49 protein-coding genes and 1 pseudogene (1 of these 50 running past the window's edge) are annotated in these 57,671 nt (G+C 64.7%); 24 read left to right on the top strand and 26 right to left on the bottom strand.

Annotated features, from left to right (window positions below):
* Positions 1-211, top strand: a pseudogene (locus tag E0504_RS05930) (UTP--glucose-1-phosphate uridylyltransferase); the annotation flags it as partial.
* A 75-nt stretch (positions 212-286) separates the two neighbouring features.
* Here the strand turns inward: E0504_RS05930 and E0504_RS05935 are convergent.
* From E0504_RS05935 to E0504_RS05960, 6 genes are all read right to left on the bottom strand, one after another.
* Positions 287-1,594 (bottom strand): cytochrome P450, encoded by a 1,308-nt coding sequence (locus E0504_RS05935; RefSeq protein WP_131622376.1) that lies wholly within the window; start codon positions 1,592-1,594, stop codon positions 287-289.
* An 11-nt stretch (positions 1,595-1,605) separates the two neighbouring features.
* Positions 1,606-3,138 carry an acyl-CoA synthetase gene (locus E0504_RS05940; RefSeq protein ID WP_131622295.1) on the bottom strand — a complete coding sequence of 511 codons (1,533 nt, stop codon included), beginning with the start codon at positions 3,136-3,138 and terminating at the stop codon, positions 1,606-1,608.
* A gap of 144 nt (positions 3,139-3,282) precedes the next feature.
* Positions 3,283-3,909, bottom strand: a complete 627-nt coding sequence (locus E0504_RS05945; RefSeq protein ID WP_373693874.1) for a M23 family metallopeptidase — start codon at positions 3,907-3,909, stop codon at positions 3,283-3,285.
* 212 nt (positions 3,910-4,121) lie between these two features.
* Positions 4,122-4,913, bottom strand: coding sequence for a ferritin-like domain-containing protein (locus E0504_RS05950; RefSeq protein WP_373693875.1), 792 nt, complete (start codon positions 4,911-4,913; stop codon positions 4,122-4,124).
* A gap of 5 nt (positions 4,914-4,918) precedes the next feature.
* Complete coding sequence (locus E0504_RS05955) at positions 4,919-5,389, bottom strand: peroxiredoxin (protein WP_207912193.1); 471 nt, start codon at positions 5,387-5,389, stop codon at positions 4,919-4,921.
* A complete protein-coding gene (locus tag E0504_RS05960; protein WP_131622299.1) occupies positions 5,389-8,082 on the bottom strand; it encodes a bifunctional [glutamine synthetase] adenylyltransferase/[glutamine synthetase]-adenylyl-L-tyrosine phosphorylase in 2,694 nt (897 codons plus the stop codon). Before E0504_RS05960 ends, E0504_RS05955 begins: the two co-directional genes overlap by 1 nt.
* A 177-nt stretch (positions 8,083-8,259) precedes the next feature.
* Between E0504_RS05960 and E0504_RS05965 the strand changes: the two genes are divergently transcribed.
* From E0504_RS05965 to E0504_RS53395, 3 genes are read left to right on the top strand one after another with little or no spacing between them, the layout of a single operon-like run.
* Complete coding sequence (locus tag E0504_RS05965) at positions 8,260-9,888, top strand: M28 family peptidase (protein WP_131622381.1); 1,629 nt, start codon at positions 8,260-8,262, stop codon at positions 9,886-9,888.
* Positions 9,889-9,898: 10 nt separating this feature from the next.
* On the top strand, positions 9,899-10,876 hold the full coding sequence (locus tag E0504_RS05970; protein WP_131622301.1) for an agmatine deiminase family protein: 978 nt from the start codon (positions 9,899-9,901) through the stop codon (positions 10,874-10,876).
* Positions 10,877-10,900: 24 nt separating this feature from the next.
* Positions 10,901-11,023, top strand: a complete 123-nt coding sequence (locus E0504_RS53395) for a hypothetical protein (RefSeq protein WP_282595916.1) — start codon at positions 10,901-10,903, stop codon at positions 11,021-11,023.
* 94 nt (positions 11,024-11,117) lie between these two features.
* Here E0504_RS53395 and thrS read toward each other — a convergent pair whose 3' ends face one another.
* On the bottom strand, positions 11,118-13,145 hold the full coding sequence (thrS, locus tag E0504_RS05975) for a threonine--tRNA ligase (RefSeq protein WP_131622303.1): 2,028 nt from the start codon (positions 13,143-13,145) through the stop codon (positions 11,118-11,120).
* 220 nt (positions 13,146-13,365) lie between these two features.
* The gene (locus E0504_RS05980) at positions 13,366-15,003 is read right to left on the bottom strand and encodes an alkaline phosphatase (protein ID WP_131622305.1); all 1,638 of its coding nucleotides are present in this window, start codon (positions 15,001-15,003) and stop codon (positions 13,366-13,368) included.
* Positions 15,004-15,120: 117 nt separating this feature from the next.
* On the opposite strand from E0504_RS05980, the gene E0504_RS05985 reads away from it, so the two are divergent.
* The 5 genes from E0504_RS05985 (at position 15,121) to E0504_RS06005 (ending at position 23,807) form a co-directional block, all read left to right on the top strand.
* Entirely contained in the window at positions 15,121-15,840 is a 720-nt protein-coding gene (locus E0504_RS05985) for an alpha/beta fold hydrolase (protein WP_131622306.1), read from the top strand.
* Between the two features lie 9 nt (positions 15,841-15,849).
* A complete protein-coding gene (locus tag E0504_RS05990) occupies positions 15,850-16,668 on the top strand; it encodes a tetratricopeptide repeat protein (protein ID WP_131622308.1) in 819 nt (272 codons plus the stop codon).
* Positions 16,665-17,648: an LLM class flavin-dependent oxidoreductase gene (locus tag E0504_RS05995; RefSeq protein WP_131622310.1), complete on the top strand. Its 984-nt coding sequence runs from the start codon at positions 16,665-16,667 to the stop codon at positions 17,646-17,648. Before E0504_RS05990 ends, E0504_RS05995 begins: the two co-directional genes overlap by 4 nt.
* Before the next feature lie 143 nt (positions 17,649-17,791).
* On the top strand, positions 17,792-22,537 hold the full coding sequence (locus E0504_RS06000) for an NAD-glutamate dehydrogenase domain-containing protein (RefSeq protein WP_131622312.1): 4,746 nt from the start codon (positions 17,792-17,794) through the stop codon (positions 22,535-22,537).
* Positions 22,538-22,580: 43 nt separating this feature from the next.
* Positions 22,581-23,807, top strand: a complete 1,227-nt coding sequence (locus E0504_RS06005) for an NAD(P)/FAD-dependent oxidoreductase (RefSeq protein ID WP_131622383.1) — start codon at positions 22,581-22,583, stop codon at positions 23,805-23,807.
* Here E0504_RS06005 and queG read toward each other — a convergent pair.
* On the bottom strand, positions 23,791-24,852 hold the full coding sequence (gene queG / locus E0504_RS06010) for a tRNA epoxyqueuosine(34) reductase QueG (RefSeq protein ID WP_131622313.1): 1,062 nt from the start codon (positions 24,850-24,852) through the stop codon (positions 23,791-23,793). The two genes, E0504_RS06005 and queG, sit on opposite strands and share 17 nt — an antisense overlap.
* A 45-nt stretch (positions 24,853-24,897) precedes the next feature.
* Here queG and E0504_RS06015 point away from each other — a divergent pair, with 45 nt between their 5' ends.
* The 4 genes from E0504_RS06015 to msrB all read left to right on the top strand — a co-directional run bounded on the left by E0504_RS06015 (position 24,898) and on the right by msrB (position 29,060).
* Entirely contained in the window at positions 24,898-25,881 is a 984-nt protein-coding gene (locus E0504_RS06015; protein WP_131622385.1) for an ABC transporter ATP-binding protein, read from the top strand.
* Between the two features lie 2 nt (positions 25,882-25,883).
* Positions 25,884-27,089: an ABC transporter permease gene (locus E0504_RS06020; RefSeq protein ID WP_131622387.1), complete on the top strand. Its 1,206-nt coding sequence runs from the start codon at positions 25,884-25,886 to the stop codon at positions 27,087-27,089.
* Between the two features lie 115 nt (positions 27,090-27,204).
* Positions 27,205-28,533 carry a cytochrome P450 gene (locus E0504_RS06025; protein ID WP_131622315.1) on the top strand — a complete coding sequence of 443 codons (1,329 nt, stop codon included), beginning with the start codon at positions 27,205-27,207 and terminating at the stop codon, positions 28,531-28,533.
* 41 nt (positions 28,534-28,574) lie between these two features.
* On the top strand, positions 28,575-29,060 hold the full coding sequence (msrB, locus tag E0504_RS06030) for a peptide-methionine (R)-S-oxide reductase MsrB (RefSeq protein ID WP_131622317.1): 486 nt from the start codon (positions 28,575-28,577) through the stop codon (positions 29,058-29,060).
* A gap of 60 nt (positions 29,061-29,120) precedes the next feature.
* Here the strand turns inward: msrB and E0504_RS06035 are convergent, their stop codons facing one another.
* From E0504_RS06035 to E0504_RS06045, 3 genes are all read right to left on the bottom strand, one after another.
* Positions 29,121-29,387 (bottom strand): GlsB/YeaQ/YmgE family stress response membrane protein, encoded by a 267-nt coding sequence (locus E0504_RS06035; protein WP_131622319.1) that lies wholly within the window; start codon positions 29,385-29,387, stop codon positions 29,121-29,123.
* A 137-nt stretch (positions 29,388-29,524) separates the two neighbouring features.
* Positions 29,525-29,824, bottom strand: coding sequence for a DUF1153 domain-containing protein (locus tag E0504_RS06040; protein WP_131622320.1), 300 nt, complete (start codon positions 29,822-29,824; stop codon positions 29,525-29,527).
* Positions 29,824-30,120: a hypothetical protein gene (locus E0504_RS06045; protein ID WP_131622322.1), complete on the bottom strand. Its 297-nt coding sequence runs from the start codon at positions 30,118-30,120 to the stop codon at positions 29,824-29,826. Before E0504_RS06045 ends, E0504_RS06040 begins: the two co-directional genes overlap by 1 nt.
* 122 nt (positions 30,121-30,242) lie before the next feature.
* On the opposite strand from E0504_RS06045, the gene mnmA reads away from it, so the two are divergent.
* A complete protein-coding gene (mnmA, locus tag E0504_RS06050; protein ID WP_131622324.1) occupies positions 30,243-31,394 on the top strand; it encodes a tRNA 2-thiouridine(34) synthase MnmA in 1,152 nt (383 codons plus the stop codon).
* Here mnmA and E0504_RS06055 read toward each other — a convergent pair whose 3' ends face one another.
* On the bottom strand, positions 31,395-31,763 hold the full coding sequence (locus tag E0504_RS06055) for a hypothetical protein (protein ID WP_207912207.1): 369 nt from the start codon (positions 31,761-31,763) through the stop codon (positions 31,395-31,397).
* 13 nt (positions 31,764-31,776) lie between these two features.
* Here E0504_RS06055 and E0504_RS06060 point away from each other — a divergent pair, with 13 nt between their 5' ends.
* The gene (locus E0504_RS06060) at positions 31,777-32,922 is read left to right on the top strand and encodes a serine hydrolase (RefSeq protein ID WP_131622326.1); all 1,146 of its coding nucleotides are present in this window, start codon (positions 31,777-31,779) and stop codon (positions 32,920-32,922) included.
* On the opposite strand, the gene E0504_RS06065 is transcribed toward E0504_RS06060, so the two are convergent.
* Genes E0504_RS06065 through pdxH form a run of 3 tightly spaced genes read right to left on the bottom strand, consistent with a single transcriptional unit; the run spans position 32,907 to position 35,253 of the window.
* Positions 32,907-33,701 carry a PhzF family phenazine biosynthesis protein gene (locus tag E0504_RS06065; RefSeq protein ID WP_131622328.1) on the bottom strand — a complete coding sequence of 265 codons (795 nt, stop codon included), beginning with the start codon at positions 33,699-33,701 and terminating at the stop codon, positions 32,907-32,909. The two genes, E0504_RS06060 and E0504_RS06065, sit on opposite strands and share 16 nt — an antisense overlap.
* A complete protein-coding gene (locus tag E0504_RS06070) occupies positions 33,698-34,648 on the bottom strand; it encodes a cation diffusion facilitator family transporter (RefSeq protein WP_131622330.1) in 951 nt (316 codons plus the stop codon). The genes E0504_RS06065 and E0504_RS06070 overlap by 4 nt, the downstream gene beginning before the upstream one ends.
* Positions 34,645-35,253 carry a pyridoxamine 5'-phosphate oxidase gene (pdxH, locus tag E0504_RS06075; RefSeq protein ID WP_131622332.1) on the bottom strand — a complete coding sequence of 203 codons (609 nt, stop codon included), beginning with the start codon at positions 35,251-35,253 and terminating at the stop codon, positions 34,645-34,647. The genes E0504_RS06070 and pdxH overlap by 4 nt, the downstream gene beginning before the upstream one ends.
* 205 nt (positions 35,254-35,458) lie before the next feature.
* Between pdxH and E0504_RS53400 the strand changes: the two genes are divergently transcribed.
* From E0504_RS53400 to fabI, 3 genes are read left to right on the top strand one after another with little or no spacing between them, the layout of a single operon-like run.
* A complete protein-coding gene (locus E0504_RS53400; RefSeq protein WP_131622334.1) occupies positions 35,459-36,472 on the top strand; it encodes a DnaJ C-terminal domain-containing protein in 1,014 nt (337 codons plus the stop codon).
* A gap of 42 nt (positions 36,473-36,514) precedes the next feature.
* The gene (locus E0504_RS06085) at positions 36,515-37,561 is read left to right on the top strand and encodes a YihY/virulence factor BrkB family protein (RefSeq protein WP_131622336.1); all 1,047 of its coding nucleotides are present in this window, start codon (positions 36,515-36,517) and stop codon (positions 37,559-37,561) included.
* A complete protein-coding gene (fabI, locus tag E0504_RS06090) occupies positions 37,558-38,361 on the top strand; it encodes an enoyl-ACP reductase FabI (RefSeq protein WP_131622338.1) in 804 nt (267 codons plus the stop codon). The genes E0504_RS06085 and fabI overlap by 4 nt, the downstream gene beginning before the upstream one ends.
* 25 nt (positions 38,362-38,386) lie before the next feature.
* On the opposite strand, the gene E0504_RS06095 is transcribed toward fabI, so the two are convergent.
* Positions 38,387-39,229, bottom strand: a complete 843-nt coding sequence (locus E0504_RS06095) for a methyltransferase domain-containing protein (RefSeq protein WP_243657434.1) — start codon at positions 39,227-39,229, stop codon at positions 38,387-38,389.
* On the bottom strand, positions 39,222-40,193 hold the full coding sequence (locus E0504_RS06100; RefSeq protein ID WP_131622341.1) for a UDP-glucuronic acid decarboxylase family protein: 972 nt from the start codon (positions 40,191-40,193) through the stop codon (positions 39,222-39,224). The genes E0504_RS06095 and E0504_RS06100 overlap by 8 nt, the downstream gene beginning before the upstream one ends.
* Before the next feature lie 138 nt (positions 40,194-40,331).
* Between E0504_RS06100 and E0504_RS06105 the strand changes: the two genes are divergently transcribed.
* The 6 genes from E0504_RS06105 to E0504_RS06130 are packed head-to-tail and all read left to right on the top strand — an operon-like array spanning position 40,332 to position 46,902.
* Complete coding sequence (locus tag E0504_RS06105; protein WP_131622343.1) at positions 40,332-41,015, top strand: bifunctional 2-polyprenyl-6-hydroxyphenol methylase/3-demethylubiquinol 3-O-methyltransferase UbiG; 684 nt, start codon at positions 40,332-40,334, stop codon at positions 41,013-41,015.
* The gene (locus E0504_RS06110; protein WP_131622345.1) at positions 41,008-42,540 is read left to right on the top strand and encodes an O-antigen polymerase; all 1,533 of its coding nucleotides are present in this window, start codon (positions 41,008-41,010) and stop codon (positions 42,538-42,540) included. The genes E0504_RS06105 and E0504_RS06110 overlap by 8 nt, the downstream gene beginning before the upstream one ends.
* Before the next feature lie 9 nt (positions 42,541-42,549).
* Positions 42,550-43,722 carry a glycosyltransferase gene (locus E0504_RS06115; protein ID WP_131622347.1) on the top strand — a complete coding sequence of 391 codons (1,173 nt, stop codon included), beginning with the start codon at positions 42,550-42,552 and terminating at the stop codon, positions 43,720-43,722.
* A 29-nt stretch (positions 43,723-43,751) separates the two neighbouring features.
* A complete protein-coding gene (locus E0504_RS06120) occupies positions 43,752-44,903 on the top strand; it encodes a glycosyltransferase family 4 protein (protein ID WP_207912210.1) in 1,152 nt (383 codons plus the stop codon).
* On the top strand, positions 44,900-46,225 hold the full coding sequence (locus E0504_RS06125) for a lipopolysaccharide biosynthesis protein (RefSeq protein ID WP_131622351.1): 1,326 nt from the start codon (positions 44,900-44,902) through the stop codon (positions 46,223-46,225). The genes E0504_RS06120 and E0504_RS06125 overlap by 4 nt, the downstream gene beginning before the upstream one ends.
* A complete protein-coding gene (locus tag E0504_RS06130; protein ID WP_131622353.1) occupies positions 46,222-46,902 on the top strand; it encodes a bifunctional 2-polyprenyl-6-hydroxyphenol methylase/3-demethylubiquinol 3-O-methyltransferase UbiG in 681 nt (226 codons plus the stop codon). Before E0504_RS06125 ends, E0504_RS06130 begins: the two co-directional genes overlap by 4 nt.
* 34 nt (positions 46,903-46,936) lie before the next feature.
* Here the strand turns inward: E0504_RS06130 and E0504_RS06135 are convergent, their stop codons facing one another.
* The 8 genes from E0504_RS06135 to E0504_RS06170 form a co-directional block, all read right to left on the bottom strand.
* Complete coding sequence (locus E0504_RS06135; RefSeq protein WP_131622355.1) at positions 46,937-48,133, bottom strand: glycosyltransferase family 4 protein; 1,197 nt, start codon at positions 48,131-48,133, stop codon at positions 46,937-46,939.
* A 70-nt stretch (positions 48,134-48,203) separates the two neighbouring features.
* Positions 48,204-49,526 carry a hypothetical protein gene (locus E0504_RS06140; RefSeq protein WP_131622357.1) on the bottom strand — a complete coding sequence of 441 codons (1,323 nt, stop codon included), beginning with the start codon at positions 49,524-49,526 and terminating at the stop codon, positions 48,204-48,206.
* A gap of 100 nt (positions 49,527-49,626) precedes the next feature.
* Complete coding sequence (locus E0504_RS06145; protein WP_131622359.1) at positions 49,627-50,814, bottom strand: hypothetical protein; 1,188 nt, start codon at positions 50,812-50,814, stop codon at positions 49,627-49,629.
* A 1-nt stretch (position 50,815) separates the two neighbouring features.
* Positions 50,816-52,966: a polysaccharide biosynthesis tyrosine autokinase gene (locus E0504_RS06150; protein ID WP_165938413.1), complete on the bottom strand. Its 2,151-nt coding sequence runs from the start codon at positions 52,964-52,966 to the stop codon at positions 50,816-50,818.
* Between the two features lie 29 nt (positions 52,967-52,995).
* A complete protein-coding gene (locus E0504_RS06155; RefSeq protein WP_131622363.1) occupies positions 52,996-53,688 on the bottom strand; it encodes a polysaccharide biosynthesis/export family protein in 693 nt (230 codons plus the stop codon).
* Positions 53,689-53,787: 99 nt separating this feature from the next.
* Complete coding sequence (locus tag E0504_RS06160; RefSeq protein WP_165938414.1) at positions 53,788-55,152, bottom strand: O-antigen ligase; 1,365 nt, start codon at positions 55,150-55,152, stop codon at positions 53,788-53,790.
* 65 nt (positions 55,153-55,217) lie between these two features.
* Positions 55,218-57,188, bottom strand: coding sequence for a nucleoside-diphosphate sugar epimerase/dehydratase (locus tag E0504_RS06165; protein ID WP_131622367.1), 1,971 nt, complete (start codon positions 57,186-57,188; stop codon positions 55,218-55,220).
* A 97-nt stretch (positions 57,189-57,285) separates the two neighbouring features.
* Positions 57,286-57,671, bottom strand: the final stretch of a protein-coding gene (locus E0504_RS06170; RefSeq protein WP_131622369.1) for a glycosyltransferase family 4 protein. It continues 742 nt past the right edge of the window; 386 of the gene's 1,128 nt are visible here — the last part of the coding sequence; the start codon falls outside the window, past its right edge — the gene reads right to left on this strand; its stop codon occupies positions 57,286-57,288.

The raw sequence follows: 57,671 nt of genomic DNA on the forward strand, positions 1-57,671 counted from the left end.
AAGGCGCAGGAGGCGAGATCCACTCACCGACGCGATGGCCCGGATGATCGGCACGCAACCCTTCCACGCCGTCACCTTCGCCGGCCGCCGGTTCGACTGCGGCAGCAAGGCGGGCTTCGTGGAAGCGACGCTCGCCCTGGCGCTGGAACGCGAGGACCTGGGCGCCGAAGTGCGCGCGATGGCGGAGCGGGAGTTGAGGCGCTCGACCTGACCTGTTGAGGAGCGCAGCCGCACGCCCCCGCCGATCAGGCAGGTTGAACCACTTGTGCGCGAAGCTGCGCGCGGCTTACGCCGGCGTCACCCGCAGCGGCAGGGTCTTCAGCCCGCCCACGAAGGTGGAGCTCGACCGCCGGGCCTCGCCCGCCAGCTCTACCGCGTCCACCCGGTCGAGCAGTTCCTCGAACAGGATGCGCATCTCCAGCCGGGCGAGATGCAGGCCCAGGCACTGGTGCGCGCCCGCGCCGAACGCGAGGTGGCGATTGGGGCTGCGGGCGGCGTCGAACTTGCGCGGGTCGGAGAACTGGGCGGGGTCGTGGTTGGCCGCAACGTAGTTGATCATCAGCCAGTCACCCTTGGCGATGCGTTGCCCACCCACCTCGGTATCCTCCGCCGCGGTGCGCATGAAGTGTTGCACCGGGCTGGTCCAGCGAATCGCCTCCTCGACGATCCCGCTCAGCAGCGAGCGGTCGGCCTTCACCCGCGCCCACTGCTCCGGGTCCTGTGCCAGTGCCAGCATCGCCCCGGCGGTGGAGGCGCTGGTGGTGTCGTGCCCCGCCGCCGCGACGATGATGTAATAGCCCATCATGTCGCGATCGTTCAGCGGTTCGCCATCGACCTCGGCGTTGGCGATGGTGCTGGCGACATCGCCCGTCGGATGAGCGCGCTTCTCCGCCGTCAGCTTGGCGAAGTAGGCCTCGAAGTCCTTGACCGCGCCGGCGATGATCTGGGTGATTACCTCGGGCGGCAGGTCCTTCATGCCCGACTGGTTGAGGTCCTCGTCCTGACCGCCGAACATCTGCTGGGTCAGCATCAGCATCCGCTGCTCGTCTTCCTCGGGCACGCCGAGGATCTGCATAACGACGTGCAGCGGATAGGGCGCGGCGACCTCCTTGCAGAAATCGACCTGCGGACCTGCGGCAAGCAAGCGATCGACCGCGGCGCGGGCGATGCTGCGCACCTCATCTTCGATCCCGCGGAGGTTCTTGGGCATGAACCATTCCTGGGTGAGTTTCCTGTACTTCATGTGGATGGGCGCATCGAACGTGACGAGGCTCGCCACCATGTGCTCGCTACCGCCGGAGAACGCCTTGGCGAACTCGATCCCGTCGGTGGTGCTGAACACCACCGTGCGCGGGTTGTTGAGGAAGGTCGCGTTGTCCTTCGAGATGCGCATCACGTCATCGTACCGAGTGACGAGCCAGAAGGGCGGGTGCAGTTCGGCAGGTTCGGGCACGATCCGCGCAACCGGCATCTGTTCGCGCAGCCAGTCGAAGGTGTCGAGCAGGTGGTCCCAGCCGGCGTACGCCTTGGGATCGATCACCTCGCGCGCGATCTCTGGCGGAGCGATCGGGGTTGCGGCGGCGGGATCAGCCATGGTGGCCATCGTCAGACTCCCTCGCTCGCGCGCTCTCGGTACTCGTCCTTGAGCTTGCGCTTGTAGAGCTTGCCGTTCGCCTCCCGCGGCAATTCGGCGCGGAAGTCGATCTCCCGCGGTAGCTTGAGCCGCGCAAGCTTGGTGCCGAGGTAGTCGAGCAACTCGGCGCGCAGACCCTCCCCCGCCGCGTCCGGGTCCGCCGGCTGGACAACGGCCACCACCCGCTCGCCCATGTCCGGGCACGGCGCGCCGATCACCGCCGCATCGGTCACCTTGGGATGCGTTATCAGGAGGTTCTCGATCTCCTGCGGATAGATGTTGACCCCGCCCGAGATGATCATGTTGGACCGCCGGTCGGTCAGGTAGAGGAAGCCATCCTCGTCCAGCTTGCCGATGTCGCCCAGCGTGGTCCAGCCGTTCGCGTGCGTGGCTTCGGCGGTCTTGTCGGGATCGTTGTGGTAGACGAACTGATCCTCGTTCTCGAAGAACACGACGCCCTCCTCACCCACCGGCAGTTCATTGCCGTCGACATCGCAGATGTGCGGGATGCCCCTGATCGGCTTGCCAACCGAGCCGGGGTGTTCGAGCCACTGCTGCGATGTCGCGAAGGTCATCCCGTTGCCTTCCGATCCGGCGTAGTATTCGAGCAGGATCGGACCCCACCAGTCGATCATCTTGGTCTTGACGTCGACCGGACACGGCGCCGCCGCGTGGATTGCCCGCTTGTGCGTCGACAAGTCGTAACGGGTGCGAATTTCCTCGGGCAGCTTGAGCATGCGCACGAAGTGGGTCGGCACCCATTGGCTGTCGGTCACTTTGTACGCTTCGATCGCGGCTAGCGCCGCTTCGGCATCGAATTTCTCCATCACCACGACCGTGCCGCCTAGGCTGTGCGCGGTCATCGTCCAGCGGAACGGCGCCGCATGATAGAGTGGCCCTGGGCTGAGGTACACGACGCTCCCGTCAGTCGGCCACCCGAACGCATGCGCGGCGAGCATCAGCAACGGGGAAACGGCGAGGTGGTCGGGATCGGGCGGGCTGACCGGCTTAATCCCCTTTGGCCGGCCCGTAGTGCCAGAGCTGTAAAGCATCGCCAGGCCAAGCTGCTGATCTGCGATCGGCTCTGCCGGCATTGCCGCGAGCAGCGCCGCGGCATCGGCGTCGGTATCGAACACCAGTTGCTCGACCTGCGGCGCGAGGTCGCCCAACTCGGCAAGCCTGGGCGAGAAATAGGCTGAACTGATCAGCATCTTGGCGCCGCTGTCCTGCAGGATGTAGGCAACCTCGTCCGCCGTCAGGTGCGTCGAGATCGGTACCAGAACCGTGCCCGCGCGCTGGTTGCCCCAGGCGATCTCCAGGTATTCCGGCCGGTTCTCCAGCCACAGTCCCACCGTGTCGCCGGGCCCCACTCCCCGGCTGCGAAACAACTGCGCCACGCGATTGGCGGCGTCTTCCATTTCACGGTAGGTGATCGTCCTGCCGCTGCCTGCCATGATGATCGCGGGGTGGTCAGGGCGGTTGGCGGCATGAGTTGTCGGATGCATCGTGTTCTCCCACCCGGGAGATTAGTTTCATAGCGCAACCGGGCAAGCGAAAAGGGCGACCGGCTCGTGCCGATCGCCCTTATCCGAGCACTCCTCTCCCGAGTGTCTCTTGGCCTGTCGAGGCAGTCCGCGAACCTTCCAGAATTACTTGGCGGCGAGGACCGCGGCGCCGCTGGGGCGGGTCTCTGCCATGTAGGGGATCGGATTGACCGCCTGGCCAGCTACCCGGACTTCATAGTGCAGGTGCGGCCCGGTCGAGCGGCCAGTGCTGCCGACGTAGCCGATGATGTCGCCCTTGCGGACATGCTGGCCGGCGGCGACCGCCAGGCGGCTCATGTGCGCATAGCGGGTCTGAAGATTGCTGCCGTGGTCGATCGCGACGTACAGGCCGTAGCTGGAGAACCAGTCGGCGCGCCCGATCTTCCCGTCGGCGGTCGCATAGACCGGGGTGCCGGTCGGGGCGGCAAGGTCGATGCCCTTGTGAGCGTGCATTCCGCCCAGCACCGGATGCGTGCGCATGCCATAGCTGCTGGTGGTCGCCGCGGCAGCAAGAGGAGCGCGCGACGGGATCGACACGCCCATGGTCGGGGCGATCGGGGTCGATACGGTGCTGGTGGTGGGACCGCCGTTATCGAGTGCCTGCCAGCTGGAGAACAGCTGCTTGAACTGCTCGTCGGAACCCGACACGCCCGAAGCACGGGCATCGCGCACCGAAGCGGCGATATCCGCCGAGGCGGCACTGGAATTTGCGAAAGCAGGCGTCGCGCCCATCGAGAACAGTGCGCCGAATGCGGCAAGTGCGGCAACGACACGGCGCTGGAGAAGGCTTGCGACCAAAATACCCGTCCTTTTGCTTCGCGACACCCCCCGGCGCCGCTGCGAACCCATCTGCGAACCGGAAAAAATCGGCTCGCGGGCAATTTTTCTGAGACTGATCGGAACCCCCCGCCGTCTCGATGATTGTGGGTTAACCGGGCAATTGTTTAACAAGCAAGCACGGCACAGGCACTGAGCGATAAACCGGCTGCAAGACGCGCCGAGTCGTTGAACGGAGGCTTCAGTCCTCCGCGAAAGTGCCTGCGAACCAGCAAAATCCAGTAGTTTTCAGGCGTCATGTCCTGGATTCGGGCACATTCGTCAAAGTGCTTGGAGCCGATGGCCACATGACGGATTTCGTCGTCAAGGATGCGCGTGAGGATTCGAGCACCCGCCATATCGCCGTGGTTTGTCACCCGTTCGATCGTGGACGGGGTCACGTCGAGGCCTCGCGCTTCCAGCACCATCGGTACCACCGCCAGCCGCGCCGCCACACTGTGCGCGGTCTGCTCGGCGGCCTGCCACAGGCCATCATGCGCCGGCATGGCGCCGTACGAGCTGTTCATCGTGGCAAGATGCCGCTCGAGCAGCGCGAAGTGCATCGCCTCGTCGGCCGCAACGCCGAGGAAATCGGACACGAAATCTTCGCCCATCTCCGCCCCGAACCGCCCCGCCATGTCGAGCGCGAGGTCGATGGCTACGAATTCGATGTGCGCGAGCGCATGCCACAAGGCTAGGCGCCCCCGCTCGGATCCGGCTTTGCCGCGTTTCGGCATCCGGTTCGGCGGCAGCAGTTCCGGGGCGACAGGCCGCGCGGGCCGATTGGGCATCGGCTGATCGAAGGTCAGGCCAAGTCGGCCGAGGCGCCAGTCCCGGGCCACTTTCCGCGCGGCCATCACCTTGGCTGCAGGAGCAGGAGTGAGCAGAGCGGCGCGGATGGCGTCACCGACGGGAGGCAAGCGGGTCACAGAGCCTTGGCCGCTTCCAGCACTTCGGCCGCGTGTCCCTTCACCTTCACCTTGTCCCACACCCGGGCGATTCGTCCTTGCGCATCCAGCAGGTATGTCGTGCGCACCATGCCGATGAACTTCTTCCCGTAGAGCTGCTTCTCGGTCCAGATGCCCAGCGCATCGGACAGGCCGCCATCCTGCGCATCGGTCGCCAGCGGCACTGCGAGCTCCTGTTTGGCCATGAACGCCCGGTGCTTTGCGGGCGGGTCCTTGGACACCCCGAGCAGTGCCACCCCGGCTTCGGCAAAGTCGCGCGCCAGCGCGGTGAAATCCTTCGCCTCGGTCGTGCAGCCAGGGGTGTTGTCCTTGGGATAGAACCAGACCACCGCCGGCTTGCCCGCGAAATCCGATGGGCGGACGATGCCCCCGTCGGGGGTTTCCATGGCGATGTCAGGCATCAGATCGCCCACGGCAGGCTTGGTCATCAGGCAGTCTCCAGCGGTTGTCCGAACGAATCGGCCCAGGCGCCCGCAACTTCTTGCCGCGCGTCGGCGAACGCCAGCAGAAGCGACGGCAGATCGGGATGGCCGCATGCCTCGGCCAGCGCGGCAGCTGCGGCGGGGGGCGGCTCGTCGACATCGGGCGCGAGCAGGCGGGCCGCGACCAGCATCCGGGTCATCAGCGCGAGCGCCTCGCGCACGGCGGGCCGGAGCAGATCGGCCGCCACCAGCGCATCGACCGCCTGCCCCAGGTCCGGATCGAACCCGATCCGCTCGCGCAGCTGCAGGTAGTGGACAAGGAATTCCAGGTCGACCAGTCCGCCGCGCAGCAGCTTGGCGTCGAGCACTCCGCGCGCCGGTTTGTGTACCGCCATTTCGCTGCGCATCTTCAACACGTCGAATTTCAGGACGTCAGGGTCGCGATGGCGGACGAGCACCTGGTCGATGATCGACTGCAATTGCGCCCGCGCTTCCGCCGATCCTGTCAGCGGTCGCGCGCGCGCCAGGGCCATGTGCTCCCAGGTCCACGCCTCCTCAGCCTGGTAGCGCGCGAAGCTGTCGAAGCTGACCGCCAGCGGCCCCTGGGCGCCCTGCGGACGCAGGCGGGTGTCGACCTCGTAAAGCGCACCTTCGGCGGTCGGAACGCTGAGCGCGGCGGTGACGCGCTGGGCCAGGCGGTTGAAGTAATGCGTCGCGCCGAGGGGGCGTGGTCCGTCAGACTCCCCGCCGAAGTCGCCGCTGAACAGATAGATGACATCGAGATCGGATGCGTGAGTCAGCGTCCCTCCCCCCAGTCGTCCGAGCCCGAGCACGACCAGTTCGCCCCCCGGCACCCGCCCGTGCGCCCGTTCGAACTCCGCGACCGCCGCTGACTGCGCCGTTGCCAGCGCGGCTTCGGCGGTGCGGGACAGGGCGGCGCCGATCTGAAGGGGATCGTGCACCGCGGCGATCGTCTGCAGGCCGAGAGCGAACCGCAATTCCCCCGTCACGCGGCGGATGCGATCGAGCCGGTATTCGTAATCCTCGCGATCGGCCGCATCCATCTGCGCGGCGATTTCCGCCACGCTACCCGGCAGATCGAGCGCTCGGCGGTCGATCAGCGAATCGAGCAGTTCGGGCCGGCGCCCGAGCCGGTCGGCCAGCGTCGGCGCGAGCACCAGGATGCGCACCAGCTGGTCGAGCAACGCGGGACGCTGGATCAACAGGTTGAACAGGTTGATGGCACTGGGTGCCGCGCTCAGCACCCGCTCCCACCGGTTGAGCGCCTGGTCCGGCTCGGGCGCCGCCGCGAGCCGTTCCAGCAACGCGGGCAACAGGGTGTCGAACGCTTCCCGGGCGGCCTGCGAACGCAGCGCGCGGATATGGCCGTCGCTCCATGCGGCGATGCGCTCGGCCACCTGTTCCGGCTCACCAAAGCCCAGCTCGGCCAACTTGCGCGCGAAGCTATCCCCGCTGACCGGCACCGACGCGGCGGTCTGCTCATCATCCGCGATCAGGGCGTCATAGCGCCGCCCGACGATTTCGGTGATTTCCCGCAGTTCCGCCACCAGCGCCGCGCCGTCGGCCAGGCCGTCGAGCTGCGCCACGTTGTCGAGCGCGGCTCCACTGGGCAGGACGTGCGTCTGCTGGTCGGTAACCATCTGCAGCCGGTGCTCGAGCATTCGCAGCCGATCATAGGCCTCGCCCAGCGCGTGGGCATCCGCGTCCGCGACGATGCCCGCCGCCGCCAGCGCATCCAGAGCGGCGCGGGTGCCCCTCACCCGCAACGATGGATCGCGGCCCCCGTGGATCAGCTGATGAGTCTGGGCAAAGAACTCGACCTCGCGGATCCCGCCGCGCCCCAGCTTCAGGTTGAAGCCCGGCCCCGGCTCTTGCGGTCCGGAATAGCTGGCGCGGATGCGCGCCGTCAGCCGGCGGATTTCCCCGATCGCACCGAAGTCGAGACTTCGCCGCCAGACAAACGGGCGAATGGCCCCCAGGAAGTCTTCGCCGGCCCCCAGGTCGCCAGCGGCGGCACGCGCACGTATGAATGCCGCTCGCTCCCAGGTCAGCGCCGAGCTTTCATAATGAGTGAGCGCACCGGCCACCGGAATTGCCAGCGGGCTGACTTCCGACGCCGGCCGCAGGCGTAGGTCGACCCGGAACACGAAGCCGTCGGCGGTGACTTCGCTCAACAGGCGGACGATCTCGCGCGCATAGCGCTGGGCAGCCTCGGCCGGTTCGTCGCGCTCCCGCCGCGGCAGCGTGGCCGGATCGTACAGCAGGATCGGGTCGATATCGGAGCTGTAGTTCAGCTCTCGCGCGCCATGCTTGCCAAGGGCGAGCGCAATCATGCCGTCGGGATTCGCGTCGGGCACACGCTTGCGGATCGCCGCGGCGATGGCCCGGTCCAGCGACCGGTCGGCCAGCGCCGACAGCTCCCCCATGACGCGCGCCAGCGGGAACGCGCCCGCCAGATCGCCGATGGCCAGCGCCAAGGCATACGCCAAGCGCTCCCGGCGCAGCGCGCGTCCAGGGTCGGCGATCCCATCCCCGGCGGCCGCCGCCCAGGCGAGCGCGTCCTCCCCCGCTCCCTCAGCCAGCAGTTCGGTGAGCGCGGGTAGCCGCGCCGCCGCCTGGGCAAGGAAGGGCGAGTGAGACCGGGCGCGGCCGAGCGCATGGTGCCAGTTTCCCGTCATGACGCCGTTCCAAGCCGAACCCGGCGCCCGGTGCAAGCGCCAGTCGGGTTGTGCCGCCTGCCGCTGCATGGCAGGACCTGCCCGACAAACGTCACATCGGGAGGCTGCCTTTTGCCCTATCGTTCCCTAGCCGCGGTCGCCGCAGCCTCGCTTGCGCTGTCCGGCTGCGCCGCCACCATGGAACCGGTTGCCGGGGCCGCTCCCGCCGGCAGCGCGCAACTCGCGGTCGCACCTTCGATCCCGCTGATGCAGCAGGTGACGAAGCGGCTGTCGCAGGACGACCTTGAGGGCAGAGCGCCAAGCACGGCGACCGAACCCAGAGTGCTCGACTACATCGTCGCGCAGTTCGAGCGCGCCGGGCTCAAGCCGGGCAACCAGGGCAAGTGGCTACAGGAAGTGCCGACGGTGGAAATCACCGGCAGCAACCACAGTCCGATGACGGTCAGCGGCGGCGCCACGCCGTTGCGCTTCTCGTTCGGCGACCAGTACGTCGCGACCAGTTACCGGGTGACGCCGCAGACCAGGGTCGAGAACAGCCCGCTGGTCTTCGTCGGCTATGGCATCAACGCGCCGGAACTCGGCTGGAACGACTATGCCGGCGTGGACATGAAGGGGAAGACCGCGGTCATCCTGGTCAACGATCCCGACTATGCGATGGACGGTCAGGATGGCCTCTTCAAGGGTCGGCGGATGACCTACTACGGCCGCTGGACCTACAAGTTCGAGGAAGCTGCCCGCCAGGGCGCCGCCGCGGCGATCATAGTCCACGACACGTTCCCAGCCGCGTATGGCTGGAACGTCGTCAACTCCAGCTGGACCGGCGCGCAATACTACGTCCAGACCGCCAACGACGGGATGGACCAGACGATGGCCAATGGCTGGGTGCAGAAAGCCGCCGCCGAAGCCACCGTCGGTGCGGCGGGCAAGGACCTTGGCGCCCTGACCGCCGCCGCCCAAATCAAGGGATTCAAGGCCGTCCCGCTTGGCCTGACCGCCAGCTTCGGGTTCGACAACGCGGTGCGAAAATCGACCTCGCACAATGTGGTTGGCATTCTGCCCGGCACGACCCGCGCGGACGAATACGTGCTCTATTCCGGACACTGGGATCACCTGGGCCGCTGCACTCCCGACGCAACCGGCGACGACATCTGCAACGGCGCGGTCGACAACGCGACCGGCATCGGCGCGATCACGGCGCTGGCGGACGCCAACCACCGCGCCGGACCGACCGCGCGGAGCCAGGTGTTCATCGCGCTGACGCTTGAGGAATCCGGGCTGCTCGGATCCGAATACTATGCCCAAAACCCGATCTACCCGTTGGCGCAGACCGTCGGCGGAGTGAACATCGATGCGCTCGCCCCGGGCGGGAGCGCGCGCGATTACATGATGACCGGAGGCGACAAGTCCGACCTGACCACGTTGTTCAACCAGACGCTGGCTCAGCAAGGTCTGCGCGGTTCGCCCGAGGCGGAGCCTGAGAAAGGCTACTATTACCGCTCCGACCACTTCAGCCTCGCCAAGCGCGGCGTGCCGATGTTCTACGTCGATCGGGGGCTCGATCTGATCGCCGGCGGTACCGCAGCCGGGCAAGCGGCGGCGGACGATTATGTCCAGAACCGGTATCACGCGCCGAGCGACGAGTGGTCGGATACGTGGGACTGGTCCGGCATGACCACCGACCTCGCGCTGTTCTACCAGCTTGGCCGTTCGCTCGCCGAGAGCAGTACGTGGCCGAACTGGCACAACACGGACGAGTTCCGCGCCATCCGCGACAAGAGCTGCGCCAGCAGCACTGCCGGCTGCTGATATGCCCTCGATGTCCGCGTTGATGCCGCCGGAGTGGGCGCCGCAGGCCTGGCTGTGGATCGGCTTCCCGCACGATTCAGAGGAATGGCCAGGCTACCTGTCGCGCGCGCAGGAGCAGATGGCGGCGTTCGCGAACGCGGTTGCCGAAAGCGGGCAGGAGGTTCGCCTGCTGGTGCGGGACGCGGCGAACGAAGCGCGTGCGGCAGGCCTGGTTTCGGGGGCGGTGAAGCTTGAGCGGCGCGCCTACGGCGACGTATGGGTGCGCGACACCGGACCGCTCGTGCGCCGCGACGAAACCGCGCTGCGCTGCCGCTTCAACGGCTGGGGCGGCAAGTACCTGATGGAAGGCGACCAGACGATCGGCGCCGAACTCGCCCGCGATGCCGGCCTGCCGGTCGTAGAGACCGACTGGATCCTTGAAGGCGGTGCAATCGACGGCGACGGCACCGGCCTCGTCGCGACCACCGAACAATGTCTGCTCAACCCAAACCGCAATCCGCAGCTGTCGCGCGGCAACATCGAACAGCGATTGGCGGCCGATCTTGGCCTGGACAGGGTCCTGTGGCTTGGCGACGGACTGTTGAACGATCACACCGATGGCCATGTCGACAACCTTGCCCGGTTCGTGGCGCCGAACCGGCTGGCGCTCCCGCGGGGGACGGGGGCGGACGATCCGAACGCGGCGGTCTATGCCGACGCGAGGAACCGCGCCGAGGCATTCGGCGTCCAGGTGGCCGACATCCCGTCGCCCGGCCTGATCACGCGCGGCGATTTCATCGAGCCGGCAAGCTACGCCAACTTCGCGATCACGACCAATCTGGTCGTCGTCCCCACGTTCGGCTCGGTGCACGATGACGAGGGGGTCGCTGCGATCGCGGACCTCTTTCCCGATCGCGCCACCATCGGCCTGCCCGCCGATGCGGTACTCGCGGGTGGCGGCGGCTTTCACTGCGCCAGTCAGCAGATGCCGGCTTTAACTCCGCCTTAGCTTCTTGGCGCGCATGACGCGCACATGGCCAAGGCTGTCGCCCGTATCCTGACCACCGAATCGCCACTGAGCGAAATCGCCCGGTTCGCGCTGGTGACCAGCTGTCCGCTCGCGATGATCCTCGCCGGACGCGCGCTGCCCTTCTAGGTCGGACGCGCCCGTCTGGCGCATCCGCATCAGTCTCAATCAATCGCCGGATTTCATAAGCGCGCGATCAAATCGCTGCCGCCGAGCCGCAACGTCACCGCAAGTCGGGCGGAGTAGCCTCCGCTTTCAGCTGTGCGATGGCGTCGTCGAGCGGCATGACCTTCTGGTGTTCGGCCCCGAGCGTACGCAGCGCGACCATGCCTTCATCCGCCTCCCGCTTGCCGACGACCAGCAGGTGAGGGACCTTTTTGAGGCTGTGCTCGCGCACCTTGTAATTGATCTTCTCGTTGCGGAGATCCGCCTCCACCCGCACGCCCGCTGCTCGGAGCTTGGCCAGCACCTGTTCCGCGTACTCATCCGCATCCGACACGATGGTGGTGACCACCGCCTGGGTCGGCGCCAGCCACACGGGCAGCTTGCCGGCAAAATGTTCGATCAGGATGCCGATGAAGCGCTCGAACGTGCCCAGGATCGCGCGATGCAGCATCACCGGCCGGTGTCGTTCGCCGTCTTCGCCGATGTAGCTGGCGTCGAGCCGCTCGGGCAGCACCCGGTCGGACTGGATCGTGCCGACCTGCCACGTCCGGCCAATCGCGTCGGTCAGGTGGAATTCCAGCTTCGGCGCATAGAAGGCGCCCTCGCCCGGCAGCTCTTCCCAGCCGAACTCCTCCGTCGCCCGGCCCGAAGCGATCACCGCCTGGCGCAGCTCCTCTTCGGCAATGTCCCACATCTCGTCCGAACCGAAGCGCTTGTCGGGCCGCAGCGCCAGCTTGATTGCGTACTGGTCGAAGCCGAGATCGTGATAGACGCTGTCGAGCAAGTCGCAGAAGTCGCGCACTTCCTGGACCAGTTGATCCTCGCGCACGAAGATGTGCGCATCATCCTGGGTGAATTGACGCACACGCATGATGCCGTGGAGCGCGCCGTGAGGCTCGTTGCGGTGGCAGCAACCGAATTCCGCCATCTTAAGCGGCAGGTCGCGATAGCTGGTGATCCCCTGCTTGAAGATCAGCACGTGCGCCGGGCAGTTCATGGGCTTGAGCGCCATCCACTCGGCATCGTCGGATACCAGCGGGCCTTCGTCCTCGGTATTGGGCACCTCGTCGGGGATGACGAACATGTTCTCGCGGTATTTGCCCCAGTGGCCGGACTTCTCCCACTGGCGCGCGTCCATCACCTGCGGGGTCTTCACCTCGACATAGCCCGCCGCGTCGAGCCGGCGACGCATGTACGCCTCCAGTTCGCGCCAGATCTTGTAGCCCTGCGGATGCCAGAACACGCTGCCGTGCGCCTCTTCCTGCAGGTGGAACAAGTCCATTTCGCGGCCCAGCTTGCGGTGGTCGCGCTTGGCCGCTTCCTCCAGCCGATGGAGGTGCGCGTCGAGCTGTTTCTTGTTGAGCCAGCCGGTGCCGTAGATGCGCGTGAGCTGCGCATTCTTCTGATCGCCGCGCCAGTATGCCCCCGCCACGCGCGTCAGCTTGAACGCCTGCGGATCGAGCTTGCCCGTGGACGGCAGATGCGGGCCGCGGCACATGTCCAGCCACGCGTCCTCTTCCTCGGGACCGCCTGACCAATAGACGGTCAGTTCCTCATGCTCGGGAAGCTCCGCCGCCCATTCGGCTTTGAAGCTCTCGCCGTGATCCTGCCAGCGCTTGATCAGGTCCGCGCGTGACCAGACCTCGCGGTGGAGCGGTTTGTCGGCGCGGATGATCTGGCGCATCTTGTCTTCGATCGCCGGCAGGTCGTCGATGGAAAACGGCGCGCGGCTGGCCGGCGCCATCACGTCGTAATAGAACCCGTCGTCGGTCGCGGGCCCGAACGTGATCTGCGTGCCGGGCCACAACGCCTGGATCGCTTCAGCGAGAACGTGGGCGAAGTCATGCCGCGCCAGTTCCAGCGCGTCGGCTTCGTCGCGGCTGGTCACCAGCGCCACCTGCGCATCGCCTTCGAAAGGACGGTTGAGGTCGCGCAGCTCCGCCCCGGAACCGTGATCGACCCGCGCGGCGATGGCCGCCTTGGCCAGGCCGGGCCCGATTGCCGCGGCGACATCGGCCGGAGTGCTGCCCTGCGGCATTTCGCGCACCGATCCATCGGGGAGGCTGATCTTGAGAAGCTCGCTCATACGTTCCGTCCGTCGTTTGGCGCGCCCATGGCAGAAAGGAGGCCGCGCCGGAAGGCGTCTGAAGGGAGGACCGCTTCGGGAGGATGACGCCTGCCGCCCGAAGCCGGGCGGCGGCGGCGCGGGATCAGCCCGCGACCGACCGCCCCCGGAATGCCGGGAGGGTGGTAGTCGGTGTCAGGGTTCGCTGATGCGTCACGCCGATTGACATACGCCGCAAAGACTATCCGCTCAAGCGCCGGGCGCCAAAGTCGGCGGACAGCCGGTGCGTTCCCGCCAGCGTGCTCGACCGCTGCTTCACGGTATCGGTGAACCGCCACTCGCAGGTTGCCTTGGCAGGTGTCAGTTCGACGCACATGTAACCGCGGCGGGAGGTGTCGCACCAGTGAAGCGAACCGCTGGTCTGCACCAGCGCGCGGGCTAGCTCCGCCGGCTTGACGAACGGCAGGTAGGTCTCGACCCCGGGAGAGGTGACCGAGGTGCCGGCGAACTCCACCCCGGCTCCGCCAAGATCGCTCGCCCAGGCGTTGTGACTGTCGCCCGACAGCACCACCAGGTTCGCCTCTGCTTCTCGCGCCGAGTTGAGCAGGCGATTGCGGGCGGCGGGGTAGCCGTCCCACGAATCCATGTTGAACGGCAGCCCGGCTTCGCTCGCCGCCAGGAGCCCGGCCATGCGCGAGCGCGCGAGCTTCTCGATTTCCGGTTCGAGCTTGAGCGACACGGTCGGTGGCAGCAGCACCGTGCCCATCACCACCTGCTGCACCAGAACCTGCCATCTGCGCCCCGACTTAACGGAGGACTTTAGCCCAGCATCGAGCCAGCGCTCCTGCGCCGGTCCCATCAGGGTGCGCTGCGGATCCATATACGCGTCGTCGTGGAAGCTGCGCAAAGCGGTCGCGGCCTGCTCCGGCGCCACTCCCTTGACGACATCGCTCAGGTTGAACTGCTTGTCGCGCCCGGAAAGGCGGGTTTCCAACCGAAACAGCGTCGCCAGATCGCCGACATCGTACCGCGCCCAAGGGTCGTCGCTGATCGGCAGCCACTCCAGGCGCGCCTGCATGGCCGCCTTCCGGCGGGCGGTCCACGTGCCTTCGGCCGCTTCGGTGTGGTTTTCCGCGCCGCCGCGCCAGGCATCGTTGGCGATCTCGTGATCGTCGAACACCGCGATCATCGGGTATAGCTGGTGCAGGCGAACCAGGTCGGGATCGCTGCGATAGCTGGCGTAGCGCAGGCGGTAGTCAGCAAGGTGGATCGCCTCGCTCAGCGGGTCCGCGATCCGGCCATCGACCCGCTGCTTCTCCGTCGGATAGGTCTCACGGTCGTATTCGTAGAAGTAGTCGCCGAGGTGGACCGCAAGATCAAACGCGTCATCCTCGTTGGCGTGTGCATACGCATTGAAATACCCAAAGCCGAGGTTTGAGCAGCTGAACACTGCCATCCGAAAGCGATCGGTTGCGCCTTCGGGCAGGGTGCGCGTGCGGCCGACCGCGGAGATCGAACCGTCAGGCGCGATAAAGCGGTAGTGATACCACCTCGCCGGCTTCAGCCCTTCAGCGATCGCCTTGGCACACCAGTCGCGTTGCGGATCGGCGGTAACGCTGCCGCCGGATACCGCCCGCGCAAAGTCCGCGGTCTCCGATACCTCGAACCTGAGCCGAGCCGGAGCGGCGGCGGCGAAGCGGGTCCATAACAAAACCGACCTGGCCGTTGGTTCCCCGCTGGCGACGCCGTGGGTGAATCCTCGGGCGGTTTGGGCGGCCACCGGCGCAGCGGCCAGCCCAAGGCCGAGAGCGCCCCCCAAGAGCAGCGCCCGGCGATCGAGTGGAATGCTGTGCAGCGGGGCTGGTGGCTGGCGTGACATGCGGTTGCGTCCTATGGAGTGGCGTCGGCTATGCTGCCTGCATGACGACGCCGTGTCACGCGGCGATGGCGCCTGGCGGATTGACCCTGCCCCCCTCCCGTGGCCTAGACCTGGGGCATGGATACCGTTCGCTTTCACCCCGTCGCCGGCCGCCAGATCGCCTACCGTTTCCGTCCGGGGTCCGGGCCGGCATTGGTGTTCCTGCCCGGCTACCGATCGGACATGGCGGGGATCAAGGCAGGCGCCTTCTACCAGTGGGCGGCCGAACAGGGCCGCGCCTGTCTGCTGCTGGACTATTCCGGATGCGGCCAATCGGAGGGGGATTTTGCTGATGGTTCGCTCAGACGGTGGCGCGATGAGGTGGTGGCGCTGATCGATGCGCTGGTGGACCAGTCGGTGGTGCTGATCGGATCGTCGATGGGCGGATGGCTGATGCTGCTGGTGGCGGAAATCCTGGGGGACCGGGTGCATGGCCTCATGGGCATCGCCGCAGCACCCGACTTCACCGAATGGGGTCGCTCGGACGAAGATAAGCGGCGCCTGTCTGCAGGGGAGACGATCTATGACGCCAGTCCGTATGGCCCCACTCCGTTCTATGCCGGCTTCTGGGCCGATGGTCAGGACAACCGGCGGCTGGAGGGAGAGATCACCCTCTCCTGCCCGGTGCGCCTCGTCCATGGCATGCGTGATCAGGTGGTGCCATGGGACATCTCCGTCCGATTGGCGCAGTCCCTGCGTTCGAGCGAGGTTCACCTGACGCTGGTCAAGAACGGTGATCACAACTTGAGCCGCGAGCAGGATATCGCCTTGCTGCTAGGGACTCTCGCCACCATCTGAAGGCTGACCATGCTCAATGCTCTGCTACCCTTTCTGCTGATGCAGGTCGGCATTGCGCCGACGATGCCGACATTCAGCGACCTGCCGCCCGAACTGCGCGACCGGCCCGCCCGCGAGGAGGTCGCTTCGCCGCGCCCCCGGGCGACGACCGCGCTCGATACCTGCCTTAAGCTCGCTGCCAGCGATCCGGCGCGGGCGCGAACGCTTGCCGACGAATGGATCTCGCGCACGACCGGAGCGCAGCGCGCCGCAGGGAGCCATTGCCTGGGCGTCGCGACGGCCAACAGCGGAGACTGGGCCGCCGCCGCGGCCGCCTTCCTCGCCGCACGCGGCGATGCCGATGAACCACGCTTCCGCGCACGGATGAGCGCGCTCGCCGGGAGCGCGCTACTCGCCCAAGGCGACCCAGGCGCGGCGCTCGCCGCGCTGGACGCGGGGCAGGCCGATGCGGCTGGCGATGCCGAGCTGTTGGGCGCACTCCAGCTCGACCGGGCAAGCGCGCTGGTGTCTCTGGGCCGGGAAACGGACGCTGCTGCTGCGTTGAGTGAAGCCCGTGCTGCCGTTCCGCAGGACGCGCAGGCGTGGCTGCTGTCCGCGACACTGTCTCGCCGCATGGGCGATATGACCGGCGCGCAAACGTTTATCGAACAAGCCGCGGCGCTCGATCCGCGGGATCCTGCTGTCGGGCTGGAAGCGGGGGTGATCGCCGCGCTTGATGGCCGCGACGAGGCGGCGCGCAAGTCGTTCGAGTCGGTCGTCGCTGCCTCTCCGGAGAGCGAACAAGGCGTCGCCGCGAAACGCTACCTGGCGCAGTTGGCGGGCGAATGATCCCGCTTTCGGTCCTCGATCTCGTGCCGGTGCGCGAAGGCGGCACGCTGGCCGAAGCGTTCGCCGCGACGGCGCGGCTGGCCCAGGTGGCCGAGCGGTCCGGTTACAAGCGCTTCTGGGTTGCCGAGCACCATGCGATGGACGGGATCGCCGGGGGCGCGACGGCAGTGGTCCTGGCTCACGTGGGACACGCAACCTCGCGCATCCGGATCGGTTCGGGCGGGATCATGCTGCCCAACCATAACCCGTTCACGATCGCGGAGCAGTTCGGTACGCTGGACGCGTTGTTTCCGGGCCGCATCGATCTTGGTCTGGGACGGGCACCGGGCGCGGGACCGGAGTTGCAGCGCGCTCTGCGCAAGAATCTGCACCAGGCCGCCGAGTTCTTCCCGCAGGACGTGGTCGAACTGCGCGCGTTGCTGACCGGCGAGCCTCAGCTGCCCCTCAAGGCCACGCCCGGCCATGGGGCCAACATCGAACTGTGGATGCTTGGTTCAAGCCTGTTCGGCGCCGACCTCGCAGCCCAGCTCGGCCTGCCCTATGCGTTCGCGTCGCATTTCGCTCCTGATCATCTGGACGCGGCGCTGAAGCTATATCGAGAGCGGTTCCGCCCTTCGCCCTGGCTCGATCAGCCGCACGCCATGGCCGCCATGACCGTGTTCACCGCCGAGACGGATGCCGAGGCTGAGCTGATCGCCACCTCGCAGCAGCAAAGTTTCGTCCGGCTCCGCACTGGCGAACCTGGTAAACTGCCGCCGCCGGTCCCGGGCTACCGGGATACCCTGTCGGCTCCGGCACAGAGCCTGCTCGCCCATATCGGCCAGGCGAGCGCTGTCGGATCGCCAGCCACCGTGCGCGCGGCGATCGGGCGCTTTGTCGAGCGGACGGCAGCAGACGAGATCGTCGTCTCGGGCGCGACTTTCGATCCTGCCGCGCGCGAACACTCACTGGTCCTGACGATGGAAGCGCTCGCCGGATAATAGCGGGCGTCGGCGCGTAGTAGGAGCGGCGCGGGGCGGGTTGCGGCCCGGCAGGCAAACGCCTATCGCGCCATTTTGCTGCACAGTGCAGCAACATAATAACGCGGCCCGCCGCCTCCCCTCGGGCCGATGGAGCACGCAGGATGGCCGCCAAAGCCGCTCGATCGACCAGCAAAACCCCGACCAGCGATGCCGCGCGTGTGCCCAAGGGGCCTGAGCGTCTGGTCACGGCACTTGCGGCCAGCATGTCCGATTCGCTGCTGCCGGGCGACGTGGCCTTCGGCACGGAACCGCTCGACGAGGCGGCTCGGTTCCTGATCGCTTCGGCCGCCACCCGCGAGGTCGGTCAGCCGATCGTCGCAATCGGTTCGGCGGCCGAGGGCCGGCGTTTCATGCGGATCGCGCTCATCAACGACGACATGCCGTTCCTGGTCGATTCGGTGGCGGCGGCGGTCGCCTCGCATGGGTTGTCGATCGATCGGCTGGTCCATCCGGTGGTGACAGTCGCGCGCGACGCCGAAGGTGCGCTCAAGGATTTGCCGGCAGCGTCACCCGAGAACGCGACGCGCGAATCGATGATCTACATCGAGACGCCCCGGGTCGATGCCAAGGAACGTCGCGCGCTGGAGCGTGAGTTGCTCGCCACTTTGGGAGATGTTCGCGCGGCGGTTGCGGACTGGCCCAAGATGCGCGCGGCCCTGCTGGCCGACGCCGAGACCATCTCCGATCCAGAAGGTGCCGAGCTGCTCCGCTGGCTGGAAAGCGGCATGCTCACCCAGCTTGGCCACCTGACTCATCACCGCGACGGCAGCCAGTCCAACATGCTCGGGGTGTGCCGCAAGAGCGCGCGCACCATCTTGGCCGACGCCTCGTTCCAACGCGCCTTCGCCTGGTTCGACCAAGGGGGTCCCAACCTGCGGGAGCCGCTGATCATCAAGGCCAACCGTCAGTCGAAGGTTCATCGGCGCGTGCCACTCGACCTCTTCATCGTGCCCCAGCGAGAGAGCGGAAAAGTCACCGCGCTGTCGATTCACGCCGGGGTGTGGACCAGTGCGTCCCTGGCGACCCCGCCGGCCCAGGTTCCGCGGTTGCGCACCCAACTGGCTTACCTCAACGACAAGTTCGGGTTCGACCCCGGCGGACACACCGGCAAGGCGCTGGTTCACGCGCTGACCGCGCTGCCGCACGATCTGCTGATCGGCTTCGGCGACGACGACATCGAACGTGTTGCGACCACGATGATGAGCCTCGTCGATCGGCCGCGGCCGCGGCTGGTGCTGGTGGAGGCGCCGCTCAGCCGCCATCTGTTCGCCTTCGTCTGGCTGCCGCGCGACATGGTGTCGACCCAGGTGCGCCTGCGGATCGAACAGCTTCTGGAAGAAGGCGCCGGCGCCGGCGCGCTCGACTGGAGCCTGCAAGTGGAAGGCGGGAATCTTGCCCTGCTTCGCTATGTGCTCGACTACCGCGAGCATCAGCACGCCCCCGATGAAGCGGCGATCGAGCGTGCGATCCAGACGCTGTTGCGCGGCTGGGGCGAATCGGTCGAAAGCGAGCTCGCGGTTGACGAGGACCCGACCCGCGCGGCGGCGCTCGCCGCTCGCTATGCGGAAAGCTTCCCGACATCGTATCGCACCGCCTACGGCCCGGCCGAGGCGGCTCGCGACATCCGCCGCCTTCGCGGGCTGGGAACCGCAGAGGCCGATTCGGGCGAACCGCCGCGTCTGCGCGACGTTCGCCTGTACCAGCTTGACCGCGACGATGCGGACCGGCTGCGCCTCAAGGTGTATCAGCACGAAGGGATGCTGGCCCTTTCCGATGCGGTCCCGGCGCTGGAAAACTTCGGTTTCCGCGTGCTGGAGGAGCACCCCACTCCGCTCGCCAGCGATGGCAGCTCACTCGGGACCATTCACGACTTCATTCTGGCGCTCGAGCCGGGCGACGATCTGACCGCACTGCTCGATCGGCGGGACCAGATCGAGCAAGCGATTGCCGCGGTGCTCAATGGAACGGCGGAGAACGATCCGTTCAATCGCCTGGTCGTTGGCACCGCGCTGTCGTCGCGTGAGGCGGACTGGCTCCGCGCGCTCTATCGCTATCTGCGCCAGGCGAACTTCGGCTTCACGGTCGCCACGGTGGTCGATGCGCTGCGCCGCGCGCCGCAGGTCACCCGATCCCTGGTCGCGCTGTTCGCCGCGCGTCACGATCCGGCGTTCACCGGTGACCGGGCATCGGCGGAAGCAGAGCACGGCGCGGCCGTCCGTCTCGGACTCGGGCAAGTCGCGGCGATCAACGACGACCGACTCCTGCGGCTGTACCACGCGGCCATCGATGCCGTGCTGCGGACCAATGCCTTTGCCCCGTCAGCGCGGGAAGCCCTCGCGCTGAAGCTCGATTCGTCGCTGGTTCCAGGCCTTCCCAAGCCGGTGCCGTGGCGCGAAATCTTCGTGTATTCGCGGCGCGTGGAAGGAATCCACCTGCGCGCCGGTCCGGTGGCACGCGGTGGGCTGCGCTGGTCCGACCGGCGCGACGACTTCCGCACCGAAGTGCTGGGGCTGATGAAAGCGCAGCGGGTCAAGAACGCGGTTATCGTGCCGACCGGCGCCAAGGGCGGCTTCTACCCCAAGCATCTCCCCGATCCCGGCCGTGACCGGGAAGCGTGGGCCGCCGAAGGTCGCGCCAGCTACCAAATTTTCATCCGCACGCTGCTGTCGGTCACCGACAACATCGTCGATGGGAAGGTCGTGCATCCGGAAAGCGTGGTGATTCACGACGGCGAAGACCCTTATTTCGTGGTTGCCGCCGACAAGGGCACCGCCACGTTCTCCGATGTGGCCAACGCCATTGCCGAGAGCCGCGATTTCTGGCTCGACGATGCGTTCGCGAGCGGCGGTTCCAAGGGTTACGACCACAAGGCGATGGGCATCACCGCGAAGGGCGCCTGGGTTTCCGTCCAGCGGCACTTCCTGGAGATGGGTGTCGACGTACAGACGGAACCGGTCCGGGTGGTGGGTTGCGGCGACATGTCGGGCGACGTGTTCGGTAATGGCATGTTGCTGTCGAAGTCGATCAAGCTGGTCGCCGCGTTCGATCACCGGCACATCTTCCTGGATCCCGATCCCGATCCGGCGCGCAGCTGGGCTGAACGCGAACGGATGTTCAACCTGCCCCGGTCGAGCTGGGAAGATTACGATGCCGGGCTCATCAGCAAGGGCGGCGGCGTGTTCGCGCGGACCCTGAAGCTGATCCCGCTGTCCGAAGAGGTGCGCATCGCGCTCGACATTGCCGACACCGAACTGGAGCCCGAAGCGCTGATCGCCGCGATCCTGAAAAGCCCGGTCGGCTTGATCTGGTTCGGCGGGATCGGCACCTACATCAAGGCATCTTCCGAAGCGAACGCGCAGGTTGGCGACCCTGCCAACGATTCCCTGCGGGTCGATGCCAACGAGTTGCGCGCGCAGGTCATCGGCGAGGGCGCGAACCTCGGCGTTACCCAGGCCGCGCGGATCGAGTTCGCCCTGGGCGGCGGACGTATCAACACCGACTTCATCGACAATTCGGCCGGCGTGACGTGTTCGGACAACGAGGTGAACATCAAGATCGCGCTCGCCGCGGCGAAGCGCGCCGGCAGGCTGACCGAACCCAAGCGGATCAAGCTGCTGGAATCGATGACCGACGAGGTCGCGGACCTGGTGCTGGAGAATAACCGGCTGCAGGCGCTCGCGCTGTCGATCGCCAAGGCGGGGGGCGCGCCGGCAGTCGCCGCGCAGCTGCACCTGATGGCGGCGCTCGAAACGCGCGGCGCGCTCGATCGGCGGACCGAAGGGCTGTCCACGGCCGACGTCCTCGCACGCCGGGCCGATGACGGGCAGGGCCTCACCCGTCCCGAGCTGGCCGTACTGTTGTCCTCGACCAAGCTGGTCCTGCAGGACGCGATCGAAAGCTCCTCGCTGCCTGACGATCCGGTCCTGACCGATCTTCTGCTCAGCTATTTTCCGTCGACGATGCGCAAGACCTATCGCCGGGAGATCGAAGGGCACCAGCTCCGCCGGGCGATCATCGCGACGCAGCTTGCCAACCTGATCGTCAACCGGCTCGGCGTGGTGCACCCGTTCGAACTCGCCGAAGAAGAAGGCGTTGGCCTGGCGGAGATCAGCGCGTCGTTCGTGGTGGCGGAGCGGTTGTTCAAGGCGCGCCCGCTGTGGGCCGAGATCGAAGCCGCGCCGATGCCCGAAGAGGCCCGCATCTTCCTCTTCCGGCATGCCGCAGGCGCCTTGCGCAGCCAGATGGCCGACCTGATCAGGGCGGGCGCAAGCACGGTTCAACCAGGCGAGATGATCGCGGCGCTCGACAAGCGGGTCCAGGTTCTGGCGCGTGCGACGGACGAGCTGCTGCCGGCGGCTTCGCGCGAACAATCGGGCCGGCTCATCGGCGAATTCGTGGCTCTCGGCGCGCGGGAGAGGCTCTCAGCCCAAGTGGCTCACCTCTACGACCTCGACGGAGCGGTCGGCCTGGCGGCATTGTCGAAGGAAGCCGAGATCGACGCGCGCAAGCTGACGGCCGCGTTCACCGACGTGGGCGAACGCCTGGGGCTCGACTGGGCGCAAAGCACTGCGGCGATGATGAACCCGTCGGACGTGTGGGAGCGGCTGCTGGTCGCGGGCCTGTCACGCGATTTCCAGCAGATGCGCCTGCAGTTCCTGCGCCGGCTGTCTCGCCGCAAGGGAAGCAAGGACGATCCCGTGAGCGCGGTGGCCAACTGGTCGGACGTGCACGAACCGGCCATTCGCCAGTTCCGCAGCATGATCGGCCGCGCGCAGGGCCACAACCCCGTAGCCCCGGCAATGCTGGCGCAGATCGCCAGCCAGGCGCGCAACCTGCTCGGCCGCTAGCCGGCGCTTGACGCCTGCCGCCTTGCTGACCATGCCGCTGCCCATGGATCAGGCGGATGTCGTCATCGTTGGGACCGGCCATGGCGGCGCGCAGGCCGCGATCGCGCTGCGTCAGCAGGGGTTTGAGGGGTCGATCATGATGATCGGCCGCGATCCGGAACTGCCGTACGAGCGGCCTCCGCTGTCGAAGGAGTATCTTGCCCGGGACAAGCCGTTCGAACGGATCACCATCCGTCCGGCTGCTTTCTGGCAGGAACGCGACGTGACCATCCGCACCCGGACGGTGGTGACCGGGGTCGATCCAGGCGCACGCACGCTGAAACTGGCCGGCGGCGGCGTGGAGGGTTACGGCAAGCTGGTGTGGGCCGCGGGCGGCGATCCGCGGCGCCTGTCATGCGCGGGCGCGGACCTGTCGGGCATTCACTCCGTCCGCGACAAGGCGGATGTCGACCGGCTGATGGCGGAACTCGACGGCGGGGCGAAGCGCGTCGCGGTGGTGGGCGGTGGTTATATCGGCCTGGAGGCGGCCGCGGTCCTGACCAAGCTCGGCTGCGAAGTCACCCTGGTCGAAGCCCTGCCTCGCGTGCTCGCACGCGTCGCGGGCGAACCTCTAAGCGCGTTCTTCGAGCAGTATCACCGCGCTCGCGGGGTCAACCTTTTGCTCGATGCCAAAGTCGACCGGCTCGAAGGGGAAAACGGCTGGGTGCGGCGCGTGGTCCTTGACGGCGGGGATGTCATCGCTTGCGACCTGGTAGTGGTGGGCATTGGTATCGTTCCTGCCGCCGGCCCGCTGATCGCAGCGGGCGCCGCGGGCGCCAACGGGATCGACGTGGACGAATATTGCCGCACCTCGCTGGACCACATCTATGCCATCGGGGATTGCGCGGCGCATGCGAGCCATTGGGCCGATGGCACGGTCGTTCGCATCGAATCGGTGCAGAATGCCAACGACATGGCGACGACGGTGGCCAAGCACATCACCGGCGTTCAAGAGCCATACCGCGCTTTCCCCTGGTTCTGGTCCAACCAGTACGATCTCAAGCTGCAGACCGCAGGCCTGTCGTTGGGCTTTGATGACGCCGTCGTTCGGGGAACGCCCGCAGAAGCGAAGTTCTCCGTGATCTACCTGAAGGAGGGTCGGATGATCGCGATCGACTGCGTCAATTCGACCAAGGATTACGTCCAGGGGCGCAAGCTGATCGAAGCACGGGCGACGCCCGATCGCGCGAGCCTTGCCGACCCAGCAGTGCCGCTCAAGGAACTGCTGTAAGCTCTCGCAGCGCCCACTGGGCGGCTTCGGCAACGACCGGATCGGCATCGCGCGCCAGTCGGGAAACCGGCTCGACCAGCGTGGGATCGGCTGAGTTGCCGGCGGCTATCAGGCAGTTGCGCACGAACCGGTTGCGGCCGATGCGCTTGATCGGGCTGCCGGAAAACAGCCGCCGAAACGCCGCGTCGTCCAGCGCCAGCAGCTCGGCCAAACGCGGCGCGGCGAGTTCGGCGCGCGGCAGGAAAGCGGCGTTGGCCGCGGCCGACTGCGCAAACCGGTTCCACGGACACACCGCCAGGCAATCGTCGCAGCCGTAGATGCGGTTGCCGATAGCCTTGCGAAATTCGTGCGGGATCGGCCCGGCGTTCTCGATCGTGAGGTACGAGATACAGCGCCGCGCATCGAGCTGGAACGGTGCGGGAAAGGCCGCCGTCGGACAGGCGTCCAGGCATGCGGAGCACGATCCACAGCGCGGTTGATGCGCGGCGTCAGGCGCAAAGTCGATCGTGGTGTAGATCGCGCCCAGGAATAGCCACGACCCGTCAGCGCGGCTGACCAGGTTGGTGTGTTTACCCTGCCAACCCAGCCCGGCGGCCTGGCCCAGAGGCTTTTCCATCACCGGCGCAGTGTCGACGAACACTTTCACTTGCTCACCCGGCGCCTGCGCCACCAGCCAGCGTGCGAGCCGCTTCAGTGCCTTCTTCACCGTGTCGTGATAATCGCGGCCCTGGGCGTAGACCGAAATCCGCCCCTTGTCCGACTCTCCCGCCAGTGCCAGCGGATCGTTGGCCGGTGCGTAGCTCATGCCTAGCGCGATGACACTGTTCGCTTCCGGCCATAACGTTTGCGGAGAGGCACGCTCCGCCACGCGGGTGGCCATCCAGTCCATCGTCCCATGGCGATCGTCGCCCAGCCAGAGGTCAAGTTGCTCCGCACGGGGACGATCGGGAGCGGCAGACGCGATGCCGATCGCGGCAAAGCCCTCGGCACGCGCCTGTTCGACGAGCGCAACGCGCAAGTCGTCGGTAGCCGGCCTGTTAACCACGCTTGGGGTTGCTCCCGTTCACGCGGCAGAGTTAACGCCGCCATGATGAACGCTCCGCTAAGCTTTCCCCCGGTCGCCGGCAATGCCGGTCGTCCGCTTGCGATCGAAGCCATCGGCCTGGTCAAGCACTTCGAGGGCACGACCGCTGTCGACGGGGTGGACCTGGCCGTGCCGGAAGGGGCGATCTACGGCGTGCTCGGGCCGAACGGAGCGGGCAAGACCACGACCTTGCGCATGTTGCTGGGAATCATCGATCCCGATGCGGGCGTGCGACGGGTCTTCGGGCACGAGCGGCCGCACGATATCGCCAAGCTGATCGGCTACCTGCCCGAAGAACGCGGGCTGTACCCATCGATGAAAGCGGTCGAAGCGATCGCGTTCCTTGGGGCACTGCGCGGCGTGCCGCTTGCCGAAGGACGGCGGCGCGGGCGCGAACTGCTCGAGGAACACGGCCTCGGTCACGCTGCCGAGCGCACCATTCGCCAGCTGTCGAAGGGGATGGCCCAGACGGTCCAACTCCTCGGAACGCTGGTCCACCGCCCCCGGCTGGTGGTCCTGGACGAACCCTTCAGCGGTCTCGATGCGCTCAACCAGGGCAAGCTGGAGGTGATGATCCGCCGCATGGCCGCCGAAGGGACCACGGTGATCTTCTCCACCCACGTCATCGCGCACGCGGAACGGTTGTGCGAAGGCGTGGCCATTATCGCCGGGGGCAAGGTGCCTTATGCCGGGAGCGTTGATACCGCGCGCGATCGTATTCCGGCGCAAGTGCGGCTCGAGACGGCAGCACCCGACGGCTCGTGGCGTCGCGCGCTGCCGGCAGATGCGCGGCATGAGGGGCGATACTGGCTGTTCTCGTTGCCGGACAGCGGCATCGAACCGCTGCTGCGCGCCCTGATCGAGGGTAACGCGGGCATCCTGTCACTGTCGATCGAGCGCGCGGGCCTGCACGACGCCTTCGTGCACATCGCGGGCGAGGCCGCCGCGCGCGCGCTGGGTGAGGGAAACCAGGTGGAGCAGGTGCGGTGAGCATGCAGAGCGGGCACTCTCGTCTGAACCTGGCGCAAGCCGCGTTTGTGATCGCTCGGCGGGATGTCCGCGCGATCCTGTTTTCTAAGGCGTTCCTGTTCTTCCTGCTCGGCCCCATATTCTTCGGGTTGGTCAGCCTTGGCGCGGCATCGCTGGGCCAGCGCACGGCGGAGAACCGTGAGCCGCCGGTGCTTGCTGTCGCCATGTCGCCGGCCGACTCGACCGCGATAGTAGCTGCGCGGGAGCGTCTCGCCCACGTGATCGACCTCCCCCGCATCCAGCGAGTCGATCCGGCCAGCAATCCGGCCACACTCCTGAACGCGGGCGCGAGCAATTTCGGCGCTGTCTTAACGGGCACTCCCGCCGCACCGGAACTGACCGGTACCGCGGAGCGGATCGCGAGCTGGCGCGGTCAGGTCGCGCTGATCGCCGCAAGCGTGTCGGGATCTGACGCAGCGTACCCTCAGGTCGTGTTGCAGCCGACCGTTACCAGCGGCGCCAGCCAGAAAAGCGGCCGGGTCGGGACTGCGACGGGTGCGCTTACTCTGCTGTTCCTCCTGACGATGCTGCTGGCCGGCATGGTGATGTCCAACCTGGTCGAGGAGAAGGCGAACAAGATCATCGAGATCCTTGCCGCAGCGGTCCCGATGGATGCGGTCTTCCTCGGCAAGCTGTTCGCAATGCTCGTGGTCAGCCTAGTCGGGCTCACGGTGTGGGGAACACTCGGAGCGATCGCCGCCGCATTCAGCGGCGGTTCGATCGGCTCGCTGGTGACCCCGGCTGTGGGCTGGCCCGTGTTCGTGGGGCTGTTCCTGATTTACTTCGCCATGGCGTATCTGCTGATCGGGTCGGTGTTCCTGACAATCGGCGCGATGGCACCGACGGTTCGCGATGTGCAGACGCTGTCGATGCCGGCGACGATGCTTCAGCTCGGGGTGTTTTTCCTCGCGACGTATTCCACCAGCGACCTCGGTTCGCCGGTGGAACTGGCCGCTATCGTTTTCCCCTTGAGCAGCCCGTACGCGATGGTCAGCCGCGCGGCGCAGGAGCCGGACCTGTGGCCACATGCCGCGGCACTCGCATGGCAGGCGCTGTGGGTCATGCTGTTCGTCCGCTTCGGCGCGCAGCTCTTCCGGCGCCGGGTTATGAAATCCGGCCCGCAGGCACCGAAGGGCCGCCGATGGCACAAGGCTGCTGCCGCGCGATGAACCGCCCGCGACTTCGGTCGCAAATCGCAACGCACTATTGACACTGCGGTAAGCAAGCGCAGGATGGTCGGCGATCAAAGGCGGCTCAGAATCGCCTCAGCAGGAGAGTTTCGCGATGGCCACCCAGCCGCTACAGGCGCCGTTCCAGTGGACGCGGGAGCCCCGCGCCGTCGATGCGCTGGACCAGGCGCTGCGCGAGAACCCGCAGGTTCTGCCCGTTCATACCGAGAAATGGGACGTGAGCCGGTCGGATATCTACGTCGAGGACCGGTGGCAGCCGATCTTCAAGGAGATGCGCGCGGCGGGTGACCTGCACAAGGTCGAAAGCAGCCCGTTCGGATCACACTGGAACGTCGTTTCGCATCGGGCGATCCAGCATATCGAAGCCTTGCCCGAACTGTACTCGTCTGCCGGGGGCATCACCATCCTTGAGGCGATGAGCGACGAAAAGCTCGCCGAGCTGGGCCGCGAGCGGTTCGAACTGCCGATGTTCATCGCGATGGACCGGCCCAAGCATACCGGCCAGCGGCGCACCGTCGCGCCCAAGTTCACGCCATCGAACATGGCCGATATGGAAGGCGACATCCGCCGCCGCACCGGTGAACTGCTCGACACGCTGCCGCGCGGCAAGGTGTTCGATTGGGTCGATACGGTATCGATCGAGCTTACCACGGGCATGCTGGCGCTGCTGTTCGACTTTCCGTGGGAAGATCGCCGGCTGCTGACCTTCTGGTCCGACTGGGCCGGCGATACCGAGATCGCGCTGGTGCGCGAGCTGGATCTGCAGCGCCAGGGCATCCTGCGCGAGATGGGCGCGTATTTCATGCAGCTATGGCAGGACCGGGCCAGCAAGGAGCCGAGCGGCGATCTTATCTCGATGATGATCCATTCGCCGGCGATGAACCAGATGAGCCCGGAAGAATTCATGGGTAACCTGGTGCTGCTGATCGTCGGTGGCAACGACACCACTCGCAACACAATGAGCGGGATCATCCACGCGTTCGACAAGTTCCCCGACCAGCGCAAGCTGTTCGAAAACGAACCATCCTTGATCCCCGGCGCGGTGCAGGAAGTGCTCCGTTACCAGACCCCGCTGGCGCACATGCGCCGCGTGGCGACCGAGGACAGCGAGTTGTTCGGCCAGACGGTCAAGGCCGGCGAGCGGCTGGTGTTGTGGTACATCTCGGCCAACCGCGACGAGACGGTGTTCGACAACCCGGATACGCTCGATATCACCCGCGAGAACGCGCGCCGCCACTTGTCGTTTGGCTACGGGATCCACCGCTGCGTGGGGGCCCGCCTGGCCGAACTTCAGCTAAGGGTCCTGCTGGAAGAGATGCACGCGCGCCGGATGCGGGTGCATGTCGCAGGTGACGTGGAGCGGGTGCGAGCCAATTTCGTGCACGGGTTCCGCAAGCTCGAAGTCGAGATCACCGAGTTCTGAACCGTTCAGCACAGGTTGTCGCGCGCGCGTTAGGACACGGCATGATCAACACCCGACGCTCGTTTCTCGCCTGGCTTGGCGCAACCGCGGCCGTTCCCGTGCTCGCTGCCTGCGGCGGCTCTCCGGCCCAGGCGCGCACTTGGCCGAAAGGGCTGAGCGATGCCCAGTGGAGGGCCAAACTGACGAAGGTGCAGTACGAGATACTGCGCAAGGCTGGCACCGAACGGCCGGGCGCATCGCCGCTCAACAAGGAGCACCGCAAGGGCACGTTTCACTGTGCAGGATGCGGCAACGCGCTCTATTCGTCCGCAACCAAGTTCGAGAGCGGGACCGGCTGGCCGAGTTTCTGGCAACCACTTGGCGGAGCGATCGTCACCGACACCGACTACAAGATCGGCATTCCGCGCACGGAGGTACTCTGCGCCGACTGCGGCGGGCACCTGGGGCACGTGTTCAATGACGGACCGAAACCTACGGGCAAGCGCTACTGCATGAACGGCGGCGCGATGATCTTCCGAAAGGCTTGAGGCATGAAAAAGGGCGGCAAGCCGAAGCTCGCCGCCCTTCAAATCATGTAAGTTTGGGGCTTACCTGACGCGCTTGCGCTGGATCAGGTTTGCAATCAGCAGCAGGATCACTGCACCGATGAAGGCGGTGATAAGGTAGTGGATCCAGCCGTCACCCGGGATCAGGCCGCCGAGCAGCAGACCACCCAGGAAGCCGCCGACAATGCCGACAACGATGTTGAGCAGGATACCCATCGAACCATCGCGGCTCATGACCATGCTGGCCAGCCAGCCGGCGACACCGCCGACAATGATCATGGTCAGAATTCCAACGCCATCGCCTTCCATAACATTCCTCCTGTTTCGCGCTCTAATTGCGCTACGTACGCCGGTTCAAACGGCGCGCCGCACAGAGCGTTCCCGGAATGCGATGAACGGTGGACGAGGGTCTTGAACCCCCGCTGGGATTTAACGGGTCGGTTGCTTCAGTACTTTAGTTGGCGTTCGTATAGATCGCGATAATGCTGGATGCGCGTTACGCGCAGGCCTTGCATGCCCGAACGGTCGACCGCCCGCTGCCATGACGCGAATTCTTCGAGGGTGAGATTATACCGCTCGAGCACCTCGTCGATCGACAGCAGGCCGCCGCTTACTGCGGCAACGACTTCTGCCTTGCGGCGCACGACCCACCGCTTCGTATTGGGCGGCGGCAGGTCCGCGATTCCCAGCGGCTCGCCGAGCGGGCCGATCACCTGGGCGGGACGAATTTTCTGGTTCTCGATCATCACTTATCCCGGTCGCCATGATCCGCGGTTGAAGCGGCGGCGGCTGTTGTGGCGTCTGCCCGTTTGCCACTGCCTAAAGAGCCAAGGTTAACACCGCGTTCGCCTGCCGCGCGCGGTGACGCCTCGCGCGTAATTCCCCCGGCATGTGCCGCGAAACTGCCCCCCAGCGCGCCGTGCCGGGCGAACAGGCCCCTTACATCGCGCTCGGCAGAAAGGCGGGCGACCAGTTCGCTCCAGTCGAGCGGGCGCAGGCCGCCGCTGTCAGCGGTTTCGCCGATGATGATCCGTTCAAACATGCACACCGCTTAGCCGGCGACCGGTCAAGAACCGGTAAAGCCGGAATTTACCCTGCGTTAGGACATCGCCCGCTGCCCTTTCTGGCATCGAGCACAGGACGCGTGTATGCGCCCGGTCGCCCATGAACCTTCATTCCACCCTCACTCCTGCGCTCACCGCTCCACAAGCCCCCGCGCTGTTCGACCTGCCGCGCCCGGCGTCCGAGTGCCGGATCGTCGTGGCGATGTCGGGCGGCGTGGACAGTTCGGTGGTCGCCGCGCTTGCCGCGGCCAGCGGCGCGGAGACGATCGGCATCACCTTGCAGCTGTACGATTACGGCGCGGCCACGGGGCGCAAGGGCGCCTGTTGCGCCGGCGATGACATCCGCGATGCACGTGATGTCGCCGATCGCCTGGGCATCGCGCATTACGTGTTCGACCACGAGAGCGCCTTCCGCGAGGAAGTGGTCGAGCGCTTCGCCGACGATTATCTGTCCGGCCGCACGCCAGTGCCCTGCATCCGCTGCAACATGGGGCCCAAGTTTACCGACCTGCTGCGCATGGCGCGAGAGTTGGGGGCGGACTGCCTTGCCACCGGCCACTATGTGCGGCGGATCGGGGACGAGCTTCACCGCGCGATCGATCCGGCGCGCGATCAGTCGTATTTCCTGTACGGCACTACGGACGAACAGCTCGCTTTCCTGCGCTTCCCACTTGGCGGACTTGAGAAGGCCGAGGTGCGCCGGCTCGCCCAAGCCTCATCCCTGCGCAACGCCGCCAAGCCCGACAGCCAGGACATCTGCTTCGTGCCGGACGGCAACTATGCCCGCATCGTGGAGAAGCTACGGCCCGAAGGTGCGCGTCCGGGGGCAATCGTCCACGCGCAGACCGGCAAACACCTGGGCGCCCACAAGGGCGTGATCCACTTCACCGTCGGCCAGCGGCGCGGGCTGGAGATCGGCGGGCAGCCGGAGCCGCTCTATGTCATCGGGATCGATGCCGACGCGGCCGAAGTACGCGTGGGCCCGCGGGCCATGCTTGGCGTCAGCGCGGCGCGGGTGGTCGAGACCAATCGCATCGGGCCGCTGCCGGCGCAGCCACTGACCGCCAAGGTGCGCAGCCTGGCAAAGCCGGTGCCGATCACGCTCGACGGGCCGCTGGGGGACGGGGCGACCGTTACCATCCGCTTCGCCGCGCCGGAATTCGGCGTTGCACCCGGGCAGGCGGCGGTGATCTATGCCGGTGAGCGGGTGGTCGGCGGCGGCTGGATCGACAGTACCGAGCCTGCCGCCTGATCAATCGTCCCAGGGCTCCAGCACACAGCCATAGCCTTTGCGGTAGGTCGCGGTGTCGCTGGCGAGGATCAACATGCGCGCGGTCACGCTTTTCGCCGCGTCGTTATCCGACAGGGTGACCAACTCCATGCCGCCGAGCTTGTCTTTCGCGCAATCTTCCAGGCTCCGCCCCGCGACATAGCGGCACGAACAAGCAACCCGTGCCCCGTACGCGGTGCCGGCATGCGCATAGCCGCGAGCAGCCGAGCCGAATGCGGCCCACGCCAGCATCGCGACGGCGACGGCAGCGATCCACAGCAGCCGGTTCGACGTGTGAGCGCCCTTGCCTGCCCTGGTGCGTGCCCCTTTGCGTGCCTTACCCGTTGCCAAGCTGGAATCCTCCATGCGATGCGCCGACGCCGTGCCGAAGCTTTGCTCCCCCCGCCTTATCGCCGCGATCCTGCTGCTGCCAGTGCTTGCCGGCTGCTCGTCGAAACCGGGCGAACCGGAGCCGCTGAGCAAGGAGGCGCTTGCCGCCGTGTCCGACGATCCCGGCGCGCCGACCGAGGATTTGGCGCGGGCGCTCGACGATGCGTTCACCAAGGACGGCGTTGGCGAAACCCGCGCGGTGGTGGTGATGCACGGCGGCAAGATCGCGGCGGAACGCTATGCTCCGGGATACGGTCCGGACACCCGCTTCGTCAGCTGGTCGATGGCCAAGACCGTGACCGCCACGATGATCGGCATGTTGATCGCCGACGGCCGCCTGTACCTCGACCAATCGCCGCCCGTGCCGCGCTGGCAACGGCCGGGGGATCCCCGCGGCGAGATCACGCTGCGCCAGTTGCTGCAGATGCGCAGCGGCCTCCGCCACTGCGAATCGTGCGATCCGCCGTACGAATCGGGGGAGGTGCGGATGCTGTTCCTCGACGGGCGCGACGACATGGCGGACTATGCCGAGAGCCAGCCACTGGAGAGCGAACCGGGCGCGAAGTTCGAATATTCGAGCAACACGACCGTGATCCTGGCGGACATTGCGGCGCGGGTGCTGACCCGCAGCACCGATCCGGAACTGCGCCGGCGGGCGGTAGCCGACTATCTCCACAGCCGCCTGTTCAAGCCGCTCGGCATGGACTCGATGGTGCCCGAATTTGACCGCTCGGGCACGTTGATCGGTGGCAGCCTGATCCACGGCACGGCGCGCGACTGGGCCCGGTTCGGCGATTTCCTGCGCAACAAGGGTTCCTACAAAGGCACCCAGGTGGTCCCGCGCCGCTGGGTCGAGTTCATGACCGCGCCGAGCCCCCGCCGGGGCAATTACGGCGCGCAGACCTGGCTCAATCAGGGCGCGCCCGAGGGCGATGATCCGCTGTTCGGTGAGCGCGGGCCGAAGTCCGCGTTCGCGATGATCGGCCACATGGGCCAGTTCGTCATCGTGGCGCCGGACCGCAAGCTGGTGATCGCCCGCCTAGGCCATTCGAACAGCGAGGAAATCCCGCGCGAGGTGCAGGAGCTGGCCGACATCGTCGAGCTTTATCCGGGCAGGTAGAAGCTCCCCTCCACCACCGTCACGCACGCGCCACCAAGCCAGGCGCGATCTCCCTCCAGCCGGCAGGCCAGGTCGCCGCCCCGCCGCGAAGCCTGGTGCGCGGTGAAGCGGTCCCGCCCCAGCCGCGCGGACCAGAACGGAGTCAGCGCTGCGTGCGCCGATCCGGTGACCGAATCCTCGTCCACCCCGCCGCCCGGCACGAATACCCGGCTCACGACATCAAAGTCGCGGCCCGGCGCGGTGCAGATGTACTGATGATCGCCGAGCGCGCCGAGCCCGCGCAGGTCCGGCGTCAGCGCCCGCACCTCGTCCTCGTGCGCGAACAGGTAGATGCCGTAGCGATCGGGACTGAGCCACACCTCCTCAGGCGCAGCGCCGAGCAGCGCCACCGCTTCGGCGAATTCGCCCCGGTCGGTCGGAATGGCGGGCAGCGCGAGTTCGTATCCTTCGCCCGTGCGCCGCACCTCGAGATTGCCTGCGCGGCGGGTTCGGAAGGTCATCCGCTCACCGCCGTCTCGCTCCAGCAGCACGTGCCCGCTGGCCAGCGTCGCGTGACCGCACAGGCGGATCTCGGTGGTCGGGGTGAACCAGCGCAGCTCCCAGTCGCATTCACCGGTCGCATCGCGGACCACGAAGGCGGTCTCCGCGAAGTTGTTCTCCTCCCCGATCGCCTGCAACGTTTCGTCGGGCAGCCACTCGTCGAGCGGCATGACCGCGGCCTGATTGCCCGCGAACGGGCGCGCGGCGAAAGCGTCGACGTGCCAGTACGGCAGCTTCATTGCGGGTCTCCTTGCGGTTCGGCGGGAAGCAGTTCCTCCGCGGCGGCACCTTCCTCGTTCACCAAGCCATCGGGGTCGGGGTGAATCAGCACTTCGACACCCGGAAACTCGGCTTCGATCCGGGCTTCAAGCTCGTCCATCACCCGGTGCGCCTCGGCGATGGTCATGCGCGGATCGACCGCGGCATGGAACTGGACGAAGTCGTGCATGCCCGATGTGCGGGTGCGCAGGTCGTGCACGCCGCGCAGTTCAGGATGCCCGGCGAGCGCGGCGACGAACGCCTCGCGCTTGTCGTCGGGCCACTCCTTGTCCATCAGGTGGTCGAGCGCTTCGGACGAGGCGCGCCAGGCGCCCCACGCCAGCCATGCGGCGATGGCGAGACCGAAGACCGGGTCCGCGCCGGTGACGCCGATCACCCGGTCGAGCACCAGCGCGGCGATGACCGCCAGGTTGAGCAACAGGTCCGACTGGTAATGGACGTTGTCGGTCTTGATCGCGAGGCTGCCGGTCCGGCGGATCACGTGCCGCTGCCACGCCAGCAACGCGAGCGTGGCAACCATGGCGATCACCGACACCGCAATCCCCTCGTCCGCCGAGGCGACCCGTTCCCCGCCAACCAGCGCCCCCACCGCGCGCACGGCGATGCCTGCGGCCGACAATGCGATCAGCACTACCTGGAACATCGCCGCCAGCGCCTCCGCCTTGCCGTGACCGAAGCGGTGCTCGCGGTCAGCTGGCTGGGCGGCGATCCACACGCCGATCAGGGTGGCGATGCTGGCGACCAGATCGAGCCCGGTGTCGGCGAGGCTGCCGAGCATCGCGGTGGAATCCGACTTCCACACCGCCCAGGTCTTCAGCACTGCCAGAAGTGCGGCCACCGCGATCGAGGCATAGGCGGCGCTGCGGGTGAGGGCGCCGCGGTCAGCCGAGGCGGCGGGACCCGTCACGGGTACAGCAGCGTGCTGGCCCAGCCGCCGCCCTCGGTGCGGGTGAAGCGGCGGCGGTCGTGCAGGCGTCCCGGCCGGTCGAGCCAGAATTCGATCGCTTCCGGGTCCAGCGTGAAACCGGTCCAGTGCGGCGGGCGCGGCACCTTACCGGCTTTCGTGTAGGCCTCCTCCAATTCCTCGACCCGCGCGACGTAGGTCGCACGGCTGTCCAGCGGGCGTGACTGGTCGCTCGCGGCCGAGCCGACCTGGCTGACGAACGCGCGGGAGCGGAAGTATTCGTCCGCCATGCTCGCCGGAACCTCGCTCAATGGGCCTTCGATGCGGATTTGGCGACGCAGGCTCTTCCAGTGGAACAGCAGCGCGGCGCGCGGATTGGCGAGGATCTCCGCACCCTTGCGGCTCTGCGCGTTGGTGTAGAAGGTGAATCCTTCGTCGCCGTAATCCTTCAGCAACACCATGCGGACGGACGGCACGCCGGCGGGCGTGGCCGTGGCAAGCGCCATGGCGTTGGCGTCGTTGGGTTCGCTCTCCCGCGCTTCGGCGAACCAGGCGGCGAACAGGCCGAGCGGGTCACTGTCGGGCAACGCGGATTGGTCAGCGTTCATCGCGCGCTCCGGTGGAAGTGTCACACGTGTCACACTGTTCTGGCGAAGATATTCCGGGCTGTCCCGTGGCTGTGGAACGGGACCCCCGGAAAGCCTGTCGGTCGGTTGCGCGAAGGATCATGCCCGTGCCCTACCCAAGGCCGCGCACGTAGGAAAGCGCGCGCTGCTTGCGCCCGCGCAGTGCCTCACCTAGCTAACACGCCACATGGCTAGCAAATCCGATCCTTATACAACTCTCGGCGTTGCACGCGGCGCGACCGAGAAGGAAATCAAGAGCGCCTATCGCAAGCTCGCCAAGGAGCTGCACCCCGATCGCAACGCCGACAATCCCAAGGCGGCGGAACGCTTTTCGGAGGTAACCCGCGCATACGATCTGCTGTCCGACAAGGACAAGCGCGCCCGGTTCGACCGGGGCGAAATCGATGCCGAGGGCAATCCGGCTAATCCGTTTGCCGGCCACGGTGGATTCGGCGGCGGCGGATTTGGCGGCGGCGGATTTGGGGGCGGCCGGGCTGGCGGGTTCCGGCCCGAAGATCTTCAAGGCATGGGCGGCGGCGCGGACGGGGTTGATCTCGGCGACCTGTTCGAAGGCCTGTTCGGCGGCGGCGCCCGCAGCAGCCCGTTCGGGCAAGGTGGCGGCTTCGGCGGGGCGGGACCCGGCGGATTCGGCGGCCAGCAGCGCCGCGCGGCGCCCCCGCCCAAGGGTGGCGACATCGCCTATCGCCTGCGGGTGCCGTTCGTCGATGCCGCGCGCCGTGCCGACCAGCGGATCACGCTGGCCGATGGCAAGACGATCGACCTCAAGCTGCCAGCCGGGGTCGAGGACGGCACCCAGATGCGGCTGAAGGGCAAAGGCCAGCAGGGACCGGGCGGCACCGGCGACGGGCTGGTGACGATCTCGGTGGAAAGTCACCCCTTCTTCCGCCGCGAGGGCGACAACGTGCGGCTCGACCTGCCGCTCACGCTGGATGAGGCGGTCACCGGCGCCCGGATCAAGGTGCCCACCGTGGACGGCCCGGTGATGCTGTCGATCAAGCCGGGGACCAGCGGCGGCACCACAATGCGCCTCGGCGGCAAGGGCTTTTCGCGCAAGGACGGCTCTCGCGGTGACCAGCTCGTCACGCTGGAAATCGATCTTCCGGATGACGTCGCGGAACTGGGCCGCCGGCTTGAAGGTTGGCACGACACCCGCAATCCGCGGGCCAAGCTTGGCGTGTAAGCCCTTCCCGGCGACACTCGGCAAGCCAGCCAAGAAGATCGCATGAGCGAAGAGGTCCTGCCCGAGCCCGAAGAACGCGTCGTCCATACGCTGTCACCGGAAGAACGGCGGCAGGATGCCCTGCGGCACCGGCCCCACCTCAGGGCGCGGGTGCTCAGCGAAGTTGGCCCCGGCACGCGCGCGTTCGAGATCGGAAAACGGGTGCTCATCGGCGCCTACAACGACGGGTTCATCCATGCCGGCAATCTGGCCTACATGGCGATCCTGGCGATCTTTCCGTTCTTCATCCTGGGCGCGGCGATTTTTTCCCTCGTGGGCGAGGAAGCCGATCGGGCGGCCTCGATCGACGCGATCCTCTATGCCCTGCCTCCGCTGGTCGGCAACGTGATCGAACCGGTCGCGCGCAGCGTGGTGCAGGACCGCAACGGCTGGTTCCTGTGGCTCGGCGCGCTCTTCGGGTTGTGGACCGTCTCCAGCCTGATCGAGACAATCCGCGACATCCTGCGCCGCGCCTATGGCACCAAGGCGGTGCACGCGTTCTGGAAGTATCGGCTGTTCTCCGCCGGGGTGATCTTCGGCGCGGTGGTGCTGCTGATGATCAGCCTGCTCGCGCAGGTGCTGATCGGGACGGCGCAGGAAGTGATCGACGCCTATCTGCCGCGGCTGAACGATGTCATCGGCGCGCTGCGGCTGTCGCGCATCGTCCCCGCGCTGGGCCTGTTCGGTTCGCTGTACCTGTTGTTCTATACACTGACCCCCAAGGCCTACCGCAGCCGGCGTTATCCCAAATGGCCGGGCGCCTTGGCCACGGCGGGGTGGTGGGTCGCGGTCACGGTGGCGCTGCCGCCGGCGATCCGCAGCTTCTTCAGCTATGACGCGACTTACGGCAGCCTCGCCGGCATCATGATCGCGCTTTTCTTTTTCTATCTCGTGGGCTTAGGGATGGTGGTCGGAGCGGAGCTTAACGCAGCGCTCGCCGAGACGCCGGAAGAGGCTGAGAACCGCATCGGCCAAGCCGACAACCGCGCCCGGCACGCAGCGGCAGCCGCGCGCGAACTGAAGCGCATGCAGGAAGAGGGTATCGGATGAGCGATCTGATGGCGGGCAAGCGAGGCCTGATCATGGGCCTGGCCAACGACAAGTCACTGGCCTGGGGCATCGCGCAAAAGCTGGCCCAGCATGGCGCCAGCCTGGCGTTTTCCTATCAGGGCGAAGCGCTGGGCAAGCGGGTGATCCCCCTGGCCGAGCAACTGGGCAGCAACTTCTGCTTCGATTGCGACGTGTCCGACATGGCCGCGCTGGACCGGGCGTTCGACACCCTGAAGGACCGCTGGGAAACGCTCGACTTCGTGGTCCACGCGATCGGCTTTTCCGACAAGAACGAACTGCGCGGAAAATACCTCGACACCAGCCTCGACAATTTCCTGATGACGATGAACATCAGCGCCTACAGCCTGGTGGCGGTCGCCCGACGCGCCGCGCGGATGATGCAGCCAGGCGGCAGCATGCTGACGCTGAGCTACTACGGCGCTGAGAAGGTCGTGCCGCACTACAATGTCATGGGCGTCGCCAAGGCGGCGCTGGAGGCGAGCGTCAAATATCTCGCCAATGACCTCGGCCCCGACGGCATCCGTATCAACGCAATGTCCGCCGGTCCCATCAAGACCTTGGCAGCGAGCGGGATCGGCGACTTCCGCTACATCCTCAAATGGAACGAACTGAACGCGCCGCTGCGGCGTAACGTGACGATCGACGATGTTGGCGGCGCGGGGCTGTACCTGCTGTCGGATCTCGCCAGCGGAGTTACTGGCGAAGTTCACCACGTGGATGCCGGTTATCACACCGTCGGCATGAAGCAGGAAGACGCACCGGACATCGCGCTAGATTAGTAAGCCGACTTCCCCTGGGGCCGCCTCAGCTGTCGGTCAAGCATCCTGTTTTGGAAGGGGCCGATTTTGCGACAATGAGCACGTTTCCCTCTCCGGAAGTCGAAGCGATCAACTGCTTAACTCGGCGCCCTAAGCGCTTCCGCAAACCTCCTCCCGTTGGGGGTGTGCGGATACCACCCGGTAGCTCACTGAGTTCAACAACCGTCAATTCGGAACCGTCGAATAAGGCACGTAGGGAGCGGGGCGTGAAATATTGAACATGGTCAGGCGCACCCAGAAGCACTTGTCGAAGCCGCGGAATGCGATCGGCAATAGCGATGGACACCGATCCGTACGTCGGTACTTTGGCAAAGAAGGTGCCGCCCGGCCGCAGACGAACCGCGGCCGCCTTGAGAAAACTTGCAGGATCGCGCAGGTGTTCGAGCACGTCCCACATTGTGATCACGTCGACCGCTTGGAGGCCATCAGTCTGGAGAAAATCGCCGGCTCGGGCTTCATGCCCTCTTTGCTGGCAAAGCACTGCTGCGTCCTCGGAAACGTCAAGGCCGGTAGCCGACAGGCCAGCGCGCTTTGCCGCACTGAGGAACGCGCCTGCGCCACAACCGACGTCGATAATTGCCGCAGCAGCAGGGATCCTCGGTAGCAGAACGTCGGCAATAATCCGATCGAAGTTTTGTGCCAACGTTGGATCGTCGCGGTATCCTGCATAGCTGCGGGTATAGATCGCTTTATCCGAGCTTGCCTGCTCATCCCGGCTAGTCCGGATCCAGCTATGCCCGCAAGCTGCGCAACGGGCGATGCGTCCTCGTGGCTTGGGGTGGGTCTCGGCAGAGCAGGCGGGGCAGGCGGGAAACGCTTCGTCAGGCATTGCCACGCAGTACCTCCTGAAAAAACTCGATCGTCTTAGCGAGGCCTTCTTCAAGGGGAACCTTCGGTTCCCATCCTAGCTTGTCGCGAGCGAGCGAAATGTCCGGCTTGCGCTGCAGCGGGTCGTCTTGGGGCAAGGGCTGGAACTGAAGCTCGGATCTAGAGCCAGTCTGCTCGATCACCATTTCTGCGAGCTGGCGAACCGTAAACTCGCGCGGAGTGCCCAAGTTCACCGGACCGGGAAAGCCGCTCGCGCTTTCCATTAATGCAAGAAAGCCGGTAATCAGGTCATCGACATAACAGAAGCTGCGCGTCTGCTCCCCTTCGCCGTAGATCGTAATGGGCTCGTTCCGGAGGGCCTGCAGGATGAAATTCGAGACTACACGACCGTCTGCCGGGTGCATCCGCGGGCCATAGGTGTTGAAGATCCGCGCTACCTTGATGTCCAGTCCATGCTGCCGGTGATAGTCGAAGAACAGGGTCTCCGCGCAGCGTTTGCCCTCGTCATAGCACGAGCGAATGCCGATCGGATTGACATTGCCCCAGTAGGATTCAGTCTGCGGATGCACCGCGGGGTCTCCATAGACCTCGCTGGTCGATGCCTGGAAAATACGGCAACCGAGCCGCTTGGCGAGGCCGAGCACGTTGATCGCACCGTGGACCGATGTCTTTGTGGTCTGCACAGGATCGTGCTGGTAGTGGACGGGTGAAGCGGGGCAGGCCAGATTCCAGATCTCGTCGACCTCGACGTAGAGCGGAAAACACACGTCGTGACGCATGAACTCGAAGCGCGGCTCCTCCTTCAGGTGGTCCAGATTTCGCTTGTCCCCAGTGAACAGATTGTCGACGCAAAGGACTTCGTCGCCGCGCTCCAGGAGCCGGTCGACCAGGTGCGAACCGAGGAACCCGGCTCCACCCGTAACCAGCACGCGCTTGCGGCCATAGCCATTGCGGCGCTGCGACATCCGAGAGGCTACCTTCTTCGACAAGCTACTGAGAACCAGAGCGTCCATAAGAATTACGATTCAAATAGGCAACGACGATACGGAACGCTTGCTTCGGAAGCTTGCCTATCGAGCACTGAAACGGGTAGGGCGCGCGCGATGAGCAAAGATGACGCCGAGGCCAACTATCGCGCGCAAGCAGGGAAGGCGTACCTGGAACAGCGCTCCGGGGCCGCATCGGATCACGTTCAAGCGTTGCGAGCATCACTGTTTACGGATGTGGCGGGGTGCGACAACAGGGTACTGGATTTCGGTTGCGGAACAGGAGGTGTAGTCTCACGCCTTGCAGCCGCATCGAGAACGGGAGTCGAGATCGGCTCCGAAGCAGCTGCGGTTGCTCGGGCCAAGGGCATCCGGGTAGTCGAAAGCCTTGAGGAACTGGAAAGCCACTCGATCGATGTGGTAATCAGCTTTCATGCAATCGAGCATACCGAGAACCCCGCCGATATCCTGCGGCAAATCCGGCGCGTAGTGCGCCCTGGCGGCAAGGTCCGGCTGATTGTTCCAGGCGAGAGTCCACACGATCCAAGACAATCCTCGTGGCGGCACAACGATGATATGCACTTGTATACTTGGACACCGCTTATTTTTGGCAATCTGGCAGTGATAGCCGGATACAGCGAAATCTCGACTGCGATCGCTCCAATGCCCACTGGTTCGCGTGCCGTTAAGCTCGTCTCGGCCTGCCCACCGCTCAAGCGAATCCTGCATCACCGGATTGCCGATCGATTGAATGCTTGGAATGTCATTCTGAACGCTCGTGTTCCCGCCACGAATGGCTGAACATCCTGCCTCCTTGGTGAAGAAAGGTCGCGACGGAGAGACGGTTCCACGATACTTCCAGATCACGGTCCTGTTGTTCTTGCTCCTGACTGGCGCAGTACCGCAACTGCTCCAGGCAACGTTCAATGGTATGAGCGGCGGGAGCGGCTTTGCCCCGGCAGTCTTGACGTCATTGGTTTATGATCTCGTCAGGATCGCTCCCCTCTTGGTGCTCGCGCGCCACCCCGCCGGTATTTTGCACCCGATCATCGTGGCAGTGGTCGTCTGGCCTCTGCTCACGACCTTGCCCAATTTGATTGACAGCTTTGGCGGGTATGCCGGTCTTCTTTCGGGTCAGCCCCTGAAAGCGCCCTACTTCACCACGCTTGGATGGAAGACTGATGCGGAAACTTGGAGTGCGTTAACGCAGTATCGTCTCCTACAAATAGCTTCGCTGATCAGCCTTTACACTGGTTTCGCAATTGTGCGCCGCGACTCGGGGCGCAGAATCACAATCCTACAGGGTATGGATTCCCAGCGACTTCGCCGGATCTTGGTGGGTGTAATAATCGTCAACCTTTTCGCTGTTGCAGTCTTTGTCCAAACTCGCGGTGGCTTGGTCGAGCACGTGATCGAGTTGGCCTATGGACGTTTCCGCGCACTTGCGGGACTTGGGCCGCTGCTAGCCCTCTTTGATATCGGTTTTCTTGCGCTGCTGCTGTGGATTTGCACGCGCCCGCAGGATTCCCGCCACCCCCTATTCCTCGTTCTGCTTCCATTGGTCGCAGCCCAACAGTTTATCGTCGCCGGCTCGCGCTCGGCAGCATTATTGGTCGTCGTCCTGACGGGCCTGGGATGGGCCTTGTCGGCACGCCGGGTTCCCTGGCGCTTAGCGCTAATTCTCCTGCCGATCGCCTTTTTGTCCTTCGGTGCGCTTAATCTAATCCGAACTGCGGGCCTGACCAACACAACTCTTATTGAAGCAGCTGGCGATGCAGACCTCGGCACCGTCCTTCAGCGCTCGCAGGAGGAATTCGATTTGCGCCAGTCGCTGTCCGGCGCAGTCCCTATCATAGCCGATGGCATGCGGACCACAGGACCGATGTTCGGATATACCTACTCGGGAGCGCTGTTCGCGGTGATCCCGAGAACGTTTTGGCCGGAGAAGCCTCGTGGCCCCGGCTCGCTCTACGCTCAGCACTTCCTCGGTGAGTCGGTCGAAGGAACCGCGGTACCGATTGGCGCCGTTGCCGAGGCATTCTGGAATTTCCATGCTCCAGGCGTGATCGTCCTGTTCGCGTTATATGGCTGGATTCTCCGAAGGGGCCTAGAAACCTACAACCGTAATCCGCGCAATGGGGCTGTCATCGCCGGTTTCGTCCTGCTGGCAACCCAGTTCGGGGTAGGGACTGACGAACTGGTGGCATTTCAGCAGCTCATCCTGACGGGTCTGCTGCTTTTCGGCATCATCGCGCTGTTCTATCCAAGGACGATGGCGGCAAGACGATCATCCGGGACAAGTGCGCGGCAAACCGCCGTTCGATAGGATCTCGCCATGACTGAGAATGATATCGCCTTCCCCCAGGTCAGCAGGCGGCGTGTCCTCCACGTCCTCAAGTGGCTGCCACGTGGCGGGATCGAGACCTGGCTGACGCATATTTTCGCCAACGGCGCAAATGGACCGATCCAACACGAAGTCCTTCTGATGCAGGACGAGATCGGACCTTATGAAGCCAAGGTCCGCGCCGCCGGAGTGCGTATTCACACGCTCCCCGTGCGCGGCTGGTTAACTTGGCTGCTCGCCTTGCGCCGCTTCCTACGGTCGAACGGGCCGTTCGCCGTGGTCCACTCGCACGTCGATTCGATTGTCTCTGGCCCGGTGCTGGCGGTTGCCGCAGCCAGCGGGGTTCCAGTGCGGATTATGCACAACCACGCTGCGCAAAGTCAGGGCGCGAATTATCAGGATCTACGGTACAAGGTGCGCGAGCTCATCGGAACATCCATTATCGCGGCCGCCGCAACCCGCCGTATCGCCATTAGTGAAATGGCAATGGAGCAGAGCGCCGGCGCCCGGTGGCGCGAGCGCAAGGACTGCACCATTTTGCTCTACGGATTCGATTACAGTCATTTCGCCGAATCGCGTGCACGCGCGGACCGGCTCCGCATCGAACTGGGCATAAGGGTCGGTTGTCACGTGCTGGGGCACGTTGGTCGGTTCGCATCGCAGAAAAATCACGCGTTCCTGATCGACACATTCGCTGAATATCTCAGGCTTGATCCCGAGGCCGTTCTGGTACTGATCGGGCACGGCCCTCTTAAGGCCCAAGTTCAGGCGCAGGTCGACCGGTTGGAGATCGCCGGGTCAGTCCGGTTCGCCGCCGGTACCGATGACATTGCCGCGTTTATGTCGCTGTTCGACGTCTTTGTCTTTCCCTCCTTCAGCGAGGGCTTGGGCATTGTGGCCCTCGAAGCTCAGGCTGCCGGCACCCCCGTGATCATGCCCGAGAACATGCCGCACGAGGTCATTGTGATACCTGAAGCCGTCACGCTGCTGCCGCTCGATGCGGGTGCGCGAGCTTGGGCGCAAGAAATCGGCCAAATTCTCGGCCAGCGTGCCCCGGACCGCGCCGAATGGCTTGCCCGGGTCGAGGGAAGCGCGTTCGGTCTCGAGCGCTGCATTGCCGATCTGAACGCGATCTATCGCGAGGAACTGGCGAAACACGCATGACCTGCCTTGGCACATCCTACAGGTCGGTTGTGCTGGTGGTTGCCTTGCAGACCGGAGCCGGTGCCAACGGTGGAATTGCCAGCCTGACCGAAATTATGCGCTCGCTTGACCGCTATCGCCCAGTTCTCATCACCAACCTCGATTCGGCTTTGACGGAGAAATGGCGGGCCGAAGGAATTGAGGTACACGTCGTTCCAGAACAGGCCAGCCGTGGCATAAGAAAGGCGCCGCTCGCCACTGCGATGACGTACTGGCGGTACTTCCGTGCGGTGCGCCGAATTTTAAACAGCACGGGCGCGCGGATCGTTCACGCAAACGACCCTCTCGCCTTTCAGCTCGCCCTGACGCCGGTACGGGTCGCACGGCGCAGTGTTCGCCTGGCGCTCAATGTCCGCGATACGCTCTCGCCCGATCGACCAGTTCCGCGCAAGCGGTACCGCTGGCTGTTCGCGCAGGCCGATCATACTTTCTTCCTGTCGCAGGACATGCGCTCCCGGTGGGAACAGGCTATCGACCGCCCCATCGCCGCAGCTTCGGCTACCTATTCAATCGTCGATTTCGAGCGGTTCCGCACGACTCCACTGCCTGATGAGGCGCCTGCGTCCGTGCTCGTTTCGGGCGTGATCTGCGTCAAGAAAGGCCAGCTACGGTACCTGGAAAAGGTGGCGCCGCGCCTGGCGCAGGCGAATATTGTGAGTTGGCTAAGCGGCGATTTCGACGATACCAATTCCGATTACGCAAAAGCCTGCGCAGAAGCGGCCCGCCCGCTGGGCGAGCATGTCCGGTTTCTCGGTTATCGCAGCGACATACCCGACCTCATTGCCGGTGCACGAGTCGTGTGCGTCGCGTCGCGTTATGAGGGCCTGATGCGCACAATGATCGAGGCGATGGCCATGGGACGCCCGGTAGTGAGCACCGCCGTCGCGTCGGCGCGCGAGATGCTCGCTGTGGATGGGCGCCCGGCAGGGACGGTCGTTTCGCTCGATTTCGGCGATGACATGGCTGACGCCTTGATCGACTTGTGCAGCGATCTCGGTAAGAATTCTGCCCTAGGCGCGAATGGCGCACTTATCGCGCGTGAACTCTTTGAGCGCCGCAGTGTGGTGGAGGCGTACCAGCAAGTCTACGACGACCTCTGGGGACCTCCGCCCAACCACAAGCGCCGCTCGAAGTCTTCATGACCGCTCCGGTACACGCGATGCCGTCAGGAGGGTTGCGCAAGCGCATCTTGCGTAATCTCTCTGTCCTGGGCGGCGGAAGCGGGGGCGCCGCACTGCTGTCGCTAGGCGCGGTAGCTATCAATTCACGGGCGCTGTCCCTTGTCGACTTCGGCATTTTCGTTCTGCTGCAGACCACCGCGATGCTGGTCGCGGGCCTGTTCACGTTCGCCACTCAACAGCCAGTCATCAAGCTCGGGATGGCGGCGCTAGAGCGTGGTCAGACCGAACGCTTTGAACGTCTTGTCGGAATGGGGCTGCTAGCCGATTTCGCCAGCGCGTTCGCAGCGGCAGCCGTGTCGCTCGGGCTGCTCGTGCTTATGCCTCAATGGCTTCCCCTGCCCCCGCGGTACGAACTCGGAGCGATTGTCGTGGCGTCCTGCCTCCTGCTGCAGGGTTATCGCACCAGCGAGGGCGTATTCCGGGCGCTTAACCGGTTCGACCAGATGAGTCTGATCCAGGTCACGTCTGCGGCATTGCAGTTGGTGGTCGCGGCGATCCTGTGGTCGCAAGATGCGCCCTTCATTTACTACGCCATTCTCGCAGCGGCTTCGATCTCACTGCCTTCGCTGATCCAGCTTATCGGCGCCCTGCTGCTTCTCCGTGGGCGAGGACTGCGTCCGAAGTTTGGGGGGGTCCAGGCGGCTAGAGCGGACCGCAGAGAGTTCGTCGCCTATTGTTGGAGCACGTGGGCAACGGGTTCACTGGATACATTGCGGCAGAATGGAGATGCGCCGCTGGTGGGCCTGCTGATCTCGGTCGAAGCCGCGGGTATTTACAACGTCGCGCGGCAGCTGGCCGGCATTCTCCGCAAAGGCACGCAGGTCTACGCATCCGTCCTTTTCCCTGAACTTGCCGCGTTTGCCTCGCGCCGCGATCTGGAGGGGCCGCGACGGCTGCTCAGAAGAATATTGGTTCTCAGCGCGGTGTTGACGCTCGGCGCGGTTGCCTCGTCCGCAGTCCTCGGCGGCTTGGCTCTGGATGTGCTGTTTGGTTCTCAGTTCCGCCCCGGACACTTGGTCCTCGTGTTGCTGTTCGCGAGTGCCGGTATTCAGCTAGTGAGCGCCACCTACTCGATGTACGTTCAAGCTTTCGACGGTCCGGTGGCGATCTTCCACTCCTATGTGATCGCCACGGTTGCTTACCTCGCGGTTATCCTGCCGGGTTTAGAGTTCGGCGGTCTTGCCGGAGCTGGCCTTGCTCAAATCGTTTTTTTCGCCGTCTTGGCGCTTGGGTGCCGACTGCGCCTGCGCCGTGAGCGTTTCATTGAGGAAAAGAACAGATGAGGATCGAAGAGGCGCGCACACTGGCGCGTTGGATCGGCGAGTTGGAGCTGCCGAAAGGGGTCACTTGCCTCAACGTAGGCTCTTCCACGGGCGATTTTCGCAGACGCGTCCAGCCCCACATCGAGAGCGAGTTGTTCGCTCCGCTCGCGGCTGCAGGTCTCAACGTCGTCCACTGCGATATGAAGCCGGCAGAGGGCGTCGATGAGGTGGGGGATCTGCTCGACCCCGCGTTTCGCACGCGGCTGCTCGCCTACAACGCGCAAGTCCTTATCTGTTCCAATTTGTTGGAGCATCTGACTGATCCGCACTCGTTTGCCGCAGCCTGCGGAGACTTGGTGGCGCCGGGCGGGTACGGGCTGATAACTGTTCCCTACAGCTACCCCTATCACCCCGATCCAATCGATACGATGTTCAGGCCATCGCCTGAAGAGTTGTCACAAATGCTGCCAGGCTGGGAGTTGGAACGGGCGGAGGTTCTTGAAAGCGGGAATCTTCGCGACGACCTGAAGGCGAGCGGCAGGCCCTTCTACACCTTCATGAACCAGGTTCTCCGCGCAGCCATCCCGTTCTACCGGAGGAGCCAGTGGCGGCACATAGCTCACCGACTGCTATGGCTGTTCCGCCCCTATACGGTGACCATGGCGCAGCTTCGCAAGCCTCTGAGTCCCGTAGGCTGACTTGCGCGTGGAGTGTTGCTGGGGACGAATTGGATTAACCTCCACGCCGGCCGCCGGCGGCGGCGTCGGCAAACCGCGCGAACACTTTGGCACGCACGTTATCGATTGAAGCCGCTTCATAACGGACGGAGGCGGCGCGATCGCGCTGAGACGCCTCCGCGATTCGGTCCGGGTCGTTCCCCATTTTCCCGATCAGGTTCGCCAAAGCTGCCGTATCACCGGGAGCATGCAGACGGTCCAGCGGCAGAAGCTCGGGGATACCACCTGCGGTCGAGCCGAGGCATGCACAACCACGTGACATAGCCTCGATTGTCGCGCGCGGGAGCCCCTCCTGGAAGCTAGGCTGGCAATGCACGTCGATACTATCAAGCCACTCCAGCACCGCCTCGCCAGCGGGACGAACCCCATCGAAGTGAATTTGATCGGCGACACCGTGCAATTGCGCCATTTCGCGCCACCTGGCCGGGTCGCCCGGACCGAGCACGCGCCATTCAATCTTCTGACCAGCCTTGCGCAATTGGGCGAGCGCCGTGATCATCGTCTGCAGACCCTTCGACGCGGTGCGCAGCGACGCGAGCGTGCCGAAAACAGGCCGCTTGCCACCGCGGATTGCGTCGAGGCGAGCCTCACGCCCTGCTAGCGTGCTCTCTCCAGCCCTTGTTATGGAGACATCGGAAACTTGCGTGGCAAACGCCGTATCGGATGCGGGGTAGCGACCCTGCAGCCAGCGCTCCGTCACGTAATTTACAAAGGAAGCCTTTGCGATCGCCCGGCGCATTCGCCGCATTGCAAAAGGCGCATAGAGCCGCGACGCGAACGCGCCGTGATTGCCGTATCCATCGAGCGCGCATCCGACCACCTCAAGCAGCAGTGGCTTGCCCGCAGCGGATGCTGCATGCGCCGCCAGCAGGCCGATGTCGCTCGGGAGACGCGCGATTACCGCGTCCGCTGCTGAGATCGAATCTTCGAGCGACCTCATTGTCGTGCCTTTAATAAGGCCGAGACGTTCCGCAACAGAGGGCGACGGGACGAGTTGGAACTGGACATCCCCGGCATCGGACCGAGCCAAGTCACCTCCGGCGTACATTCCCTCGTCACGCGCGAAAACAGTAAGGGTTGAAAAATTCGAGAGATACCTTGGCCAGATTTCCCTTGGAAAAGAGCCTTGCGTAAAGATCGCCCCGTTGTCCCCGCGGGCGAACCGATGATCATGAGCGAAAAGCAATTTCATGAAAGGCCCTTCTACTTGCTGAAGCGCGGTACTGGACGGCAAATCGAGCGGCAAGAGAATGCCTCAATCGCTAGCGGGCGCGCCCGCCTCGCTGCGGTCCACGCACCGGACGGATGCGGACATCGCCGGCCAGGATGCGCGAGTCGGCCCAGATGCCCGCGGCGCCCAAGCTGGAGGGCGGCGAGAGCGCCACCCTGTCGAGATCAGCCCTGAGGATCACCACTGCGTCGTCGAGCCCCGCACCGACGTGGATCCCCGATATACGGGCTTCAGCACCGGTGACATCGATCGATATCCGGCGCATGGTACCTACAGCCGGATTGTCTTTCTCGATTCGTACGATGTGATCGACGGGATAGCCGCTCGGCCCGGCACCATCGTAAGAAAATTGCAGGCTTACATCCTCAATCAGCGAAGGAGCGCCCTGGTCTCGGATCAGGATTTCCGCTGCCGATGTTTGCATGACATCCTGCGCATGGGCCCGTGCGGCGATCGTGATGCCGCTGGCGGTGATGCGCCGCACCTGGGCGCCCCTGCCGGCATTGATGACGATGCCGCGCATGAACATGATGCCCCCCGGATCGGTCAAGCGGATGTTGGTGAGCCAGACATCTTCCACCACGCCGCCGCGCCAGTCGTAGATCAGCGCGCCAGGCTTGATGAAGCAGACCATCTGGCAGCGGTCAGCGATGACATCTTCCACTGTGACCCGGCGTACAATGCCGGCGCCCGGATGCTCGCGGCTTGACCCTACTTCCGATCCGATCGAGACGGCGGCGGAGAAGCCTCGGACGGTGCCGCGTCGGAGAACAATGTTGTCGGTGATCGAGCCGGCCCCCTTGAGCGCGAAAGCATCGTCTCCGCCGATGTCGGGCCGAAGGGTCGAAGCCATGTCGAAGTTTTGAAAGACGTGATTCCGGCCAGCAACGAAGATGCCGTTTGAGCCGCGGACCTTCAGACCGTCAAATTGGCACCCGCGGGACGGCGCACGGAGATAGCCTTGGTAACCGCCCGCCATGGGCTCCTTGATCATTGAAAGATTGATGAAGCGGCAGTCGCTGCCTGCCACGTCGAGCAGATAGCTGTCAGCTTGCGCTCGGGTCTCAAGAAGGGTGAGGTCGCGCACACTGATGTTTGAGGCCTCTTGCGCAACGACGAGGCGCGTGTCGCGCAGAGTGCCGCCAGCTCCGTCGATAACGATATTGCTGCCGCGAACGACGACGATCCCGCCGCGGTACGTGCCTGAAATGCGCAACGTGCCGCCGCCGCGCCGCGCAAGATGATCGAGAGCCGCCTGGATCGCACCAACCGCAGGCAGGTTGCTTCGCGCGCCGAAATCTTCAGGTGTGACGACTAGGCCGCCCTGGGCACGCAGTACGGATGGCAGCATCACAGTCGCCGCTCCCGCCAACGCTGAACGCCTACATATCAAAAGAGCACGGTTCATGGAGGTCCAAGGGCCAATTAACGGTTTACTCCCAATGAACTACAGTTCAGCCATCGGGAGTGAGCGACACCGATTGGACAATCCAGTCATAGCCATCTGCTTCGCGGGGTACAGACACCTCCAAGCGGAGCCAGGCCCATCGACAAGCATTCGGCGCGATCCTGGCAGGCAGCGTCGCAATAGCACCTTTGAACAGGGTGCGGCCGCTGCCGGCGCATGTCAGCGATGTGCTCAGCAGGCTATCAGTGGGCGCCGAACCGCGAGCTACAGTTACTATTAGCTTCAGAGTGCGTGGAGGAATGGCTACCAGCTGTTCAGCGACAACACCACGCGACCCGCCCAGTGCGCTGATCGTCAGCGCCTTCGACTGCGTATCGATTCCGGCCCCGAAATCGGCTGTGGAAAGCAGTCGCCAGTCGAATGGTAAAATATCAGGCTTTCGCGAAAAGTGATCGTTGCGAACGATAGGTCCGCCGTCACCAAGAGCGCGGGTACGCGGAAAAAGTGTGCGCGCAAGCGAGGCTGCGTCCTGATAACGGCCTTGGCCCGCCAGACCCTCGATCAGCATCCGGTCCACCTCGCCAATTTCGTATGGTGCCTGCCGATAGCTTGCCTGGCGCAACGCTGCAGCATTCTGCAGCCCGGCAGGCGACTGAGCGACTTGGCGCCAGAATTCTTCCGCCCAAGGCGGCTGAAGGGAGAGCAGTTCCAGGAACATAGGCTGATACCGTCTATCGCCGGCCAGCGTTGCCATACGCTCAAGCAAGGGTCCATGCGCCGCCGTCTGACGACGTAGAATTTCATCGATGATGCGAAGAGCCGCCTCTTCTTCGCCTACACGACCATAGGCAGCGAGCAGTTCGGTGTTCAGGAGAGACGAGCGCCGGGTCGCAGCATGTCCCGCGCGCAAAATCTTCAGCCCAAGCGCAGGGTCTTCCCTCCCGGCTGCCGCGCCCAACAAGGCGATTGCATTGGCATCGAGTGGTTCTCGGGTCTGGGCCGCCCGTGCGACCTTGGCTACGACCTCTGAGGGCGGGAGAAATGGATCCCGCGTGATCGCTCGTCGCTTCGCCAGTTCGAAAACGGCTAAGGTCGCTCGAGTACCGCCATTGGGCGAGAAGGCGGCGGCCGCATGTTGCGGCGAAAGTCGCTCTCCCGCTTGAGCAAAGGCCGCCAAGCCGCTCGTAACGGCTAAGGCGGCGCTCGCCAGTGCGACGATGACCGTGCGGATCACCTTAGGCAGTCGCGGCCTGATCGCTGTCGCGGCCGTATCCGTAGCCGTAACCGTAGCCATATCCGTATCCCGCAGCATGCGCGTCGAACTTCGTCACAAGTGCCCCAAATACGTTGGCACGCGCGGAGCGAATACGCTCGATCGACTGCTGGATTTGACGCGACCGAGCGCCGGCGATCTCAACCGTGAATACAACTCCCTCTGTGGTCTTTGCCACCAGCGGGACGTCCGCTAGTCCAAGTACGGGAGGCGCATCGACTAGTGTGACGTCGAAACGCTGCCCAGCCAGTTGGATCAGCTGCGCGAGACGCGGCGAAAGCAAAAGCTCACCTGCGTTTGGCGGTTTGGGACCGGCAGCCATGAGGGCCAGATTTGGAATACCGGTATCGGTGAGAAGATCATCATCGAATTCATCGCCCGCCAGATAATTCGAAAGGCCGCGTGCGTTGTCGACCCCCAGGAGCTTATGGCTTGAACTGTTCCGCATGTCCGCGTCGATTAGAAGCACACGTTTTCCCGTACGGGCGAGCGAGCGGGCGAGTGCAATCGTAGAGTTTGATTTGCCTTCGTTGGGGCGCGTGCTGGTGAACAAAATCGATCGCGGTACCCCGTGATCGGTGAGGAAGGATAGGTTCGTCTGCAACGACAGCACGGCCTCAGACACATCCGATTTCGGATCGAGTATAGCGTTGGCCATCAATCCTTCGTCCACTCTGGGAATGACACCGAGAAGCGGAAGACCAAGCTTGCTGGTCACATCGGTCGGCTCCTTCAGCTTCTGGTCGATCTGTTCTAGGGCAATGACCACGAGTAAAGCGATGAACAGGCCGAGGAGCGTACCCAGCAGCAGGTTCAAAAGGAGGTTCGGGCGGGACGGTTTCGTCGGTACGAGCGCGCGATCTACGATCGTAACATTGTTACTCGCCACTCCTGCCACGCCGATCTCCTTATACCGCTGCAAGAGGCCGTCGTAGAGCTGGCGATTAGTATCAACTTCCCGCTGATAGATATTGTACTGGATTGATGCCGACTGCTCTCCGACAAGTTCATTCTTGAGGCCCGCTACCCGCGCGCGGAGAGCCTGCTCGCGTGCCTGTGCGGCATTGTAGGCTTGTCGGTAGTCCGAGCTAATCCGCCCGTTTTCTTCTGCAATCGCGCGATCCAACGACGCCAGCCGCGAACGTACAGCCTGAACCTCGGGATAGCCCGGCTCAAACTTGGCGCTGAGCTGGGCCAACTGGGCACTCGCCTCCGCCTGCGACTGGCGAAGGCCTGAAAGTGTCGTGTTGGTCTGGCGCCCGGGTTGCTGCGCATTGAGCGCGGCCTCTGCCTCAATCCGTGCTTCGATCGCGGTGCTGAGCGCACGGTTAAGCGCCTCGAGGTCTACCGATGTGATGGTTCGATTGGCTTGGGTCATGCCTTCGGCGTTCTGATCCTGGCCAAGTGCGACAATGCCTTTGTCGGCCGCGTAGTTCACTAGTTCCCGCTCGGATTGTTCCATCCGGCTGCGCAGTTCAGCGAGACGGTTTTGCAGGAATTCGCGCGCGTCCTGAGTTGAATCGAACCGCCGATCGAGAGTGGAGGCAATGAACTCGTCAATCCAGGCGTTGGCTACATTCGCACTCAGCGTGGGGTCCGGACTTTCGAACTGCACATCGATCAAGCTTGATCCGCGTATCGGAGCGATGGTGACATGCTTGAGCAGGATATCGGCCGCAGGGCGGACTTGCGCGCGGCGGTCTTGTGCACCCAAAGGACTTTCGCTTGCTGGCGACTGAACTCCGAATGTCGCTAAAAACCCTTCGTCATTGGCAAGGTTCAGCTTGCGCACGACCCTCTCGGCGAGCGATCGGGCTCGCAGAAGCGCATATTGGGTCTGGTAGAATTCCTCGTCCGTTCCGGAATCGATCTTGCTCACCTCCTGGACGTTTGTCACCCGCTCCGCTTCGCGGTCGATCTGGATGCGGGCGACAGCCTGGAAGTAGGGAGTCGCCAGCAGGCTCAACACCAGCGCGACTGCAACCGCCGCCGCCACAATGCCCGCAATCAGCCAGCGTCGCCGTTGCATCACGTGCAAGTATGCAATCAGCGGCGGAATACCCCCCGCGCTGGTGTTTGCGTCGCTGGAGTAGATCGCGTCGGACACGTCCATAGTAATCGCGTTCATCTGCAAGTACCGGCCTAGTTGTTGTTCTGCAACAGCAGGATGATCGGAGTCGTTAGAAGGGGAGCAACCTGCAGGAGATCGCGGAACAGGCGCCGCTGCTCGCTATCACCGACCATAATGACGTCGGAAGGATAGATTTCTGGATCGGCGTAGTTCCCGCGGCGTATTGCGCGAAGATTATAGATGCCGATGTACGTCTGGTCCCCTACCTGACGTCGGATAAGAACATCGTCGAGTTTGGCGAGTTCGCTCGGCCCGCCCGCTACCGCGACTGCCCGTTGCAAGGTCATGGTGCCGCTTACCGGATACATCCCGGGTTTGACAACCTGACCATCGACGGTGATCGTCTGGTTGAGAGACTCTTCGAGGTTGAGAGTGACCTGCGGATTTTTGACGTACTCGCCCCGCAAACGCTCTGCAATGGTGGCTGACACCTCCGCCGGCGTCCGTCCTGCGACATCTACCTGCCCGATCAGAGGAAACGAAAGCCGGCCCGAACCATCAACCTGAGCTGTGCGCTGGAGCTCGGGCACGCCGAACACATCGATCGCCACCTTGTCGCCCGGTCCTAGATAGAAGTCGCGCGTCGGACGGGTGTAATCGGCTGAAGTGGGAGAAGGAAGATCTCCGACTGCTTGGACCACGGACGCTAGTCCAATCGGCTTCGGACTTGTCGCACAGCCGGCGAGAGCAAGCGCCAAAAGCATCCCGCAAACGCTCGCGCCCTTGGACAAGGACCTATCAGACATACAAGACTCCCGAGCCACGACGCTCATATTGAAGGTGAGAAATCGGTGATTACGCATTCACGAGCGCCGCGAACGCGCTTTCCGCGGTGTAAGCAGAGCCCCGTCGCCTAGCCCAAGCAACCACAAGATGGCGAGGACCTGAACGAGCGGGACCCGCAGCGGATAATCTATAATCGAGCCGAGGGCAAAGACGAGAATGGGAAACAAAAGCCCTGCGCGCATCGCGATACGATTCGAACCATCGGACACAACGCGCTTTGCCGCTCGCCAAACGGCCACGAGCAGGATCAGGAGGAAGGCCGCGCCGGCGATGCCGTACTCTAGCATCAGCTCGAGCCAGTCATTGTGCGCATGGTTCAGATAATACGGGCCCAGATCTGCCAAAGGTTCAACAATCTGGTAGGCGGGCACGAATGAACCTGCGCCCAAGCCAACCGTCCAGACGTCACCCAGCATCTTGAGGAGAACCGGCAACGCACTCAGCCGAAGTTCCTGACGATCTGCATCGCGGGCAATCGACGAAAACCCAACGCCCCCGTCTGACACGGAGCTCACTGCCGCGAATACGCCCGCCATCGCGAGTGCCGCGACGACCAGCACGATGCTCCGGCGTGAGCCGGAGAGCGCAGACCAGCGGTTCCTGCGGGACCCTGTGGTGACCTGCGAACGAGATTGAGAATCTACACCGCGGCCGCTGTAGATCAGCGCCGCGACGGCTCCGGCCAGAACCGAGAGGGCAGTACCAGCGCGCGATCCGCCGAGAAGCGCGACAAACAGGAAGCCGAAAATTGCGATCGCGCCGAACCACATCGCTGCGGAGCTTTCGCGCCGGACTGCTAGGACGGCGGTCACCGGAATTGCGGAGGCTAACAGCATCGCCTGATGGTTCGCGTTCGCCAGCAGGCCGACCGGCAGGCCGGAAGTGGTGACAGCGTACAAGTAAAGTACCCCTTCCGCATCACCCAGCATCTGCGCCAGTCCCAGCGCCGCACTCGCTATCGCCGCGCCTATCCACAAGAGAAGCACGGTTGGCCGGTCCCTGTTGTCCAGCGCTCCATAGAGAAGAATCGCGGTAGCCGGTACCGTTAGCGAAAACAGCGCGTTCCATGCCCCGGCAGGCGACAGCGCGAGGGGCCGCCATGCGCTGGGCTGGCCCAGCGCGGCGTCGATGGCGACAACGACCTCCCGCATCGGGAGCGAGTGCCACATGGCCGGCGGCAGGGGCACGAGGTGGAGTCCAATCACGGCGGCACAAAGGCCGACGATCGCTAGTGGCACAGCAATGCAGCGCAAGTGCCCGGACGGCGCGGCGAGAATTGCGTAGCCGGCGAAAATCGCCGCTAGCGGCCGTAGCACCACCAGCGACAGGACATCCGCGCGAGACGCGCCTCCGGTCAGCGCCACGATCACGACAAAGGCCACCAAGGCGTTGCGCCGTGCAGAGGGAGAAAACCGGCGTGGGCGACCGTTCGCAGGAGGTGAGCCCATCAACCGTTCTCCACGAGGTGATCGTCAGTCGCGACTGGGGGGTCAGCGGCTGAGCAGTTGGGGGAGTCTGAAGGATCATAGCCCGAGACCAGTTCACTTAGCAGATAGCGGACCTGCCGATCATTCGCAGTCTCAAGGGCGCGCTCGACCTTGGCGAGCATCTCGGCAAGCTGGTTGAGGCCCAAATGCGATTCATGGGCGCAGAAGATGCGCGGGTGATCGGTCGCCGTCGCTTCGGCGTTGATCAGCAGTTCTTCATACAGCTTCTCGCCGGGGCGCAAGCCGATCTGAACTATCTCGATATCGCCGTGGGGGTTCTCCTTGTCGCGGACCGAGAGACCCGACATCTGAATCATTGAACGGGCAAGGTCTACAATGCGGACCGGCTCGCCCATGTCTAGAAGATAAACCTCGCCGCCGCGCGCCATCGCACCGGCCTGAATGACCAGTTCCGCCGCTTCGAGGATCGTCATAAAGTAGCGTGTGACTTCGGAATGAGTCAGCGTCACCGGACCGCCTGCCTCGATTTGCTTGCGGAACTGCGGCACAACCGATCCGGACGATCCAAGCACGTTGCCAAACCGTACCATGGAGAAGATCGGACCAGGCCCTTCCCGCGACGCATAAGCTTGCAGAATAAGCTCGCATACCCGCTTCGAGGCCCCCATCACATTCGTTGGACGCACCGCCTTGTCGGTACTGACCAGCACAAAGCGCTCGACTTTCCAGTCCACTGCCGCCCGCACGCTTGCGAGCGTGCCCATAACGTTGTTCCTTACCCCGGAGATCGGGTTGGCTTCCACCATCGGTACATGCTTGTAGGCGGCCGCATGGAAGACCGTGTGGGGATGGTACCTGCCGAAAATCCGGTGAACGGCCGCCGTCTCCACCAGCGTGCCCAGCTCGGTCACGACCACTGTGCCGATTCCCTCGGCTTGCACTATGGAGCGCAACTCCATTTCGATCTCGAACAGAGCAGCCTCCGTCATATCGAACAGTATGAGTTGCGCCGGCCGGCGACGAGCAATCTGGCGGCATATTTCGCTGCCGATCGAGCCCCCCGCACCCGTTACCAGTACTGTCTTGCCGGCTATGATGCTGTCCATCAACGCCGGATCCGGCATGACCTGATCTCGCGAAAGCAGGTCGGCGATATCGATTTCCCGCAGGTCACTTACGGAGACATCACCCGAAACCAGCTCATGGATATCGGGCAGGGTCTGGACGTGCACCCCGAGCGCCTGCAGCTTCTCGACGATCGCAGCACGTTCGCTGCGCAAGGATTTGTCGAGCGCCAGGAGCACTAGATCGATGTCCAGTTCCTCCAGCAAATCGGCCAAGTTCCCCGCCACGACGATCGGCGTTCCCTCTAACCGCTGCCCGGCGAGCGTCTCCTCGTTGCTAGCAAAAGCGATCAGGCGATAACTCGGCTGGTGCTGGAGCGAGGATGCCAACTGCCGCGCCCTTGTCCCGGCGCCGTAGATGAGAACTCGCTGGGGCGGGTCCCCGGTCTGGAGCATCTCGACCAAGATGAAACGAGCCACAATGCGGCTGATCGCTACGAAGATAAAGAAGACCGCGGGAAAGAGCACGCTGACCGTACGAGGTACGCCGGCTACGCCGTTAAAGCCGAACGCCAGCACTAAGATCGCGCCGATAATCACGCAACACTGCGCGATCTGTGCTAGTCCCTTCGGGCCGTGAAAGCGGAATACATTGTTGTAAACGCCGCGGTAGATGAACACGCCAATTGTGGTGAGGAGGGCTGCCGCCGTGAAAAGCAGAAAAGGGCGGGTGAATACACTCAGCACCCCCAGTCGGATTGCGAAGGATATCCAAGCGGCCAGCAGGCAATTGCACCCGTCTGTAAGGCCCGCGAGCAGCCGCTTAGTACCTCGATTGGATTGCAACAGGCGCGTAACTTTAGGGCTTAGCCAGCCTGTGACCGTCTGGCCCGCAGAATTGTTCATGCTAACCCCGGTGCATGTCGTGCATGCGTCTTCGAGCCGTCACGCGTAACGACGGCAACGTTTACCGCAGTTGTTTGTCCCGTGACACCATTTTGCATCATGGGCTCCCCGACAGACCGACGTGGGTAAACATCGCCTTGTTCACTGCTTTCACAGCGTATCTTTCGCGGCAACGCTGGAAGGCTGCTTCTCCCATTTGTCGGCGGCCTTCCGTATCTCGCGCCATTCGCCGCATCGCGTCTGCCAGCGACCGTGTATCTTGCGGCGCAACAAGCAAGCCGCTGACTTCATGTTCGATCGTTTGACGGCAGCCCGGAACGTCGGTGGTGATGACCGGTCGTCCGGTTGCCATAGCCTCAAGCACCGTGCGCGGCGTCCCTTCCCGATAAGATGGCAAGACGTAGACGCTGCAGTTCGCCAACGCCGGGCGAACATCGTCCTGCGGTCCAATGAAATCCAGTCCAGCAGCGGTCCATCGCTCGA

This window comes from Parafrankia sp. BMG5.11 (genome assembly GCF_004337455.1).

Excerpts from the sequence above, each read along its gene's own strand:
- E0504_RS05935 (WP_131622376.1), bottom strand. The coding sequence starts at position 1,594 with ATGGCTGATCCCGCCGCCGCAACCCCGATCGCTCCGCCAGAGATCGCG.
- E0504_RS05940 (WP_131622295.1), bottom strand. The coding sequence starts at position 3,138 with ATGCATCCGACAACTCATGCCGCCAACCGCCCTGACCACCCCGCGATC.
- E0504_RS05945 (WP_373693874.1), bottom strand. The coding sequence starts at position 3,909 with ATGGGCGCGACGCCTGCTTTCGCAAATTCCAGTGCCGCCTCGGCGGAT.
- E0504_RS05955 (WP_207912193.1), bottom strand. The coding sequence starts at position 5,389 with ATGACCAAGCCTGCCGTGGGCGATCTGATGCCTGACATCGCCATGGAA.
- E0504_RS05960 (WP_131622299.1), bottom strand. The coding sequence starts at position 8,082 with ATGACGGGAAACTGGCACCATGCGCTCGGCCGCGCCCGGTCTCACTCG.
- E0504_RS05965 (WP_131622381.1), top strand. The coding sequence starts at position 8,260 with ATGGAACCGGTTGCCGGGGCCGCTCCCGCCGGCAGCGCGCAACTCGCG.
- E0504_RS05970 (WP_131622301.1), top strand. The coding sequence starts at position 9,899 with ATGTCCGCGTTGATGCCGCCGGAGTGGGCGCCGCAGGCCTGGCTGTGG.
- E0504_RS53395 (WP_282595916.1), top strand. The coding sequence starts at position 10,901 with ATGGCCAAGGCTGTCGCCCGTATCCTGACCACCGAATCGCCACTGAGC.
- thrS (WP_131622303.1), bottom strand. The coding sequence starts at position 13,145 with ATGAGCGAGCTTCTCAAGATCAGCCTCCCCGATGGATCGGTGCGCGAA.
- E0504_RS05980 (WP_131622305.1), bottom strand. The coding sequence starts at position 15,003 with ATGTCACGCCAGCCACCAGCCCCGCTGCACAGCATTCCACTCGATCGC.
- E0504_RS05985 (WP_131622306.1), top strand. The coding sequence starts at position 15,121 with ATGGATACCGTTCGCTTTCACCCCGTCGCCGGCCGCCAGATCGCCTAC.
- E0504_RS05990 (WP_131622308.1), top strand. The coding sequence starts at position 15,850 with ATGCTCAATGCTCTGCTACCCTTTCTGCTGATGCAGGTCGGCATTGCG.
- E0504_RS05995 (WP_131622310.1), top strand. The coding sequence starts at position 16,665 with ATGATCCCGCTTTCGGTCCTCGATCTCGTGCCGGTGCGCGAAGGCGGC.
- E0504_RS06000 (WP_131622312.1), top strand. The coding sequence starts at position 17,792 with ATGGCCGCCAAAGCCGCTCGATCGACCAGCAAAACCCCGACCAGCGAT.
- E0504_RS06005 (WP_131622383.1), top strand. The coding sequence starts at position 22,581 with ATGGATCAGGCGGATGTCGTCATCGTTGGGACCGGCCATGGCGGCGCG.
- E0504_RS06015 (WP_131622385.1), top strand. The coding sequence starts at position 24,898 with ATGAACGCTCCGCTAAGCTTTCCCCCGGTCGCCGGCAATGCCGGTCGT.
- E0504_RS06020 (WP_131622387.1), top strand. The coding sequence starts at position 25,884 with ATGCAGAGCGGGCACTCTCGTCTGAACCTGGCGCAAGCCGCGTTTGTG.
- E0504_RS06025 (WP_131622315.1), top strand. The coding sequence starts at position 27,205 with ATGGCCACCCAGCCGCTACAGGCGCCGTTCCAGTGGACGCGGGAGCCC.
- msrB (WP_131622317.1), top strand. The coding sequence starts at position 28,575 with ATGATCAACACCCGACGCTCGTTTCTCGCCTGGCTTGGCGCAACCGCG.
- E0504_RS06035 (WP_131622319.1), bottom strand. The coding sequence starts at position 29,387 with ATGGAAGGCGATGGCGTTGGAATTCTGACCATGATCATTGTCGGCGGT.
- E0504_RS06040 (WP_131622320.1), bottom strand. The coding sequence starts at position 29,824 with ATGATCGAGAACCAGAAAATTCGTCCCGCCCAGGTGATCGGCCCGCTC.
- E0504_RS06045 (WP_131622322.1), bottom strand. The coding sequence starts at position 30,120 with ATGTTTGAACGGATCATCATCGGCGAAACCGCTGACAGCGGCGGCCTG.
- mnmA (WP_131622324.1), top strand. The coding sequence starts at position 30,243 with ATGAACCTTCATTCCACCCTCACTCCTGCGCTCACCGCTCCACAAGCC.
- E0504_RS06060 (WP_131622326.1), top strand. The coding sequence starts at position 31,777 with ATGCGATGCGCCGACGCCGTGCCGAAGCTTTGCTCCCCCCGCCTTATC.
- E0504_RS06065 (WP_131622328.1), bottom strand. The coding sequence starts at position 33,701 with ATGAAGCTGCCGTACTGGCACGTCGACGCTTTCGCCGCGCGCCCGTTC.
- pdxH (WP_131622332.1), bottom strand. The coding sequence starts at position 35,253 with ATGAACGCTGACCAATCCGCGTTGCCCGACAGTGACCCGCTCGGCCTG.
- E0504_RS53400 (WP_131622334.1), top strand. The coding sequence starts at position 35,459 with ATGGCTAGCAAATCCGATCCTTATACAACTCTCGGCGTTGCACGCGGC.
- E0504_RS06085 (WP_131622336.1), top strand. The coding sequence starts at position 36,515 with ATGAGCGAAGAGGTCCTGCCCGAGCCCGAAGAACGCGTCGTCCATACG.
- fabI (WP_131622338.1), top strand. The coding sequence starts at position 37,558 with ATGAGCGATCTGATGGCGGGCAAGCGAGGCCTGATCATGGGCCTGGCC.
- E0504_RS06095 (WP_243657434.1), bottom strand. The coding sequence starts at position 39,229 with ATGCCTGACGAAGCGTTTCCCGCCTGCCCCGCCTGCTCTGCCGAGACC.
- E0504_RS06100 (WP_131622341.1), bottom strand. The coding sequence starts at position 40,193 with ATGTCGCAGCGCCGCAATGGCTATGGCCGCAAGCGCGTGCTGGTTACG.
- E0504_RS06105 (WP_131622343.1), top strand. The coding sequence starts at position 40,332 with ATGAGCAAAGATGACGCCGAGGCCAACTATCGCGCGCAAGCAGGGAAG.
- E0504_RS06110 (WP_131622345.1), top strand. The coding sequence starts at position 41,008 with ATGGCTGAACATCCTGCCTCCTTGGTGAAGAAAGGTCGCGACGGAGAG.
- E0504_RS06115 (WP_131622347.1), top strand. The coding sequence starts at position 42,550 with ATGACTGAGAATGATATCGCCTTCCCCCAGGTCAGCAGGCGGCGTGTC.
- E0504_RS06125 (WP_131622351.1), top strand. The coding sequence starts at position 44,900 with ATGACCGCTCCGGTACACGCGATGCCGTCAGGAGGGTTGCGCAAGCGC.
- E0504_RS06130 (WP_131622353.1), top strand. The coding sequence starts at position 46,222 with ATGAGGATCGAAGAGGCGCGCACACTGGCGCGTTGGATCGGCGAGTTG.
- E0504_RS06135 (WP_131622355.1), bottom strand. The coding sequence starts at position 48,133 with ATGAAATTGCTTTTCGCTCATGATCATCGGTTCGCCCGCGGGGACAAC.
- E0504_RS06150 (WP_165938413.1), bottom strand. The coding sequence starts at position 52,966 with ATGGACGTGTCCGACGCGATCTACTCCAGCGACGCAAACACCAGCGCG.
- E0504_RS06155 (WP_131622363.1), bottom strand. The coding sequence starts at position 53,688 with ATGCTTTTGGCGCTTGCTCTCGCCGGCTGTGCGACAAGTCCGAAGCCG.
- E0504_RS06165 (WP_131622367.1), bottom strand. The coding sequence starts at position 57,188 with ATGAACAATTCTGCGGGCCAGACGGTCACAGGCTGGCTAAGCCCTAAA.